At 68.8% G+C, this 57671-nt stretch carries 47 protein-coding genes and 4 pseudogenes (2 of these 51 running past the window's edge); 32 read left to right on the top strand and 19 right to left on the bottom strand.

Annotated features, from left to right (window positions below):
- From QQM39_RS09105 to QQM39_RS09050, 12 genes and pseudogenes are all read left to right on the top strand, one after another.
- On the top strand, positions 1 to 1568 hold the 3' portion of the coding sequence (locus tag QQM39_RS09105) for a carbamoyltransferase C-terminal domain-containing protein (RefSeq protein WP_301996189.1). 67 nt of this gene lie to the left of the window's left edge; only the last 1568 of its 1635 coding nucleotides appear in the window; the start codon falls outside the window, past its left edge; its stop codon occupies positions 1566 to 1568.
- Positions 1565 to 2635, top strand: a complete 1071-nt coding sequence (locus tag QQM39_RS09100; RefSeq protein ID WP_301996188.1) for a glycosyltransferase family 2 protein — start codon at positions 1565 to 1567, stop codon at positions 2633 to 2635. The genes QQM39_RS09105 and QQM39_RS09100 overlap by 4 nt, the downstream gene beginning before the upstream one ends.
- Positions 2632 to 3246, top strand: coding sequence for an HAD-IIIA family hydrolase (locus QQM39_RS09095; protein WP_301996187.1), 615 nt, complete (start codon positions 2632 to 2634; stop codon positions 3244 to 3246). The genes QQM39_RS09100 and QQM39_RS09095 overlap by 4 nt, the downstream gene beginning before the upstream one ends.
- Positions 3243 to 4250 (top strand): glycosyltransferase family 9 protein, encoded by a 1008-nt coding sequence (locus QQM39_RS09090; RefSeq protein ID WP_301996186.1) that lies wholly within the window; start codon positions 3243 to 3245, stop codon positions 4248 to 4250. Before QQM39_RS09095 ends, QQM39_RS09090 begins: the two co-directional genes overlap by 4 nt.
- On the top strand, positions 4247 to 5209 hold the full coding sequence (locus QQM39_RS09085) for a glycosyltransferase (RefSeq protein WP_301996185.1): 963 nt from the start codon (positions 4247 to 4249) through the stop codon (positions 5207 to 5209). Before QQM39_RS09090 ends, QQM39_RS09085 begins: the two co-directional genes overlap by 4 nt.
- A complete protein-coding gene (locus QQM39_RS09080; protein WP_301996184.1) occupies positions 5206 to 6441 on the top strand; it encodes a glycosyltransferase in 1236 nt (411 codons plus the stop codon). Before QQM39_RS09085 ends, QQM39_RS09080 begins: the two co-directional genes overlap by 4 nt.
- Complete coding sequence (locus QQM39_RS09075) at positions 6438 to 7085, top strand: SIS domain-containing protein (RefSeq protein WP_301996183.1); 648 nt, start codon at positions 6438 to 6440, stop codon at positions 7083 to 7085. Before QQM39_RS09080 ends, QQM39_RS09075 begins: the two co-directional genes overlap by 4 nt.
- Positions 7082 to 8599 carry a D-glycero-beta-D-manno-heptose 1-phosphate adenylyltransferase gene (rfaE2, locus tag QQM39_RS09070; protein WP_301996182.1) on the top strand — a complete coding sequence of 506 codons (1518 nt, stop codon included), beginning with the start codon at positions 7082 to 7084 and terminating at the stop codon, positions 8597 to 8599. Before QQM39_RS09075 ends, rfaE2 begins: the two co-directional genes overlap by 4 nt.
- A pseudogene (locus tag QQM39_RS09065) lies at positions 8596 to 9623 on the top strand (glycosyltransferase family 9 protein). The gene rfaE2 and the pseudogene QQM39_RS09065 overlap by 4 nt, the downstream one beginning before the upstream one ends.
- Before the next feature lie 97 nt (positions 9624 to 9720).
- Complete coding sequence (locus tag QQM39_RS09060) at positions 9721 to 10143, top strand: CBS domain-containing protein (RefSeq protein WP_301996181.1); 423 nt, start codon at positions 9721 to 9723, stop codon at positions 10141 to 10143.
- 34 nt (positions 10144 to 10177) lie between these two features.
- Positions 10178 to 10405, top strand: a complete 228-nt coding sequence (locus tag QQM39_RS09055) for a DUF6480 family protein (RefSeq protein WP_301996180.1) — start codon at positions 10178 to 10180, stop codon at positions 10403 to 10405.
- Between the two features lie 174 nt (positions 10406 to 10579).
- Positions 10580 to 10786, top strand: a complete 207-nt coding sequence (locus QQM39_RS09050; protein ID WP_301996179.1) for a DUF2180 family protein — start codon at positions 10580 to 10582, stop codon at positions 10784 to 10786.
- Between the two features lie 82 nt (positions 10787 to 10868).
- Here QQM39_RS09050 and QQM39_RS09045 read toward each other — a convergent pair whose 3' ends face one another.
- On the bottom strand, positions 10869 to 11252 hold the full coding sequence (locus tag QQM39_RS09045; protein WP_302003527.1) for a VOC family protein: 384 nt from the start codon (positions 11250 to 11252) through the stop codon (positions 10869 to 10871).
- A 938-nt stretch (positions 11253 to 12190) separates the two neighbouring features.
- Between QQM39_RS09045 and QQM39_RS09040 the strand changes: the two genes are divergently transcribed.
- Positions 12191 to 12664, top strand: coding sequence for a hypothetical protein (locus QQM39_RS09040; RefSeq protein WP_301996178.1), 474 nt, complete (start codon positions 12191 to 12193; stop codon positions 12662 to 12664).
- 696 nt (positions 12665 to 13360) lie between these two features.
- Here the strand turns inward: QQM39_RS09040 and QQM39_RS09035 are convergent.
- The 4 genes and pseudogenes from QQM39_RS09035 to QQM39_RS09020 form a co-directional block, all read right to left on the bottom strand.
- Entirely contained in the window at positions 13361 to 14812 is a 1452-nt protein-coding gene (locus tag QQM39_RS09035) for an amidase (RefSeq protein ID WP_302003525.1), read from the bottom strand.
- A 684-nt stretch (positions 14813 to 15496) separates the two neighbouring features.
- Positions 15497 to 16802: pseudogene (locus QQM39_RS09030) on the bottom strand (IS1380 family transposase).
- 170 nt (positions 16803 to 16972) lie between these two features.
- On the bottom strand, positions 16973 to 17101 hold the full coding sequence (locus QQM39_RS09025) for a hypothetical protein (RefSeq protein WP_301996177.1): 129 nt from the start codon (positions 17099 to 17101) through the stop codon (positions 16973 to 16975).
- The gene (locus QQM39_RS09020; protein ID WP_301996176.1) at positions 17074 to 19632 is read right to left on the bottom strand and encodes a GH32 C-terminal domain-containing protein; all 2559 of its coding nucleotides are present in this window, start codon (positions 19630 to 19632) and stop codon (positions 17074 to 17076) included. The genes QQM39_RS09025 and QQM39_RS09020 overlap by 28 nt, the downstream gene beginning before the upstream one ends.
- A gap of 543 nt (positions 19633 to 20175) precedes the next feature.
- On the opposite strand from QQM39_RS09020, the gene QQM39_RS09015 reads away from it, so the two are divergent.
- The 7 genes from QQM39_RS09015 (at position 20176) to QQM39_RS08985 (ending at position 31942) form a co-directional block, all read left to right on the top strand.
- On the top strand, positions 20176 to 21183 hold the full coding sequence (locus QQM39_RS09015; RefSeq protein WP_301996175.1) for a LacI family DNA-binding transcriptional regulator: 1008 nt from the start codon (positions 20176 to 20178) through the stop codon (positions 21181 to 21183).
- A 393-nt stretch (positions 21184 to 21576) separates the two neighbouring features.
- Positions 21577 to 22875 (top strand): extracellular solute-binding protein, encoded by a 1299-nt coding sequence (locus QQM39_RS09010; protein WP_301996174.1) that lies wholly within the window; start codon positions 21577 to 21579, stop codon positions 22873 to 22875.
- A 43-nt stretch (positions 22876 to 22918) separates the two neighbouring features.
- On the top strand, positions 22919 to 23896 hold the full coding sequence (locus QQM39_RS09005; RefSeq protein WP_301996173.1) for a carbohydrate ABC transporter permease: 978 nt from the start codon (positions 22919 to 22921) through the stop codon (positions 23894 to 23896).
- A gap of 6 nt (positions 23897 to 23902) precedes the next feature.
- Positions 23903 to 24790, top strand: a complete 888-nt coding sequence (locus tag QQM39_RS09000; protein WP_301996172.1) for a carbohydrate ABC transporter permease — start codon at positions 23903 to 23905, stop codon at positions 24788 to 24790.
- Between the two features lie 233 nt (positions 24791 to 25023).
- On the top strand, positions 25024 to 27321 hold the full coding sequence (locus tag QQM39_RS08995) for a glycoside hydrolase family 3 N-terminal domain-containing protein (protein WP_301996171.1): 2298 nt from the start codon (positions 25024 to 25026) through the stop codon (positions 27319 to 27321).
- Between the two features lie 122 nt (positions 27322 to 27443).
- Complete coding sequence (locus tag QQM39_RS08990) at positions 27444 to 28916, top strand: glycoside hydrolase family 32 protein (protein ID WP_301996170.1); 1473 nt, start codon at positions 27444 to 27446, stop codon at positions 28914 to 28916.
- A gap of 89 nt (positions 28917 to 29005) precedes the next feature.
- A complete protein-coding gene (locus QQM39_RS08985; protein WP_301996169.1) occupies positions 29006 to 31942 on the top strand; it encodes a discoidin domain-containing protein in 2937 nt (978 codons plus the stop codon).
- A gap of 181 nt (positions 31943 to 32123) precedes the next feature.
- Here QQM39_RS08985 and QQM39_RS08980 read toward each other — a convergent pair.
- A pseudogene (locus QQM39_RS08980) lies at positions 32124 to 32687 on the bottom strand (transposase); the annotation flags it as partial.
- A gap of 249 nt (positions 32688 to 32936) precedes the next feature.
- On the opposite strand from QQM39_RS08980, the gene istA reads away from it, so the two are divergent.
- Both istA and istB read left to right on the top strand, forming a co-directional pair.
- Positions 32937 to 34535, top strand: coding sequence for an IS21 family transposase (istA, locus tag QQM39_RS08975; RefSeq protein ID WP_301996168.1), 1599 nt, complete (start codon positions 32937 to 32939; stop codon positions 34533 to 34535).
- Positions 34532 to 35296 (top strand): IS21-like element helper ATPase IstB, encoded by a 765-nt coding sequence (gene istB, locus QQM39_RS08970; RefSeq protein ID WP_301996167.1) that lies wholly within the window; start codon positions 34532 to 34534, stop codon positions 35294 to 35296. Before istA ends, istB begins: the two co-directional genes overlap by 4 nt.
- Positions 35297 to 35302: 6 nt before the next feature.
- Here the strand turns inward: istB and QQM39_RS08965 are convergent, their stop codons facing one another.
- The 5 genes from QQM39_RS08965 to QQM39_RS08945 all read right to left on the bottom strand — a co-directional run bounded on the left by QQM39_RS08965 (position 35303) and on the right by QQM39_RS08945 (position 40178).
- Positions 35303 to 35764 carry a hypothetical protein gene (locus tag QQM39_RS08965; RefSeq protein ID WP_301996166.1) on the bottom strand — a complete coding sequence of 154 codons (462 nt, stop codon included), beginning with the start codon at positions 35762 to 35764 and terminating at the stop codon, positions 35303 to 35305.
- A gap of 763 nt (positions 35765 to 36527) precedes the next feature.
- Positions 36528 to 36815, bottom strand: coding sequence for a nitroreductase/quinone reductase family protein (locus QQM39_RS08960; protein ID WP_302003524.1), 288 nt, complete (start codon positions 36813 to 36815; stop codon positions 36528 to 36530).
- A 14-nt stretch (positions 36816 to 36829) separates the two neighbouring features.
- Positions 36830 to 38575, bottom strand: a complete 1746-nt coding sequence (locus QQM39_RS08955; RefSeq protein ID WP_301996165.1) for an FAD-dependent oxidoreductase — start codon at positions 38573 to 38575, stop codon at positions 36830 to 36832.
- A gap of 11 nt (positions 38576 to 38586) precedes the next feature.
- Positions 38587 to 39510 carry an ABC transporter permease gene (locus tag QQM39_RS08950; protein WP_301996164.1) on the bottom strand — a complete coding sequence of 308 codons (924 nt, stop codon included), beginning with the start codon at positions 39508 to 39510 and terminating at the stop codon, positions 38587 to 38589.
- A complete protein-coding gene (locus QQM39_RS08945) occupies positions 39507 to 40178 on the bottom strand; it encodes an ABC transporter ATP-binding protein (RefSeq protein WP_301996163.1) in 672 nt (223 codons plus the stop codon). The genes QQM39_RS08950 and QQM39_RS08945 overlap by 4 nt, the downstream gene beginning before the upstream one ends.
- A 375-nt stretch (positions 40179 to 40553) precedes the next feature.
- Here QQM39_RS08945 and QQM39_RS08940 point away from each other — a divergent pair, with 375 nt between their 5' ends.
- The 3 genes from QQM39_RS08940 (at position 40554) to QQM39_RS08930 (ending at position 44414) form a co-directional block, all read left to right on the top strand.
- Positions 40554 to 41627 carry a polyprenyl synthetase family protein gene (locus QQM39_RS08940; RefSeq protein WP_301996162.1) on the top strand — a complete coding sequence of 358 codons (1074 nt, stop codon included), beginning with the start codon at positions 40554 to 40556 and terminating at the stop codon, positions 41625 to 41627.
- A gap of 154 nt (positions 41628 to 41781) precedes the next feature.
- On the top strand, positions 41782 to 42870 hold the full coding sequence (locus tag QQM39_RS08935) for a polyprenyl synthetase family protein (protein ID WP_301996161.1): 1089 nt from the start codon (positions 41782 to 41784) through the stop codon (positions 42868 to 42870).
- A gap of 167 nt (positions 42871 to 43037) precedes the next feature.
- A complete protein-coding gene (locus QQM39_RS08930; RefSeq protein WP_301996160.1) occupies positions 43038 to 44414 on the top strand; it encodes a cytochrome P450 in 1377 nt (458 codons plus the stop codon).
- A 93-nt stretch (positions 44415 to 44507) separates the two neighbouring features.
- On the opposite strand, the gene uppS is transcribed toward QQM39_RS08930, so the two are convergent.
- The 5 genes from uppS to QQM39_RS08905 all read right to left on the bottom strand — a co-directional run bounded on the left by uppS (position 44508) and on the right by QQM39_RS08905 (position 48137).
- Positions 44508 to 45254: a polyprenyl diphosphate synthase gene (gene uppS, locus QQM39_RS08925; RefSeq protein ID WP_301996159.1), complete on the bottom strand. Its 747-nt coding sequence runs from the start codon at positions 45252 to 45254 to the stop codon at positions 44508 to 44510.
- Between the two features lie 335 nt (positions 45255 to 45589).
- Positions 45590 to 46051, bottom strand: coding sequence for a hypothetical protein (locus QQM39_RS08920; RefSeq protein WP_301996158.1), 462 nt, complete (start codon positions 46049 to 46051; stop codon positions 45590 to 45592).
- A gap of 441 nt (positions 46052 to 46492) precedes the next feature.
- On the bottom strand, positions 46493 to 47434 hold the full coding sequence (locus tag QQM39_RS08915; RefSeq protein WP_301996157.1) for an IS3 family transposase: 942 nt from the start codon (positions 47432 to 47434) through the stop codon (positions 46493 to 46495).
- Positions 47422 to 47712, bottom strand: coding sequence for a transposase (locus QQM39_RS08910; RefSeq protein ID WP_301994515.1), 291 nt, complete (start codon positions 47710 to 47712; stop codon positions 47422 to 47424). Before QQM39_RS08910 ends, QQM39_RS08915 begins: the two co-directional genes overlap by 13 nt.
- Before the next feature lie 143 nt (positions 47713 to 47855).
- A complete protein-coding gene (locus QQM39_RS08905) occupies positions 47856 to 48137 on the bottom strand; it encodes a hypothetical protein (protein ID WP_301996156.1) in 282 nt (93 codons plus the stop codon).
- A gap of 890 nt (positions 48138 to 49027) precedes the next feature.
- Between QQM39_RS08905 and QQM39_RS08900 the strand changes: the two genes are divergently transcribed.
- The 7 genes and pseudogenes from QQM39_RS08900 to QQM39_RS08870 all read left to right on the top strand — a co-directional run bounded on the left by QQM39_RS08900 (position 49028) and on the right by QQM39_RS08870 (position 54998).
- On the top strand, positions 49028 to 49744 hold the full coding sequence (locus QQM39_RS08900; protein ID WP_301996155.1) for a hypothetical protein: 717 nt from the start codon (positions 49028 to 49030) through the stop codon (positions 49742 to 49744).
- 345 nt (positions 49745 to 50089) lie between these two features.
- Entirely contained in the window at positions 50090 to 50251 is a 162-nt protein-coding gene (locus QQM39_RS08895) for a hypothetical protein (protein ID WP_301996154.1), read from the top strand.
- 112 nt (positions 50252 to 50363) lie between these two features.
- On the top strand, positions 50364 to 51110 hold the full coding sequence (locus tag QQM39_RS08890; RefSeq protein ID WP_301996153.1) for a hypothetical protein: 747 nt from the start codon (positions 50364 to 50366) through the stop codon (positions 51108 to 51110).
- A 318-nt stretch (positions 51111 to 51428) separates the two neighbouring features.
- Positions 51429 to 51914, top strand: a complete 486-nt coding sequence (locus tag QQM39_RS08885) for a hypothetical protein (RefSeq protein ID WP_301996152.1) — start codon at positions 51429 to 51431, stop codon at positions 51912 to 51914.
- 166 nt (positions 51915 to 52080) lie between these two features.
- Positions 52081 to 53325 (top strand): annotated as a pseudogene (locus QQM39_RS08880) (IS3 family transposase).
- Between the two features lie 275 nt (positions 53326 to 53600).
- Complete coding sequence (locus QQM39_RS08875; protein ID WP_301996151.1) at positions 53601 to 53924, top strand: hypothetical protein; 324 nt, start codon at positions 53601 to 53603, stop codon at positions 53922 to 53924.
- Between the two features lie 870 nt (positions 53925 to 54794).
- Positions 54795 to 54998, top strand: coding sequence for a hypothetical protein (locus QQM39_RS08870; protein ID WP_301996150.1), 204 nt, complete (start codon positions 54795 to 54797; stop codon positions 54996 to 54998).
- 143 nt (positions 54999 to 55141) lie between these two features.
- Here the strand turns inward: QQM39_RS08870 and QQM39_RS08865 are convergent, their stop codons facing one another.
- From QQM39_RS08865 to QQM39_RS08855, 3 genes are all read right to left on the bottom strand, one after another.
- Positions 55142 to 56671 (bottom strand): UDP-N-acetylglucosamine 1-carboxyvinyltransferase, encoded by a 1530-nt coding sequence (locus QQM39_RS08865; protein ID WP_301996149.1) that lies wholly within the window; start codon positions 56669 to 56671, stop codon positions 55142 to 55144.
- A gap of 64 nt (positions 56672 to 56735) precedes the next feature.
- Positions 56736 to 56933, bottom strand: a complete 198-nt coding sequence (locus QQM39_RS08860) for a DUF4236 domain-containing protein (protein WP_078516502.1) — start codon at positions 56931 to 56933, stop codon at positions 56736 to 56738.
- 38 nt (positions 56934 to 56971) lie between these two features.
- On the bottom strand, positions 56972 to 57671 hold the 3' portion of the coding sequence (locus tag QQM39_RS08855) for a hypothetical protein (RefSeq protein ID WP_301996148.1). The gene runs 119 nt beyond the window's last position; the window shows 700 of its 819 coding nt (coding positions 120-819); its start codon lies beyond the right edge, outside the window; its stop codon occupies positions 56972 to 56974.

Raw genomic sequence — 57671 nt, 5'->3', positions numbered from 1 at the left:
TCGTGGCGGCGGCGGAGGAGGAACGCTTCAGCCGGCGCAAGCACGGCAAGCGCCCCCTTCCCTTCTCCGCCTGGGAACTGCCCGAACTGTCCGCCCGATGGTGCCTGGACCGGGCCGGCCTGACCCCGTCCGACCTGGACGCGGTCGCCTACTCCTACGACCCCGAACTCGCCCACCCGGCTGAGCAGTTGGGCCTCAACGACCCCTGGGACCACCTGCGCCAGGAATACGCCCGCCGCGCCCCGGAGTTCCTCGCCGAGGCGCTGCCGGGACTCGACCCGGACAAGGTCCGCTTCGTCGCCCACCATGTCGCGCACGCCGCCTCCGCCGGGCAGGCCGCCCCGTACCCCGACAGCGCCGTGCTGGTGCTGGACGGCCGCGGCGAATGCGGCTCCCACCTCGCCGGCCGCTACGCGAACCGCGAACTCACCGTCCTGGGCTCGCAGTCGCTGCCCGACTCGATGGGCCTGTTCTACGAGGACCTCACCCAGCACCTCGGATTCCTGCGCAGCAGCGACGAGTTCAAGGTGATGGCGCTGGCCTCCTACGGCAAGCCCCGCTTCCTGGACCGGTTGCGCGCATACGTCCACCTGGACGGTCACGGCGGATTCCGGGCCCGCCCCGTCCCCTGGGCCTCGCTGGTCCCGCCGCGCCCGGCGGGGGGCGCCTGGACGCAGGACCACGCCGACATCGCCGCCAGCGCGCAGGCCTGTCTGGAGGAGGTCCTGCTGGGGCTCGCGCGGTGGCTGCACGGCCGTACCGGTGAGGACGTGCTGACGCTCGCGGGTGGCGTCGCCCTCAACTGCGTCGCCAACACCCGGCTTTACCGCGAGACGCCCTTCCGCCGCGTCTGGGTGCAGCCCGCCGCCGGGGACGCGGGCACCGCCCTCGGGGCCGCGCTGCACATCGCCAACCAGAAGGAGGCCGTCGAGGCCATGCCGACCGCCGCCCTGGGCCGCGGCTGGAGCGACGACGAGCTGCGCGCCTGGCTGGAACGCGCGGCCGTGCCCTACGAAGAACCCGACGACATCGCCGAGGCCGTCGCCGCCGAACTCGCCGAGGACGGCATCGTGGCCTGGTTCCAGGGCCGCAGCGAGTACGGGCCACGGGCGCTCGGCCACCGCTCGCTGCTCGCCCATCCCGGCCGCGCGCAGAACCTGGAGCGTCTCAACGCCGTGAAAGGCCGGGAGGAGTTCCGCCCTGTCGCGCCCATGGTCCTGGCCGAGCGGGCCGCGGAACTCTTCGACGGGCCGCTGCCCAGCCCCTACATGCTGTTCGTGCACGACGTCGCCGAGGAGTGGCGCGACCGCATCCCGGCCGTCGTCCACGTGGACGGCACGGCCCGCATCCAGACCGTGGACCGCCAGGACGAGCCCCTCGTCGCGCGCATGATCGAAGGATTCGGGCGCCTCACCGGCCTGCCCGTCGTCGTCAACACCAGCCTCAACACCGCCGGACGGCCCATGGTCGACGATCCACGGGACGCCCTGGAGTGCTTCGGCTCCGCGCCCGTGGACCTGCTCGCCCTCGGACCCTTCGCGATCCGGCGGAAGAAGGTGTTCGCATGACCGACGCCGCCGCCTACTCCGTCGTCATCCCGACGATCGGCCGTCCCTGCCTCGCCGACTGCCTGCGCGAACTCGCCGCGGCCACCCGGGATCACCCGCCCGAGCAGGTCGTCGTCGTGGACGACCGCCCCGAGCCCGGGGGCGCGCTGCCCCTGGACGCGGCCGGCGCACTGCGCGCACGGCTCCGCACCCTGCGCACCGCGGGCCGGGGCCCGGCGGCCGCCCGAAACGCCGGCTGGCGCACGGTCGTCACGCCCTGGACCGTCTTCCTCGACGACGACGTCCAGGTCCTGCCCGACTGGTCCCGCCGCCTAGCGGACGACCTCGGCGCGGCCGGTCCGGACACGGGAGGCAGCCAGGGGCGCCTGCGCGTCCCGCTGCCCGACGACCGCCGGCCCACCGACTGGGAGCGGGGCACGGCCGGGCTGGAGCAAGCGGCCTGGGCGACGGCGGACATGGCCTACCGGACCGCGGCACTGGCGGCCGTCGACGGCTTCGACGAGCGCTTCCCCCGCGCGTTCCGGGAGGACGCCGACCTGGCCCTGCGCGTACTGGGGGCCGGCTGGACGCTGCGGCGCGGCCGGCGCGTGACCCGGCACCCGGTGCGCCCCGCCGATCGCTGGGTGTCGCTACGGGCGCAGCGCGGCAACGCGGACGACGTGCTGATGACCCGGCTGCACGGCCGCGACTGGTGGTCCCGGGCCGAGGCGCCCCGCGGACGGCTTCCCCGGCACGCGGTGGTGACCGCGGCCGCGCTCGCCGCCTGTGTCTGCGCGCCGGCCGGCCGGGGGCGCACCGCCGCCGTCGCCGGTGCCGTATGGGCGCTCGGCACGGCCGAGTTCGCCCTGGCCCGCATCCGTCCGGGACCACGTACCCGGGACGAGATCGTCACGATGGCGGCCACGAGCGCGGTCATCCCACCGCTCGCGGTCGGGCACTGGCTGGCCGGCCTGATACGCCACCGGAGGGCCGAGCCGCTGGACGTCCCGCGGCGCCCCACCGCGGCACGCGCAAGGGCACGGCGAACCGCCGCCCCGCGCACCGCACCCTCAGGGAGCGCACCGTGAACCGCCCCGCCCCGCGCCCCGCGCTCCACGAATCCTCCGGAGAGGCCGCCTCCTTCCGTGGCCCGGCCCCCGTCGCCGCGGTCCTCTTCGACCGGGACGGCACCCTCGTCGAGGACGTCCCGTACAACGGGGACCCCGAGATGGTGCGGCCGATGCCCGGAGCGCGGGAGGCGCTGGAGCTGCTGCGGGCCCAGGGCGTCGCGACCGGGGTGGTCAGCAACCAGTCCGGCATCGGCCGCGGACTGCTCACGCACGCCGACGTCCGCCGCGTCAACGACCGGGCCGACGCCCTGCTCGGCGGGCTCGGCACTTGGCTGTACTGCCCGCATCTCCCCGACGCCGGCTGCGACTGCCGCAAACCCCGCCCGGGACTCGTCGTCGAGGCGGCCCGCCGCCTGGGCGTCACGCCCGGGGACTGCGTGGTGATCGGCGACATCGCCGCCGACGTCCGAGCCGCGCACGCCGCGGGCGCCAGGGGTGTGCTCGTCCCCAACGCGGCGACGCTGCCCGAGGAGGTCCGGCGGGCCCCGGACACCGCCCGCGACCTGCTCACGGCCGTCCGCCGGCTCCTCGCCCAGGCACCCGGGACCGGAGGAGGTGGCCGGTCGTGAAGGCGCTGGTCGTGCGGCTCGACAGCTTCGGCGACGTGCTGCTCGCCGGTCCCGCGATACGCGCGGTGGCGGCGCACTGCTCCCGGGTGACACTCCTGTGCGGCCCCCGCGGCGAACCCGCGGCCCGGCTGCTGCCCTGCGTGGACGACGTGATGGTGTGGGAGGCGCCGTGGGAGGGGTTCGACCCGCCCACCGTCCAGGAGGCGGACGTCGACGGACTGGTACGGCGGCTGGCGGCGGAGGCGTTCGACGTCGCGCTCGTCCTGACCTCGTTCCACCAAAGCCCCCTGCCCACCGCCCTGTTGCTGCGCCTCGCCGGCGTCGGGCGGATCGGTGCCGACAGCGTCGACCACCCCGGCCGCCTCCTCGACGTACGGCATCGGCGGCTCCCCGGCCGTCACGAGGCCGAGGCCGCCCTGGACACCGCCGCCGCCATGGGCTTCCTGCCGCACCCGGGGGACGACGGCCGGCTGCGGGTCCTGCCGCCGCCCGACACCGTCGCACTCACCGGCAACGGCCCGTACGTCGTGGTGCACCCCGGCGCCAGCGCGCCCGCGCGGGCCTGGAGCCCCGAACGCTGCGCCGAGGCCGTGAGCCTGCTCGCCGACGCCGGCCACCGCGTCGTCGTCACCGGGGGCCCCGACGAGAGGGGCCTCACCCGGCAGGTCAGCGGCGGCACGGCGGTGGACCTCGGCGGCCGGACCGCCCCGGCCACCCTCGCCGGGGTGCTGCGCCTGGCCGACGTCGTGGTGAGCGGCAACACCGGACCCGCCCACCTGGCGGCGGCCGTCGGCACCCCCGTGGTCTCGCTGTTCGCGCCGGTGGTCCCGGCCGAGCGGTGGGCGCCGTACGGCGTGCCGAGCGTGATTCTCGGCGACCAGCGGGCACCGTGCGCCGGCAGCAGGGCTCGCACCTGCCCCGTGCCCGGCCATCCGTGCCTGGAGGAGATCACGGGCCGGGACGTGGTGCGCGCGGTGCAGAAACTGCTCAAGGAGAGCGCATGAACATCCTGGTCTGGCATGTGCACGGCTCGTGGCTCACCACGTTGGTGCAGGGCCCGTACACCTTCCTCGTCCCCGTCACCCCCGACCGGGGCCCGGACGGTCTGGGACGGGCCAGAACATGGCAATGGCCGCCCACGGTAAGGGAGTCGAGCCCGGCCGAGCTGCGCGAGGCCGACATCGACCTGATGGTGCTGCAACGGCCGCACGAGCTGGAACTGGCCCGGCAGTGGACCGGCCGCCGCCCCGGCATCGACGTGCCCGCCGTGTACGTCGAGCACAACAGCCCGCACGAGACGGCCGTGGACACCCGCCACCCGCTGGCCGGCCGCTCCGACATCCCCGTCGTCCACGTCACCCACTTCAACCGTCTGATGTGGGACAACGGACGGGCACCGACCACAGTGATCGAGCACGGGATCATCGACCCCGGACAACTGTGGACCGGCGAGGAACGACGCGCCGCGGTCGTCGTGAACGAGCCCGTACGGCGCGGCCGCACCACGGGCACCGACCTGCTGCCGTACTTCGCCCGTACGGTGCCACTGGATGTCTTCGGCATGCGCACGGAAGGGCTCGCCGACCACCTCGGACTGCCCCCCGAACTCTGCCGCTGCCGGGACCTCCCGCAGAGCGCACTGCATCCGCGGATGGCCCGCTGCCGCCTCTACGTCCACCCCGTCCGATGGACGTCCCTCGGCCTGTCCCTGCTGGAGGCCATGTACCTGGGCATGCCCGTGGTGGCACTGGACACCACCGAGGTGCGCGAAGCCGTACCCGAGGGAGCCGGCGTCGTCTCCAACCGGCTGGACGTACTCCAGGACGCCGTACGCGGATTCCTCGCGGAGCCCGTGCACGCCCGGCTGACAGGGGAGGCCGCCAGGGCTGCGGTACAGGCCCGCTATGGAGAGCGGCGCTTCCGGGACGACTGGGAACGCCTGATCAAGGAGGTCACCCGATGAGCCCCACCTGCCTTCCGTCCGGACGCGTCGCCATGGTCTCCGAGCACGCCGGCCCCCTGGCCGCGCTCGGCGGACCCGACGCGGGGGGCCAGAACGTCTACGTCGCGCAGCTCGCCCGGCAACTCGCCCGCCGCGGCCACGAGGTCGTCGTGTACACGCGTCGGGACAGCCACCGGCTGCCGGACCGGATCACCACCCCCGACGGATTCAAGGTCGTCCACGTGCCCGCCGGACCCCCGACGCCGGTTCCCAAGGACGAACTCCTCCCTCACATACCGGAGTTCGGCCGATGGCTGGCCCGCGAGTGGGAACAGTGGACGCCCGACGTGGTGCACGCCCACTTCTGGATGTCCGGCATGGCGGCCCTGGACGGCGCCCGCGCCCTCGGCGTGCCCGTCGTGCAGACCTACCACGCGCTCGGCACCGTGAAGAAGCGGCACCAGGGCGCCGCCGACACCAGTCCGCCCGACCGCATCGCGATCGAGCGAGCCGTGGGCCAGGAGTGCGGCCGGATCATCGCCACCTGCCGGGACGAGGTACGCGAACTCGAGGCCATGGGCCTGTCCCGCAGCACCATCTCCGTCGTCCCCTGCGGGGTGGACCCCCGCCGGTTCAGCCAGGTCCGCGGCGCCCGACGTGAGCCGTACGCGCCCCGGCGGCTGGTCACCGTCGGCCGGCTCGTGCCCCGCAAGGGCTTCGACCGCGCGATCCGCGCCCTGGCCGGCGTACCCGACGCCGAACTCCTCATCGCCGGCGGACCCGAACCCGCCCTTCTCTTCGCCGAACCGGAGGCCGAGCGGCTGCGGGCGGTCGCGGCCGAGTGCGGGGTGGCCGACCGGGTGAGGCTGCTCGGCGGGGTGAGCCGCGAGCAGATGCCCCGGCTCCTGTCCAGCGCCGACCTCGTGCTGTCCCTGCCCCGCTACGAGCCGTTCGGCATCGTGCCGGTCGAGGCCATGGCCTGCGGCACCCCCGTGATCGCCACCGCCGTCGGCGGCCAGCTCGACACCGTCATGGACGGCGTCACCGGTGTCCTGGTCCCGCCCGAGGAGGACCACGACATCAGCGGCACCATCCGCGACCTGCTTGACCACCCGGCCCTGCTCGCCCGCTACGGCGCCCTCGGCCGCCGGCGCGTGCTCGCCCACTACACCTGGGACACCGTGGCCGACGGCGTGTCCCGGGTCTACGGCGCCGTCTCCTCCGTCCCCGCGCTCTCGGGAGTCGTCCGATGAAACTCGCCGCCGACACCACGCACTGCGACCAGCTGATGAAGGCACTGGAAGGCTTTCGCGCCTACACCCCCCTGGTCGAGCACTGGGGCGCCGGCCTCGCCGCGCGACTGGGCGACGGAGCCAGGCTGCTCGCCGCAGGCAACGGAGGCAGCGCCGCCCAGGCCCAGCACCTGACGGCCGAACTGGTCGGCCGCTACCGCGACGACCGCCCGCCGTTCTCCGCGCTCGCGCTGCACGCCGACTCGTCCTCCACCACGGCCATCGCCAACGACTACGGCGTACAGGAGATCTTCGCCCGGCAGGTCGCCGCGCACGGCCGGTCCGGCGACGTCCTGATCCTGCTGTCCACCAGCGGCGCCAGCGCCAACCTGCGCGTCGCGGCCACCGAGGCCCGCCGCCTCGGCATGACGGTGTGGGCACTGACCGGCCCGGCGCCCAACCCGCTGGCGGTCGCCGCCGACGAGGCCCTGTGCGTGGACGCGGCCGTCGCCGCCACGGTCCAGGAACTGCACCTGGTGGCCGTCCACATGCTCTGTGAGTCCTTCGACCGGGCCGTCGGTGCCGTTGGACAGCGCAACGCCGCGGCCGGGCGGCAGAGTTCCGCGCGACAATGGGCGGTCGTCGCGGGGGAGGAGAGCCCATGAGCGGCCCGGCCCCGCTGCTCGTCGTCGGGGACGCGCTGCTCGACCACGACCTGTCCGGCCGGGCCGAGCGGCTGGCCCCCGACGCCCCCGTACCGGTCGTGAGCGGCGCCCGGCGCACCACCCGGCCGGGCGGCGCCGCGCTCGCGGCCTGCCTCGCCGCCGCCGACGGCCGACCCGTCACCCTCGTCACCGCCCTGGGGGACGACCCGGCCAGCGCATCCCTGCGCCGCCTCCTGGCCGGCCGGGTCGACCTGGTCCCGCTGCCCCTGACCGGCACTCTGTCCAGCAAGACCCGGGTGCTGGCCGGGGGACGGTCACTGCTGCGCCTGGACGACGGCGACGGCCGGGCCCGCCGGGCCACCGACGAGGCGTGCCGGGCGATCGCCGCGGCCGACGCCGTACTCGTCGCCGACTACGGGCGCGGCACCGCCGACGTGCTGCGCGACGCGCTGGCCGACGCGGTCAGGCGGGTGCCCGTCGTCTGGGACCCGCATCCGCGCGGCCAACAGCCCTTGCCCGACGTCCGGTTGGTCACCCCGTCGGCCACCGAGGCACGTGGCTTCGCGGGCGCCCTGGGCACCGAGGAGCCAGCGGACGGCGGCTCCCTGCACACGGCGGCCCGTGACGCCGGGGCGCTGGTCAGGGCGTGGCGGGCGGCCGCCGTGGCGGTGACCCTGGGCGGGAGCGGGGCGCTGCTGTCGCACGGGGAGACACCGCTGCTGGTGCCCTCGCCGGTCTCGGCCGACGGCGATGCCTGCGGCGCCGGCGACCGGTTCGCGGCGACTGCCGCCGGGCTCCTCGCGGACGGCGAGCTCACCGAGACCGCCGTACGGGGAGCCGTGCACGCCGCGACCCGGTACGTCGCCGAGGGGGGTGTCGGGTCGCTCGTCATGAGCGTCAGGGACAGTGCCGATGCCACGGACGCCACGGATGCCGCCGAGGCCGCCTATGTGGGGGACGCCGCAGCGCACGCCACGACGCCCCAGGGCCCGCCCGCCACACCCGAGCACACCTCCACGGACGACGCGTTGCGCACGGCAGCCCGGGTGCGGGCCGCGGGCGGGACGGTGGTCGCCGCCGGCGGTTGCTTCGACCTGCTGCACGCCGGTCACGTCGCGTTGCTCCAGGCCGCCCGCCGCACCGGGGACTGCCTGGTGGTGTGCGTCAACTCGGACACCTCGGTGCGCCGACGCAAGGGGGACGGCCGCCCGCTCGTCCCGCTGGCGGACCGGATCCGCGTCCTGCGCGCCCTGGAGTGCGTCGACGCCGTCGCCGTGTTCGACGAGGACACCCCGGAGCGGCTGCTCGGCGAGTTGCGCCCGCACATCTGGGCCAAGGGCGGCGACTACGCCCGCGTCGAGCTGCCGGAGGCGGAGCTCGTGGCGAGCTGGGGCGGCCAGGTCGTCCTGCTGCCCTACCTCGACGGCCGCTCCACCACCGGCCTCGCCGAGCGCGCGGCGCTGGCCCCACGGGCGGTGGCCGCGTCCACGGGGGCGCCGGACGGACGGAGGTGACGGTGACCGCCCCACCGCAGGGGCCCCGCCTGCTCGTGCTGCGCGCGCTGGGACTCGGCGACCTGCTCGCCGGGGTCCCCGCCCTGCGCGGCATCCGCCGGGCCTTCCCCCGGCACCACATCGTCCTCGCGTTGCCGCCGGCGCTCACCGAGGCCGCCCTGGCCACCGGCACCGTCGACGCCGTCCTCCCGGCCGAGGCGCCCAACCGTGCCGTGCCGTCCCTGACCCACTGGCCGGGGGCGCCCCCGGACCTGGCCATCGACCTGCACGGCAACGGACCCGAGAGCCGCGACGCGCTGGCCGCCCTCGGCCCGCGCCGACTGCTGGCCCACGCCGACCCGGAACCCGGCCTCGTCCGGCCTCCCGTATGGCGACCGGAGGCGCACGAGCGCGAACGCTGGTGCGACTTCCTCCGGGCGTACGGCATCCGCGCGGACCCTGCCGAGGTACGGCTGCCGCCCCCGGCCACGGCGTCCCCCGCGCCGGGAGCCGTGGTCGTCCATCCCGGCGCGGAGGCCGCCTCCCGCCGCTGGCCGGCCGAGCGCTACGCCACCGTGGCGCGGACGCTGCGCACCGCCGGCCACCGGGTCGTGCTCACCGCGGGACCGAAGGAGGACGCCCTGGCCGCGGATGTCGCCGCCCGCTCGGCCCTGCCCGCGCGGGACGTGCTGCGGGGCGGCCTGCCGTTCGACCGGCTGTCGGCACTCGTCGCCCGCGCCGCACTCGTCGTCAGCGGCGACACCGGCCTGGCCCATCTCGCGGTGGCCCACGGCACCCCGTCCGTGACGCTCTTCGGGCCGGTCTCCCCCACCTGTGGGGCCCGCCCCCGTGCGAGCGCCATGTGGCCCTGTGGAAACCCGGCCCGCCCGGCGACCCGCACGGCGACCTCCCCGATCCGCGGCTGCTGCGGATCGAAGCAGGTGAGGTGGTCGCGGCAGCCCTGACCCTCCTGCGAGGGGGACGCCCGCCGAGCCTTGCGCGGGGCGCTCGGGCGGGCTGCCCGTCGCCGTCGCACGGCCCATGAGCAATCGGCGCGGACGTGGGAGCGCCGCTCGGCTGCGGGTACTCGGCGGCTGCACGGCGGTGAACGGCACCGCCCCACTCCACGGAGGGACGTTCCCATGACTCAGCATGTCCGCGACGTCATGACGGCCGACCCGACGACCGTCGAGCCGCAGACCTCGGTCCAGGCGGTGGCCCGGATGATGCGCGACGAGAACATCGGCGCCGTGCTGGTCACCGAGGGCGAGCGGCTGCGCGGGCTGGTCAGCGACCGTGACCTGGTGGTCCGCGCGGTGGCCGAGGGCGGCGACCCGGACCGTACGACCGTGGCCCAGGCGTGCAGCGAGGACCTCGTCACCGTCGGACCCGACGACGACCTGGTCGTCGCGGTGCAGGTGATGCGCGAGCACTCCGTCCGACGCGTACCGGTCGTCGACCAGGAAAGTCACCCGGTGGGCATCATCTCCATCGGCGACCTGGCCATCGAGCGCGATCCCGACTCTGCGCTCGGCGACATCAGCGCCGCACGCCCCAACCAGTGAGGGGGCCACGACCTACGACTCCGGAGGGTGCGCCATGACCAGTCCTGATCCCGAGCCGTCACGAACTCCAGGCCTCGAACCCGGCAGCGGGGTGCCACCGGGTGAGACCCCACCCGCTGAGGCAGGTGGCACGGCCGGCATCTCCCATCCGCAGCCCGAGCTGCGCAAGGGCTGGGGCGCGATGCCGCTCGTCCTCATCATGGTGGTGGTGGCCCTGGTGGCGATCGGGCTGATCGCCATGGTGGTGGCTCTGATCGCCTAGCGTCAGCGGCCGGCCACCACGAGAGCTGGGCCGGACATCCGGTCCAGCTCCACCGGCTGCCCGCGCCTCGCTCAGCGCGGACGCCGACCGCCCTCCGAAGGGACTCCGCGTATCGCGGGAGGGCACGGGAACGGATGCGGCAGCCTTCACTGCCGCTGACTGAAGGGCCCGGTCATGAACTGCTACGAATGCGCACAGCTGGATCGCACGGTCGCCGCGGTTGCTGTCTGCACCGTCTGCGGCGCGGGAGTATGCGCCGACCATGTCCGCACCGAGCGCAAGCAACTGCGCGAGCCCGCCAACCCGGGCAAGGTGATCCACCAACAGCCGGCCCGCCAGTTGACCTGCCCGATATGCCGGCACGCGGAGGAGACCGTGTGAGGACGCCGGCATCTCCAGGCTCGGGCGCGCTGAGCTTCGAGCAAGGCCGATGAAGCCCGCCACCCGGCCTCGGTGCCCGACCTCACGAAGACATCGCAGCGCGATCGGACTCGCTACGCAGGACACAGAATTCATTGCCTTCCGGGTCCGCGAGGACGGCCCAGCCGGCGCCATCGGGCTCCCGGCGGTCAGTGACCAGGGTGGCTCCGAGATTGAGCAGTCGCTCGATCTCCTCCTCGCGCGAGGTCGTCGGGCGCAGGCACAAGTGGATCCGGTTCTTGATCGTCTTCGGTTCCGGCACCTGGTTGAAGTACAGACGTGGGCCCTCCGGAAGCAGCACCTGAGTCTCCCGGTCGCCCGGCCTGTCCTGCGGATGCAGCGGACAACCGGTCACCTCACTCCAGAACCGAGCCAGCTCATAGGCATCCGAACAGTCGATCGCCACGTTCTGCACCACCGAAATCATGCGGGTGAGCATGCCTGAGCACCGCTCGGTCCGCTACCAGACCGGAAGAGCCCTGCCGCCGCCCCTCCTGACCCGCTCTCCAGCAGGTCGGACAGGGCGCGGCGGCTGCGCGCGTCAGATGTCCCGGAAGGGACGCGCCAGCCTTGTGACGTGCGGCGATGGGCAATCGCAGCGCACTGACCAGTAGGAATGGCCTTTCGGCTGTTTCGCGTTCGTACCCGTTGATGCAGCTGGAAGTCCCAGAAAAGTCTCAAACTCCACTCCCCGTCTCGGAAGCCACTCTTTCGGCTCTAAGCAGGGCATGCGGGTTCGGTGTGGGCTAGGGTCTGTGCCTTTGACTTCGCGTTGATCGAGTCACGTGCGGTGGCGTTGACCATGCCACGGCTCGGTCACTGCACGCCCAATGAGGATGCGGCGACACTCTGCGGCAGCTCTCGGCCCCAAGTGACGCTCTTTCGGCATCTGTTCGTTTCGCGAAGAGGTCCGTACGGTGCTCGGACTGGCGGGTGAAGGCAGCCGATGCCATGTCCGCCATGAGTGAGGCATTCCCCGGCTGACGGGCGTTTTCGGTTTCCGTAGTCGCGTCGAGGTCAAGATGGATGCGAGGTGGGGTGCGCGCTCGTCGTCGTGACGCGTGCCGTTCGTTCGCCGCCGCTTCTGACGGAACGTTAGGCGTGGCAGCACTGGCAGGGCTTGGTGTTGCCAGGCACGGTGGTACAGCATCTTGGCCCACTCTCGTCCTGCCGTGTGAGCTCGGTCTGGGTCGGCGCGCGGGTGTGTTCGGTGTGGGTCACTGGTCGTGAGTCCGTCGACCTGGCCGAGACGCAGCTGCCCGCCACCCCGGGGGTGACCCGCGCGGTGGTCATCGTCACCGACACCACCCAGCTGGGTCTGTGGCGCACTCTGCTGACGGGTGACGAACCCACCTCGCGGCGCCCGTGGTGCTGCGCCGCCATGATCGCCGCAGCCTGTACGGCTGGGCACAGCGCGTCGAGATGTTTCACACCGGGGACCGCTTGGACCGTCTCCACGAGCTGACCGGCGGCTGGCCCCTCTTGGTCGACCGGGCCCACCGCCTGCACAACGAACTGAGCGACCCCGATGAGGTATTGCGCTGGCTCGTCGGCCTGCGCACGGACCGGGCCGAGGCCCGCGTGTTCGCTGAGGCAACCGGAGTGTACGCGGACCCGCTGCTCACGACCGGGTACCGAGCGCTCGACGACGAGTTCAAAGACGGTTCGTTCGACTTGGAGAATGCGGTGACGGCCGTGGCGGTGCGGATCGAGGACGAGGAGGAGGCCCACTGGATCGTCACCTGTCTCGACGCCCTCCAGGTGTTCGACCGCGAGGACACCCAACTGCGCCTGGAACCGCTGTTGCGCCAGTGCGCGGCGCTCCGTGACCGTTTGTGACACCGAGCCTTTCACGCAACTTGCCGGTAGCCAACTGGACACGACGAGGCGCACGTCGGTCCAGATGGTCGTGCTGGGCAGGCGTTACGGCTCTGTCCCTGCCGCCTGCATGACGGGGCGCGCCTCCGGCTGACCGCCGATGGCGTACGGAATTCAGCGGCGCGCCCTGTTCACGCCGACTTTCCGACAGTCGAGGCGCTGGAGGCCGGGTGCATAGAGGCGCACGAGAGACGACCCCGGTTGATCAACGCACTGATGGGGCTGCAGCCTGCCCGCTGACTGACCTTCCCCGCGGAGAGCCGCGCCGAGGCGACCGTCAGCCAGGTCCGGCAACTTGCCGAAACTTGCCAGGACTTCGTGCGGCGACCCGAGCGCAGAGACGTGGTCGACGGAGCAGTGCCAGTGGATGCGGTCCGCGTTGCAGGGTCTCGCGCTCGGCTTCATGTGGCGGCTCTGTGACCTGCGCCTTCCGCGTTGTCTCAGGCTGCTTCATTCCGTGGGCCGTCTCAACTCCACTGCACTTCCCCGTGGTTCGCCAGGCCATCGAAGCAGTGCACGACGCTGACCTGCGGCGACGATGTTCTGTGTTGTTGAGGGAGGCGGGTGACATTCGGGTGCCGGGCAGCGACTGTGCGCATTCGGAGCGTCTCGTCGTGATCCGCACCGCGTCCTCGACGGACGCCCAGCTAGTACGCCCTACTTCGGTGCCTGGAAGCCGCCGATTTTCTGCTCGAGCAGTTCGGCCAGCCGCAGCGGGGTGCGGTCCTCGAACATCGGACCGATGAGCTGTACTCCCACCGGCAGACCCTCGGGGGACCGGCCCGCTGGTATGGCGGTGGCGGGTAGTCCGGGCATGGTGGCCAGACCGGCCCAGACGAGCTGGTCGAGGTACGGGTACTCGACGCCGTCGATGTCGATCCGGCGCTTCATCAGGTCGGGGTTGTGGTCGTGCGGGAACGCAGGAGTAGGCGTGATGGGACACACCACGGCGTCGAACTCGGCGAAGAGCTGCCGCCAGCCGTGGCGGTGGATCTCACGACGGCTGTTCGCCTCTATCCAGTCGCGGTGGCTGAACACCATGCCGCGCAGCCGCACCGCATCGAGACTCTGGTCGTCTGCCCTCAGTCCGGCGGCGCGGGTCCGCAGCTGCTCGTGCGCTTCGACGGGAAAACGTGCAACGGAGCTCGAAAACAGCAACTGCGTGTAGAGCACTGCGGCCTCGGTCAGATCGGGCAGCAGCGGACTGTGCCGCTCGACGCGGGCACCGCTGCCGACAAGCGCGTCGGCCACCCGGTTCACGCCCGCCCGCACAGCGGACCCGGTCGGAATGAGCGGATGCTCGTCGAGGATCAAGACCCGGAAGTCGCAGAGCCGCTCGTGGCGCGCGGGTGGAAGCGTCACGTTGTGCGCGACACCGAGCGTCAGCGGGTCCGGCCCGGCCATGACATCGAGCAGGAGCGTGACGTCGCGGGCGCTTCGCGCCATCGGACCGACGACGGCGAGGTCACTCTCGGCAGGCAGTGCCGGCCCGGGCGGCGAGACCATACCGCGGCTCGCTGCCAGCCCGAGCGTCGGCTTGTGTGCGTAGACACCGCAGAAATGTGCGGGGGTGCGCAACGAACCACCGATGTCGGAGCCGATGGACAGCGCGCCGAATCCGGACGCCAGGGCCGCCGCTGATCCGCCGGAGGATCCACCCGGCGTACGGCTGTGGTCCCAGGGGTTGTTGGTGCTGCCATAGATCTCGTTGAAGCTCTGCACATCTTGCAGCCCCAAGGGCACATTGGTCTTGCCGAGCACCACCGCGCCCGCGGCCTTGAGCCGCGACACCTGCACCGCGTCCTCGGCCGGCATGTGGTTCCGGTGTGGCGGCATGCCCCAGGTCGTGGGCAGCCCGGCGATGTTGTAGGACTCTTTGACCGTCACCGGAATGCCGAGCAGCGGCCGGTCCTCACCGCGGGCGCGTGCCTGGTCGGCACCGCGCGCGGCGGCCCGGGCACGGTCGAAGTCCGGCACACAGATCGCTCTGATCGCCTTGTCGTCCCGCTCGATACGGGCGATCGCCTCGTCGGTCAGTTCTGCCGAGGTTACTTCACCGGCACGCAAGGCAGCCGCGAGTTCTTCGGCCGTCGGAAAATTCCACTCCATGAATCGGACGGTACGGGTATCTGAGGGAGGCCACGAAACGGCGTTTCGCACAACGGGGTTGGCGCCTCAGGCTACAAAAAATTCGCCCGACCGCTGGCGCTGGCGCTGCACGGTGTCTTCGCCTCCGAGCAGAACGGAGACCGACAGTCACGGTGGGGCTCGCTTCATGTCCGGCCGCCCGTCTCACGATCGTGACCGATTCCTCAGGACCGCCACCGGGGTAGTCACCGTGGGCCCGCCCTCGAGACCGTCCGGGCCCGATACCTCGGTAAAAGTCGCTGTGCTGTAGCCGACGGGGCGGACAGAACCGACCCTCGCACTGGCGCGGTTTTTGAGGACCTACATTTGTGTAGGTTCTCGCGGCTCGGGTCGGATACTGCCTTCGTGGCCTGCGTGTTCTCCCGCAGTCTCACGTTGTGTCGGACGCTGGAGTCTCAGCCTGTCGACGATCAAGTCTTTCCCCAGCTTGGGCGGTTTGAGCGTCATGTAATTCCCCATCCCGAATTCTCCTAACCTCGATCTTGCATGAGGGTCCGTCGGCTTCTTGGCGGACCCTTTCAGCTTGTTCGGGGCGGAGATTGCTGCGGGTGGGCAGATTGGCTACCCGGCTGTCGCGTCGGGTGGGCGCCGGTTCCACGGTTCCGGGTGTGGTGGGTGCTCGTCGGAACAGGTCGTTGTCGCTGGTCAGCCGGGGTTCGGCAGGGCTCGCAGTCGTTCGAACGCGTTGGTGATCACATCGGTCCAGGGCCAGTGGCAGGCCAGGCGGAGGATGCGGCGGCGGCCGGTCGTCACGAGCTGAGCGGCGGCGGAGAACAGTCGTAGCCGCAGACGTTTGGGCTCCCAGCGCCGGGCCTGGCCGGTCAGGGCGAGCATGGGCATCCAGGCCGTTGCGCAGGCCGGTGTCGCGGGCGGCACGGATGCGGTCCTCTGCCCTGGCACGCTGTCGGTGCCGCAGCTCCAGCTCCGTGATCGGACGGTCGGCGGTGTTGGTGGCAAAGCAGGTGATCCGCATCCCGTCCGCGTCAGTGATCCGCAATTGGGCGCCGGGGTGGGGCCGTTCCTTGCGGACGATCAGCCGCATCCCCTTAGGCCAGTCTTTGAGGCAGTCTCCGGCGAGTTCGGCAACCCATGCGCCGTCGCGGATCTCGCCGTCCGGCTCGACCGCGGGGGTCCAGGCCGAGACCGGAACCTTCAGCACGGCCTGATGAATGGCGTCGGTGATGACCATGCCGACCGAGTAGGACAGCCACCGTCCTCGTGCAGTGAGCCAGTTCAGGGACTCGTGGGTGCCGCCGCCGGAGTCGGTACGGATCAGCGTCCGGCGCCCGCGCCGGTAGGTCTTCGGTAGCTGAGCCAAGGCCAGGCGGGCAGCTTCGATGTGGTCGGCGGCGGTGTTGCTGCCCGCATTGCCCGGCCGCAGCAAGCCGGCGACCGGTTCCCCGGAGCCCTCGCGGCCGTGGTCCACGAACGCGAACAGCGGGTGGTGGCCGAAGGTCTTCTTCCAGGTCGCGGTGGCGTCCTGCTTGTCGGAGTGCGCCAGGACCAGCACCCCGTCGATGTCCACGACCACCTCGCCTGCCTTGTTTCCGGGGCGTTGTGCCCGGCCAACCGCCAGACCTCCTGTCGGACTTCGGCCCGAGCGCCCCGGATGGCTGCAAGCGCCCGGGGCCCGGCACCGGCGAGGGTGTCGATCAGGCGGGAGACGGTCGGATCGGACGCCACGGGCTCGAACGCGGTGGGCTCAGCCCGCAGCATCCACGTCCGCCAGGCAGTCGCCGCCCAGCGCGACTGCCAGCGCAACATCCAGCAGGATCTTGCCCGGATCGTGCACCGCCCTGTGCTTGCGCCACGGGGCTATGCCGCTGATAGATATCGCCGTATCCAGTCCGATCTGGCGGGCCGTCTCCACCAGCAGCACCCCGCCGGCCTGCGAGACCACACCGCGGCCATCGCCCGCGACGCGGACACGCGGGTACGACCCGATACGCATACTCACCTGGGAAGTGCCTCCGACGGGCGCGGGACTAAGGGCCTAGATAATCCTCATTCTCACTGGTCAGAGCCGCTTTCTGCCTACTTGGTCACCCATCGGGACGGCCGGCGCTTGAAAAACGCGAGGCTACTGGTGGGGCAGGGAGCCCCGCCCCATGGAGGTAGCTGTCACGCCGCTTCCTTGGCGCCTGCCTCGCCGGGAGCCGAGCGGCTGAGAGCCGCCCGCCGGAAGTCGCGCTCGGTGGCCTGGCGCACTGACCTGCGGCTCGTCACCTCCAGATGGACCTCAGCTGCCACGCCTGCATGTGGTTGAGGGTGGCGGTGCCGCCTTCGGCGAAGACCTCGACGCCGGTGCTGGAGGGGTCGGGGAAGATCTGGTCGGTGATCACCGCTTCGCCGTTGCCGCCGAAGACCTCGACGGACGACCAGTCAACGAGGATACGCAGCTTGACCTTGCCGTTCTTGGGCTTCAGGGGTGCGGTCTGGACGCCGGGGAAGGTGCTGTTGAAGTCCCCGGCGCCGGAGCGGGTGCGGTCGACGTACAGCTCCTGTGTCGTGGTGTCGTAGCCGATGACGGTCTCCTCGCCGCCTGCGCCGGTGCGCACCTTGAGGCCGAAGCGTTCGGCGTCTTTGAGGGAGAAGGTCGCCTCGATGTCGAGTGCCTTGCCCTTGGCCGCGCGGCCGATCAGGGGCTTGGAGGTGCTCTTGACGGTGACGCCTGACGCCGTCGCCGGGTGCTGCTGCCGGAGGGACTCCAGGCTGCCCACCGGCTTGCTGGTCAGCCGGGTCTGGCCGTTGATCGTGCGCAGGGCCATTTCCCGGGGAACGCTCTGCGCGCTGCGCCAGGGGGAGGTGGGGATGGATTGGCCGTAGTCCCAGTTGTTCATCCAGCCGATCATGTAGCGCTTGCCGCCCGGGGCGTTCTCCCAGGACACCGCCGCGTAGTAGTCCTTGCCGTAGTCGGTCCAGTCGGCGCGCTGTACGACGGACTTGGCGGGCTTCTCGGCGGCGGTGAACTGGTCGGCCATGACGTGGCCCCAGCCGGCGGAGTTCATGTCGACGACCTGGATCTGCGCCTTCTTGCCGACGTAGGGGCGCAGGTCGAAGGAGGCCCAGTCCAGGCTCTCGCTGTCGGCGCCGGTGGCGCTGCGGACGACCTCGCCGTCGACGAGCAGGTTGACGGACGTCTCCTGGGAGACGCGCGGGGCCTTGGTGTCGGACAACATGATGTGGTCGACGTTGAGGTGGCCCCAGCCGCCGCTGTTGTTGTCGACGATCTTGATCTGCGCCTTCTTGCCGGCGTGTTCGCCGACGTCCCACGAGGCCCAGTTGAGTGCCTCGCCGTCCTTTCCGGTGGCGCTGCGGACGACTTGGCCGTCCACGAGGAGTTCGACGGCGGTGGGGTTGTCGGAGTCGGCCGGGTGGTTGCCGCCGCCGATGAGGAAGTTGATGTGCTTCTTGTCGATGGTGAACTCGGGCGAGGTGAGTGTGCCGGTGGTCGAGTCGCCGTTCAGGAAGGTGTTGACCAGCCCGTCTCCCAGGAATCCGGAGACCTGCCCCTGGTCGGGGAGGGTCCCGGGGGCCGGCGCGGTGCCGAAGGCGTCTCCGGTCTTCGTCCAGTCGCCGTAGGTGCCGCCTTCGAAGTCGGCGAGGACCGTGCCCTCGGGCGGAGTTCTGTCCATGACGGTTCCGGCCTCGTGCGGATGCCGCCCGCCACCGACCTTGAAGTTCAGGTAGGGGCTGTCCACGGCGAATTCGGGTGAGGTGAGTGTGCCGGTGGCGCCGTCACCGCCGTGGAAGCTGTTGGCGAGGCCCTTGCCGTCGAAGCCGGTGACCGCCCCCTGCCAGTCCACCGCCCCGGTTGCCGGTCCCTGACCGAACGCGGTGCCGGTGGTCGTCCAGGAACCGAAATTGGTGCCCTCGAAGTCCTGCACCACCGTGCCGGTGGGCGGGGTGTAGGTGCCCTTGTCGTCGGCGGTGAACTTCTTGCCGTCGAAGTCACCGATGAAGTACTGCGAGCCCGAACCGCCCGCGATACCACCGGGATTGATGTTGACGACCAGGACCCACTTGATGTTGTTCTTGTCTCCGTCGACCGCGAGGGGGAACAGGTCGGGGCACTCCCACACGCCGCCCGTCGCACCGGTCGGCCCGAACTCGCTCTGCAGCTTCCAGTCCTTGAGGTTCTTGGACGAGTAGAACTGCACCTTGTGCTCGGCGGACAGCGACACCGTCATCAGCCAGCTCTTGGTCGGCTCGTACCACTGGACCTTGGGGTCGCGGAAGTTGTTGGAGCCGATGTCGATGACGGGGTTGCCCTGGTACTTGGTCCAGGTGCGGCCGCGGTCGGTGCTGTAGGCGAGCGACTGGGCCTGCTTGCCGCCGTTCTTGTAGGCGCTGGTGTAGATCGCCACCATGGGCGGGTTCTTCTTCGTGCCGAACCCGGTGGTGTTGTTCCAGTCGACGACCGCGCTGCCGGAGAAGACCATCTCCTCGTCGTCGTGCGACAGGGCGAGCGGCAACTCCTCCCAGTGCACGAGGTCCTTGCTCACCGCGTGCCCCCAGGACATGTCGCCCCACGCGTTGCCGTTGGGGTTGTACTGGTAGAAGAGGTGGTACTCGCCCTTGTAGTAGACGAGGCCGTTGGGGTCGTTCATCCAGTTCTTCTGCGGAGTGAAGTGGAACTGGGGTCTGTAGGTCTCGGTGTACGGCGGGGTGTCGGCAGCGACGGCCTGGGGGGCGAGCGGGGCGGCGGACAGGGCGCAGACGGTCGCCACCGCCGCCATCATCCGTATGCGGGCATGCCGGGATACGCGTACAGAGCTCATGGTGTCTCCTAGTCCCGCGGCTCGTCGGCGCAGCACTGACTGCGGCCCCGGCGCGGACGGACCGAAAAAGTGACATCCCAGCGGCGTCGACGTCCACGCAGCCGACTGGGGTGTCAGCGACGACGAATGTCATCGATGACAGCGAGTGCCCGATTATGAAGGGCAATCCGGCCAGTGCGTCAACGGTGCGGGCGCGATTGCGCCGGGACGGGTCTGCGGTCCGTCGGGCATCGTCGGCGGCCGGCAACCGCGCCAATGAGCTCGGCCATGGCGGGTTGGAGTCGGCAACCGCGCAGGTCAGAGCGGTGGCTTGGGTGGCAACCGGCAGGCTTCCGCGGCATCGAGCGAGACCGAGATCGGCTGCGTCAACGAGTTGTTTCCGGGGTGTTGACCGGTGGGGCCTCCCGGTGCTTCACTTCCGGAACCGGTACCGAAACCGGTTCCGGGACTGCTTCCGGTACCGGTTACACGGGTCTCTGTACGATCGGCCCTTCGGTGCGGGAGGGAAGTCTTCCGCCTCTGCAGGAAGGGAGGGGAGGTGACATGGGAGTCACTATCGCCGACGTGGCCACGCGGGCCGGCGTCAGCAAGACGACGGTCTCGCGGGTGCTGAACGGCAAAGGCGAGATCCACGAGAACACCGTCGTGAAGGTCCGCGAGGCGATCTCGGAGCTCGGCTATGTGCCGAGCGCCGGGGCAGTGGGGCTCGCCCGCGGCACGACACAGATGATCGGCATGCTGGTCCCTGATATGGCCTGGGCCTGGGCCGGCATAGTGCAGGCGGTCGTCGAGACGCTGGAGGCCGAGGGCTTCGGGCTGCGCATGCTGACCGTGAACCGCGGTGAGGAGTCACTGCGCAGGCTGGGCCTGCAAGTCGCTGCCAAGTCGTTCGACGGTCTGCTGGTGATAGAGCCCGAGGGGGCCCTGGCGGCCATCACGGAACTGCACGAGGCCGGACTGCCGGTGGTGCTGATCGACGACCGCTTCCAGCGGCCGGGATTCCCCTATGTGGCCACCACCAACCGGGAGGGCGGTGAGCAGGCGGCGCGCCACCTGCTGGACCTCGGTCGCCGTCGCCCTCTGGTGGTCACCGGTCCCGACGAGTACGGCTGCACCCGGGAACGGCTGGGCGGCTTCGTCGACGTCTATGCGCGGGCCGGGATCGAGCTCGACCCGCGCAGCATCATCTGCGGCGACTTCTTGTTCGACAGCAGCCGGAGCGCGGTCGCGCAAGCTCTCGCGGACGGCGTGGAGTTCGACGCGGTCTTCGGGCACAACGACCCCTCGGCGGCCGGCGTGCTCGCGGCCTTGCACGAGGCCGGCCTCAAGATTCCGCGGGACGTCGCCGTGGTGGGCTTCGATGACGTCGAGCTGGCGTCGTACACCTATCCGGCACTGACCACCGTCCGCCAGCCGATGCGGGAGATGGGTGAGGCAGCGGCGCGTCTGCTGCTCGACCACGTGCGCAGATCGCCCGAGGCCGCTCCCTCGCGCATCATTCCCACCAGCCTCGTGATCCGCGGCTCGACGTTAGAGCCGAGCTCGAACTGACGCGACGTCATCACGATGCGTACGTGATGGCGCCTCGCAGCCGGGCGGTGCGTCGCCGGTGACGCACCGCCCCCGTCTCCTTGAAACCTCGGCGACCCACTTCGGCCTCGCCTTCCTCGCAACCATGGCGGCTGCACACGCGTTCATGCGGCACCGCCCACATGCACCGTTCCGCTCGCGTTCCCGATCCGGGACACCGAACGGCGCGCCTGGCCCACCCCGCCCGGCCCCTACCCACTCCGCGTCGGATGCTCCAGCCGCGCCCTGCGGCTGACCGCCGATGCCGCTGTCACCGCAGACGGTCCCCACCCGTGCGCCGGCCCATCCGGGCGTCCGCCCGCTCTCACCCTTAGCCCCCCGCGCCTGTATCGCCCAACGGCAAGGAGCCGCATCATGCGTATCACCACCCGTCACACTGTCAGAACCGTCCAGACCCTGTGCGTCACCGTCACGGCAGCCCTGGTGGTCACCGGCTGCGGCCGGAGCGAGGACTCCGGCGCTGGCAACGACGCGCCCGCCGAGATCGGTGCGGGCAAGGCCACGGGGACGGTGGTCATGTGGAACCTGGGCGACATCGAACCCGCCCTGAAGGACCTGGCCAAGAAGTTCGAGCAGGAGAACCCGGACGCCGACGTCAAGATCACCTCGATCCCGTGGGACGCCGCCCACGACAAGCTGACCACCGCGATCGCCGGCGGAAACACACCGGACATGTCCATGGTCGGGAGCACCTGGATGGCCGAGATGGCCGCCATGAACGCCTTCCAGGCCACCCCGACGTCGATCAAGTCGTCGGACTTCTACCCTGGCCAGTGGGACACCACCAAGTACAAGAAGACCTCCTACGGCGTCCCGTTCACCGCCGACACCACGGTGGTCTACTACCGGACCGACCTCACCAAGAAGGCCGGTATCAAGGGCGCACTGGCCGGCGACCGGGAGGGATACCTGAAGGACCTCAAGGCCATTCAGGCCACCGCGGGCGAGCAGAACCCCAAGCTTCGCAATGCCACCGGGCTGGTGGTGGGCTTCAACTCCTGGATTTTCTGGGTGCCGATGGTCTGGCAGCAGGGCGGTGACATCTACGACGCCACCACCGGGAAGTTCACCTTCGATACGCCCGAGGTCGCCAAGGCGCTGGAGTACTGGGCAAGCGTTCCGAAGCAGGGATTGGCGCCGACCGACAGGTCGGACAACGTGCAGAACTTCCGGGACGGGCTGATCGCCACCTACCAGGAGGCCGCGTGGAACGGTGCCAGCCTCCATAAGGACGCCCCGGAGCTGGACGGCAAGTGGAAGACCATGCCGGTGCCGTACTCCGAGCAGCCCGCCGGGTTCGCCGGCGGCACCGACCTGGCGGTGTTCAAGGAGGCCGAGAACCCCGACGCGGCATGGAAGTTCGCCCGGTTCCTGACCGAGCCCGCCAACCTCGCCGCCTATGTCAAGGCCACCGGCAGCCTGCCTTCTTCGCCCCAGGCGTGGTCGGACGCGAAGCTGAGCGCGGACGAGAACATGAAGCCGTTCGACGAGCAGCTCAAGGTCAGCAAGGCGCAGCCCGCCATCACGACCTGGCAGCAGATCGCCGACGCCATCGACTCCGAACTGGAGAAGCTGGCCCTGGGCAAGGCCACCGTCGCCGAGGTGCAGAAGACGCTGCAGTCCAAGGCCACCAGCATCGGCACCGGCCGCTGAGCGCCACCGCCATGAGCACCCCTCGCAGGGACGGATGACATCCATGTCCACGAAAACGCTCCCCGGGCGGGGCGACACCAACAGGCAGAGCACCGCGGGGCCGCAGCGGAGCGCCGAACGCCGGCGCTCCCCGCTCCGGGGCATGGCGCGCGGCAGGCAGGCCCGGGCCGCCTGGATCCTCGCCGCGCCCTTCCTCGCGCTGTTCGCGGCCTTCATGCTGCTGCCGTTGGTCTGGTCGCTGCTGATGAGCCTGACCGACACCAGCAGCGCCGACCTGCGCACACCCCTGAACGTGTCATTCATCGGCCTCGACAACTACGTGCGGCTCTTCCAGGACGAGCAGTTCTTCACGGCTCTGCGCAACACGGCCGTGTTCGTCCTGGTGGCCCTGCCCCTCACCCTGGCCGCCGGGCTCGCCGCGGCGGTCGCACTCAATAGCGGCATCCAACGCTTCCGGGCCGTCTTCCGGGTCGGCTTCTACCTGCCGGTGATCACCAGCATCGTGGCCGTCGCCGTGGTGTGGAAGACGCTCCTCGAACCGCGTGCGGGACTGGTGAACCTCGTCTTGGGCTGGTTCGGGATCGACGGCCCTGCCTGGCTGGCGGACACCCGATTCGCCCTGCCCGTCATGATCGTGATGGCGGTGTGGCGCAACCTGGGCACCGTCATGATCATCATGCTGGCCGGGCTGCAGTCCGTGCCCCAGTCCCTGATGGAGGCGGCCGAACTCGACGGCGCCGGGCCCTGGCAGCGCTTCTGGCGGGTCACGTTCCCGCTCCTGCGTCCCGCCCTGCTGCTGACCGCCGTCACCACCGGCATCGGCTATCTGCAGTTCTTCGACGAACCGTTCGTGATGACCGACGGCGGACCGCTGGACTCCACCCTGTCGGCCACGTTGTACGCCTACAAACAGTTCGGCAACGGCAATTACGAGATGGCGTCGGCCGCCAGCTACGTCATCTTCGTCCTCATCGTGGCGCTGACCGTGCTGCAGTTCCGCGTGCTGCAAGACAAGGACTGACGACCCATGAGCACCCTCTCCACTCTGCCCACGGCACAACCGGGCACGGACCGCGTCCTCAGGCGGCGCCGTATCCGCCGGACCTGGGGCCGGCCCTGGCTGTATCTGCCGCTCGCCGGCGCCCTGCTGGTGATGATCGCGCCGTTCCTGTGGATGCTGTCCGGGTCCTTCAAACCCGAGGGCGACATCCGCAGGGTCCCGCCCGTCCTGCTCCCCACGGCGCCCACCACCGCCAACTACGGCGAACTGTTCAGCACGCTCGACTTCACGAGCATGTTCGCCAACTCCGTGATCGTGGCCCTCGCCGTCACCGCCGGAAACCTCATCTTCTGCTCGATGCTCGGATACGCCCTGGCCAAGCTGGAGTTCCGCGGACAGCGCGCCGTCTTCCTGCTGGTCATGGGGACGCTCATGATCCCCGGCCTGGTCACCTTCGTACCCCTGTACGTGCTGGTGTCCAACATGCAGCTGACCGGCTCCATGCTCGGGCTGATCCTGCCGTTCCTGGCCGGCCCCTTCGGGGTTTTCCTGATGCGGCAGTTCATCTCCACCCTGCCCGACGAACTCATCGACGCCGCCCGCGTCGACGGCTGCCGTGAACTGGCCATCTTCGCGAGGATCATCCTGCCGCTGACCAAGCCGGCCCTCGCCACCCTCGGGATCATCACCTTCCTCGGCTCCTGGAACAACTTCCTGTGGCCGCTGGTCGTGGCCCAGAACGAGAGCCAGTACACCCTCCCCGTCGGCCTCGCCCTGGCCAGCAGCGGGCAGTCCTTCACTCGCTTCGGCATCCTGCTCGCCGGTGCCGTGGTCGTCCTGCTGCCGGTGATGATCGTCTTCCTGCTCTTCCAGCGCCAGTTCGTGGCGGGCATCGCCACTACCGGCCTGAAGTGACACCCCTGCTCCCACCCCGTCGCTCTGTGCCGCACCGGTCCCGCCCGGGGCGGTGGGCCGGCGGCGCGCGAGCCCCACCGCGGCAGGCGGCAGCGTCCCTGCGACGCGGCGCCGTCGACCGCGGCGGCCACACGGCCGACACATCCGGCACAAGAACGTCGCACTCCCGCGACCAGCCCGCCGTCGGCAATCAACTCTCTGACCTGTGACGACTCATCACTTGGAGACCATAAATGGGACAGCCGGTCCGCCCTGCCGCGTACCTGGATCCGGAAGCGTCCGTGGAAGCAAGGATCGAGGACTTGCTGTCCCGGATGACCCTGCCGGAGAAGGCCGGGCAGCTGCTGATGCTCGACGCACAACACGGGGACCTGGCGGACATCGTGTCGGCCAAGCTGGCCGGATCGGTCCTGCATGTGTCTCCCGCGCTGATGCCTCAGGCCATGGAACTGGCCGGGCAGACACGGCTCGGCATTCCGTTGCTGACAGCCGAGGACGGCATCCACGGCCACTCCTTCTGGCCGGGCGCGACCATCTTCCCGACCCAGCTGGCCATGGCCTGCACCTGGGATCCCGCCCTGCTCCACCGGGTGGCCCGCGTGGCCGCCACCGAGATCGCGGCGACCGGAATCCACGGGACGTTCTCCCCGGTGCTGTGCATCACCCGGGACCTGCGCTGGGGCCGGATCAACGAGACGTTCGGCGAGGACCCGTTCCTGATCGGTGAACTCGGGGCGGCGATGGTGCGCGGCTATCAGGGCGCGGGTCTTGGCGACCCGACCGCCGTGCTGGCGTACGCCAAGCACTTCGCGGGCTACTCCGAAACCCTGGGCGGGCGCGACGCGAGCGAAGCCGATCTCAGCCCACGCAAGCTGCGCTCGTGGTTCCTGCCCCCGTTCGAGCAGGCGGCGCGGGCCGGCTGCCGCGCCTTCATGCTCGGCTACCAGTCGATCGACGGGGTGCCCATCACCGCCAATGAGTGGCTGATCAACGACGTGCTCAAGGGCGAGTGGGGCTTCACCGGGACGCTGGTGACCGACTTCGACAACGTCGGCCGGATGGTCTACGACCAGCGGATCTGCGCCGACCACGCCGAGGCGGCGGCCGTCGCCGTCAACTCCGGCAACGACCTCGTCATGGGCACCCCGGCGTTCTTCGAAGGCGCGCAGGAGGCGGTCGCCCGCGGCCTGGTCGAGGAGAAGCAGATCGATGACGCGGTACGGCGGGTGCTGCGGCTGAAGTTCGAGCTCGGGCTCTTCGAGGATCCCCGCGCTCCCGACCCCGAGCGGCAGGCGCAGGTGATCGGCTGCCGAGCCCACGCCGACCTCAACCTCGAGACCGCCCGACGCTCCCTGGTGCTGCTGCGCAACGACGGCACTCTGCCGCTTGAAGGCGGGCTGACCTCGGACGGAACCGGCCGCGCCGTGAGCCAAGGCACAGCGCGGACGATCGCGGTCATCGGCCCCAACGCCGACAGCCCCGAAGCCATGCTCGGCGACTGGGCGGGCGCCTCCGGACAGTTCTCGTGGATGCCCGAAGGACATCCACGCGAGTCGGTGGAGACGGTGCTCGATGGCCTGCGCGCCGTCGCACCCGCCGACTGGACGCTCACGCACGCCCGCGGAGCCGACATCGCAAGCCCCGCCTACCACCCCGAGTGGTCCACCGGGCCCGACGGCCAAGCGCTGGCGCCCGTGTTCACCGCCGCCCCGGTCGACCCGGCACAGCTTCGGCAGGCCGTCGCCGCAGCCGAGGCCGCCGACTACGCCGTCGTGGTCGTGGGAGACACCATCGCCCTCACGGGCGAGGGGCGCTCCACGGCCACGCTCGACCTCCAAGGAGGTCAGATCGCGCTGCTGGACGCGGTCGCCGCCACCGGCACACCGATGATCGTCGTACTGGCCCAGTCCAAGCCGAGCACCCTCCCGGACTCCGCACTGAACGCGGCGGCACTCATCGAGGCGTTCAACCCGGGCATGCGCGGCGGCCGCGCCCTCGCCGAGCTCCTCCTCGGACTCATCGAACCCGGCGGCCGGCTCCCGGTCTCCTTCGCACGCCACGTCGGACAGCAACCGGTCTTCTACAACCAGGTGCGAGGCCAGCACGGGGAACGCTACGCGGATCTCACTCAGGACCCCCTGTTCGCGTTCGGCGAGGGCCTCACCTACACCACCGTCACCTACTCCGACCTCGTCGTGCACCATCCGGACGTCCCCGTCGACGGCACCGTCGACGCAACGGTGCGGCTCACCAACAGCGGCAGCCGCCCGGCCCTGGAAACGGTCCAGGCGTACATCAGCGACCTGACCACCAGCGTCACCTGGGCCGAGCAGGAGCTGAAGGGTTTCACCCAGGTCGAAATCCCTCCCGGCGAAACCTTGGACGTCCGCCTCGGCATCCCCGCCGCGCAGTGCTCACTCGTCACGGCCGACAGCCGGCGAGTGGTCGAACCGGGTGAGTTCATGCTCCGTGTCGGCCCCAGCTCGCGGCGGGAGCAGCAGCTGAGCGCGGGATTCCGCATCCGGACCTGAAGCCCGTATCCGGACCTGTAGCCCGCATGCGGGCTTGAAGACCCCCGCCCCGTCGGCCCGCCGCCCCGCTAACCCGAAGGCCGGCGGGGCGGGGCCACTCTGAAACACCGAAAGGCAGGCGTGTGTCCACCACACCCCGCGATCCGCACCGCCCCGTGGCGCACCTGCGCCCGCCCCGCAACTGGATCAACGACCCCAACGGGCTGGTCTTCCACGACGGCCACTACCACGTGTGCTACCAGCACAACCCGTACGGAGCGACGCACGCGAACGTGCACTGGGGTCACTTCCGCAGCCCCGACCTGCTGACCTGGGAGCCGCTGCCGATCGCCCTGTCCCCGACCCCCGGTGGCGTGGACGCCGACGGCTGCTTCTCCGGCAACGCCGTCTCCGACGGCGACCGTCTCGTCGCCTTCTACTCCGCGCACCGCGAGGACCGCTCGTTCCAGCACCAACCGGTCACTTGCGCCGTATCCCACGACGGCGGCAACAGCTTCAGCCCGCGCGGCGAACTGCTCATCCCCGAGCTGCCCGAGGGCTGCACCATGTACCGCGACCCGTACGTCTGGCAGGACGGCGACGGCTGGCGGATGCTGGTCGGCGCCGCCCTCACGGACGGCCGCGCCGCCGCCCTCCTGTACGACTCTCCCGACTTGGACAAGTGGACCTACCGGGGGCCTTTCGCGGCCCGCCGTCCGGAGCCCATCGGTGGCACCGACCTGCTCACGGGCGAGGGCTGGGAATGCCCCCAGTACCTCCCGGCGATCGACGGACGCGGTGCCCTCATCGTCAGCGCGTGGACCGAACCCACCGGCCCGCAGAGCGTCGCGGCCCTGATCGGCGAAGAGCACGACGGCCACTTCGAGGCCGGCCCAGCGGTACCCGCCGACTACGGCCCCGACTGCTACGCACCCGCCCTGCTGCGTGCACCGGGCAACCGGTGGCTGCTGTGGGGCTGGTCATGGGAAGCCCGCGACGAAGCCTGGGCCGTCGCGGACGGATGGGCCGGCGTCCTCACCCTGCCCCGCGAGATCCATGTCGACGGCGGCGGCACGCTGCGCCAGCAGCCCGCCACCGAACTGCTCGCCCTGCGCGGCGAACACACCATCCACGCCGCAGGCGCGACGCACGGCCCGCAGCCGGTGGACCTCGGCAGCGTGGGCCGAGCCTTCGACCTGACGGCCCGTCTGGAGCCGACCGGAAACGCCGGTCTGCGGCTGCTCACCACCCCGGACGGCTCCGAGCACCTCGACATCCGCGTCGATACCGAGGCGGGCGAACTGGTCGTCGACCGTGACCACGCCTCACTGGACCCCCGGGCCCGCGGCGGCTCCTACCGGATGCCCTGCCCCACTGGTCAGCCGGTCGAGCTGCGCGTGGTCGTCGACCACTCCATCGCCGAAATCTTCCTGACCACCACCGGCCAGGTCTTCACCCTGCGCTTCTACCCCACAGGGCAGAGCTCCTGGCGACTTGAGGCCCGCACCGCACCGGGTACGTACCTCGGCTACGCGATCGACGCCTGGGAACTGCACCCGCTCGTGATCAAGGAGCCGAGCACCAGCGCCGCAGAGTCGGCGCCGACGTCGCCGTAGAACCGACTCCAACCGGTCGATCCCCACCTCGGCAATGCGTCACCCCCTCTCCCAAGTACTGACCAAGCAGGTCCGAAGGAGGATCTTCCATGAGCACATACGGTCTCGGACGACGCCAGTTCCTGGCCACCGCCGTCGGTGTCGCCGCCGCCTGGACCTCGGTTTCCGGGAGCGCCATCGCCGCCCCGCAACTGAAGCAGACCGCACGCAGCAATTCCGTCCGTGTGTGGCTGACGGACGTATCGGCCGACAAGTGGGTCGCCGGCCAGGACGATGTGCTGTTCAAGGCGAAGAGAACGGCCAACCCGCTCACGATCAAGATCGACGACAGCGTCAAGTACCAGAAGGTCCAAGGCTTCGGTGCGGCCATGACCGACTCCTCCGCCTGGCTCATCGACAAGCTGTCCATTGCCGAGCGGACCAAGCTGATGAACAAGCTGTTCGATCCCTCGAAGGGAATCGGCCTCAGCCTGCTCCGCTCCCCGATGGGCGCCACGGATTTCAACGCGTCCGGGAACTACTCCTACAACGACATGCCTGCCGGCCAATCGGACCCGACGCTGTCCAACTTCTCCATCCAGCACGACGTGCCGTACATCATTCCCGCCTTGCGGCAGGCCCTCTCACTCAACCCGTCCATCAAGATCATGGCCAACCCGTGGAGCCCACCAGGCTGGATGAAGACCTCCGACTCCATGATCGGAGGCACCCTCAAGAGCGAGTACACCTCCGCACTGGCCAACTACTTCGTCAAGTTCATCCAAGCCTATGGCGAAGCCGGTGTGCCCATCTCCTACATTTCCCCGCAAAACGAACCCATGGGTACTCCCACCTGGCCCGGGATGTTCCTGTCCGCGTACCAGGAAGCCGATTTGATCCAGGAGATCGGCAAGGCGTTCGAAGCCAACGGAATCTCCACGAAGATCCTGGCTTGGGACCACAACTGGGACGTGCCCTCGTATCCGGAGACGATTTTCAGCGACCCCGCAGCCTCCAAGTACACCGCGGGAACCGGGTGGCACATCTACAGCGGCAACCCGAACTGCCAGACAGTGGTCCACAACGACTACCCGAGCAAGGAAACGTTCATCACGGAAGCCACCGGAGGCGTTTGGCAGGACAGCGACCAGACGGCGTTCAGCGAAGCACTGGGTTCGTGGATCATCAACGGAACGCGCAACTGGGCGAACGGGGTGATGCTGTGGAACATCGCACTCGACCCCGATCGGGGCCCGCTCAACAGCGACACGGCCGGCATACCCATGCTTCGGGGGTTGCTCACGATCGACCCGGCCGACGGGCGGGTGTCCTACAACGTGGACTACCACGCCCTCGCTCACGCCAGCAGGTTCGTCAAGCCCGGAGCACGCCGGATCTACTCGTACACCTTCGGGGAAGGCAGCATAGAGAACGTCGCGTTCCAGAACCCGGACGGATCGAAGGTCCTGATCGCCCACAACTCGGGGAGCGCCGCGAAGACCTTCAGCGTCGCGGACGGGACACACTCGTTCGACTACACCCTGAACGCCGGCGGTGCCGTCACCTTCACGTACTCCGGACCTGCGCAGAGCGGCCGTACCCCCGCAGCGACCAAGGTCTCGGACCCGACACACGACTTCACGTTCAAGTCGGCATCCGGCCCGGTCACCGTCACGTACGACCCGGAACTGCTGCCCTACCAGAACTCCATCCGTACCGGAAACAAGCTGGTCACGTACTCCCTTCCGATCGGAGCTTCCGTCCAGACGACCGGAAGGGCGCTGAGCCGTAGCAAGTGGACCGCCACGGCTTCCGCGCAGCCGGATTGGGGTGTGGCCGCGAACGCGATCGACGGCGACATCAACACCAGGTGGAGTCTCGGGCACGGGACGACGAGCGGCGACTGGTTCCAGATCGATCTGGGGAGCCCCACGAGCTTCAATAAGATCGTCTTCGACACCGGCGTGAACAATTCGTTCGACTACGTCACGAAGTATCAGATCTACGTTTCGAACGACGGTGTCGATTGGGGCAGCGCGATTGCGAGCGGCAGCGGGGGCATCGGGAAGATAGCCGTCACGTTGCCGACCCGTACGGCACAGTACATTCGCATCGTCAGCACTGCGGCATCCGGTTTCTGGTGGGCCATCGGCGACATCGAGGTGTACGGGTCCTCTCGTGGAACCGGCTCGATCACAGCTCCGACAGCGGCATCGAACGGCCTCCAGCTGAAGAACTGGACTAGTAAGGAGGGGGAGCAGGTCACCGTAGTATTCAACGGGACCATCGACAGCAAGAGTTTCAAGATATCCACCGACGGCTCGTACACCTATACGCTGCCGGGCGGCACCTCGGCGATGTTCACGACCAAGAAGCTGTCGAGCTTCCCCTCGCCGACGTTCAGCGATTTGAAGCCGGAACGAGGCATGCCGCGCTCCAAGTTCACGATTCGCGGTTCTGGTTTCGGCGATGCGCAGGGGCTGGGTACGGTGTATTTCGGATCGAGCTATGCCGAAATAGACACCTGGTCGGACACCAGCATCAGCGCCTACGTTCCGAAGGGACTTCCGGCGGGGAAGGTCACGGTTTCCGTGAAGGGAACCAGCGGAGTGGATGCAGGTGGATCTTCGTTCGACGTCATCGATCTAGGTCCTGCGCTACCCCGGACGAGCTGGGCCGCAAAGGCTTCGGACGCAAGTCAGTGGGATGCGCCCGGAAACATGCTCGATGGCAATTCCGACACTCGGTACAGCTCCGGAACAGGGCAGTACGACGGCCTCTGGATCCAAGTGGACATGGGGCAAACGCAGACCTTCGACAAGATTGTGTTGGATGTCGGCGGCAGTGTCAGCGACTATGCGCGGAGCGCAGACGTATACGTATCCACGGATGGAACCGACTGGACCAAGGTTTCTTCCGTAGCGGACGGCCAACGAGTCCACCTGATTTCCTTCCCCACGCAGACAGCTCGCTACATCAAGGTCGTCAACACCGGCAACGTTGCGCGTAGCTGGTGGTCAGTCGCAGAATTCAACGTCTACAACTGACCCCGGCTTTCATGTAGGGCGACCGTTGACCTTTGCCTCCGGCGCAGAGAGAGTGGCTCTTGTCGGCGGGAACAGGGAGCGCTGATGTCCCTGTTCCCGTGGACGAGGCACTTCCGGGTGCCCGTGGCAACTTCGAGCCCGCAGCGCACCGAGTACGCGCATCGGCTACGCGATCGACATCCGCGTTGCCAGACAGCAACAGGCCCACGACGGGTTCGCCGAACCCACCGCGGCCGTGGTCGACGAACCCCATCAGCGGGTCGTGCCCAAAGGTCTTCTTCCAGGTCGCGGCGGCGTCCTGCTTCTCGGAGTGCGCCAGGGCGAGGACGCCATCCAGGTCCACGATCACATGCCCACCCGCGTCCGGCGCCGCTTCACCGGCCAACCGCCAGACACGTTCGCGCACTTCGGCGCGGGCGATGCGCAGCGCGGCCAGGACCCGCTGCCCGTGCCCACGCCACCTTGCCGATCACCCGGGAGATCGACGGGCGGAGGCCGCCGACCCGAACACGGCCGGCTCGGCCCGCAACAGGCCCACATTGGCCAGGCAGTCCAACCGAGCGCGACGGCCGAGGCCACGTCCAGCAGCATCTCCCCCGGATCGTGCACTGCCCCGACTTGCACCACGGCGCCAGAGCCACCGATATCGTCTGGTCCGGCTTGGGACGTCTCCCGCCTGCGAGACCACAGCCCGGCCACCGCCCTCGACGGGGACACGCGGGTAGGACCCGATCCGCTTCTTCACCTGTGAAGCGCCTCCGGCGGTGGCAGGAACAAGGGCCTCGACAATCCGCGTTCTTGCTGGCCAGAGGTACTTTTCGTTTTGTCTGACCACCCGTCGGACACCACACTTCATGAAAGCGCGAGGCTAATTGGCCATGGGTAGCGCGGAGGTCGGGATCGAGGGACCTGGTCGTCGCGGAGCTGCTCATGTTCCTCGTCCCCTGGTTCGGATGGCCGATGGGCAGCCCGGATGGCGAGGAGAACGTTCGTCGTGGTCGACATCACCGAGATCTACGTCCACTGGTACGCAGGCCGCTCGAAGAGCGAGCTGGCCGCGTCGCCGGGGGTGGACCACAAGACGGTCAGGAAGTACCTGGCCCCGGCGGAGGCGTCCGGTATCAGCCCGGGCGGCCCCCCGATGAGCGAGGCCGACTGGGCGAAGCTGATCAAAGAGTGGTTCCCGGGGCTCGTGGACAGGCGTCTTCGGCAGGTGACCTGGCCGGAGATCGACCAGCACCGCGACTACATCAAGAGCCTGCTCGGGACGGTCACCGTCTCGACGATCCACCAGCGGCTGCGTGACGAGCACAGACTTCAGGTGTCGATCTCCTCGTTCCGTCGCTGGGTGCATGCGACATTGCCGGATGAGGTGGCGAAGTCGCAGGTCACCGTGTTGCGTGACGAGATCGAGCCCGGCTCGGAGGCTCAGATCGACTACGGCTTCCTCGGGCAGTGGATCGATCCGCGGACGGGGAAGCGCCACCGGGTCTGGGCGTTCGTGATGGTTCTGCCGTGCTCGCGGCACATGTTCGTCCGGCCCGTCCTGCACCTGGACCAGCACGCATGGACGGAAGCCCACGTCGCGGCCTTCCGCTACTTCGGCGGCGGCCCGCGCCGGCTCGTCCCGGACAACCTCAAGACAGGCGTCGACAAGCCCGACCTCTACGACCCGAAGATCAACAAATCGTATGCCGAACTCGCCACCCATTACGGCGCGTTGGTCGATCCCGCCCGGGCTGCGAAGCCGAAGGACAAGCCACGGGTCGAGCGGCCGATGCCCTATGTCCGCGACTCGTTCTGGCGAGGGCGGGAGTTCACCTCAATCGAGCACATGCAAGCCGAGGCCGTGACCTGGAGTCAGCAGGTCGCCGGTCGGCGGAAGTGCCGGCCACTGGGCGGGGCCGCCCCGATGACCGTATTCGAGGCACTGGAAGCGGCCGAACTGCTGCCCCTGCCGCCGACACCGTTCGTGCTGGCCCGCTGGTCGACGGCCACGGTCGGCCCGGACATCCACATCAAAGTCGGCCGCACCCTCTACTCGGTGCCGTGGAAACGGATCGGCCGCAAGGTCGACGTCCGCTCCACCGCCACGATGGTCCAGGTCTTCCACGACGGCCAGCTCGTCAAGACCCACACCGCCCTCGACCAGGGCAAACGCACCGACAAGAGCGACTACCCGCCGGAGAGGATCGCCTTCCAGATGCGCACGCCGGTCTGGTGCCGCACCCAGGCGTCCGAGGTCGGCGACGCCTGCCGGGAGGTCATCGACCAACTGCTGGAAGCCAACGTCCTCTACCGGCTCCGCGCTGCCCAGGGGGTTCTCGGGCTGCGGAAGAAGTACGGCGAGACGCGGCTGGAAGCCGCCTGCGCCAGGGCCATCGCGGTCGGCGACCCGTCCTACCGCACCATCAAGGGCATCCTCATCGCCGGCACCGAGACCGATCCCGAGCCCGAGACCAGCGGAGACGCCGGAGCCGCAGCCTTCCTCCACGGCCCGGCCCGGCTCTTCGCCACCGTCGCGACCCCCGACACGGCGGACGACGACCACGACGACCAGGTCCACGACGAAGCCGAGGTGGAAGCCCGATGACCGTGATGGACACCGCCCTGCGGGAGTCCACACAAGGCCCTGCGACTGTCCGGCATGCGGGAAACCCTCGACGCCCGCCTGGCCCAGGCCCCGGCGGCGAACTCGGGCACCTGGACTTCCTCCAGGTCCTCTGCCAGGACGAGATCACCCGCCGCGAGACCGTCGCCTTCCAACGCCGCCTGCAGCGAGCCAAGTTCGAGCAGCAGGTCACACTGGAGGAGTTCGACTTCACCGCCTCCTCGAAGCTGCCTGCCGCCCAGATCCGTGACCTGGGAGCCCTGCGCTGGCTTCATGCCGGCGAGTCGGTCATTCTCTTCGGGCCGGTCGGCGTCGGCAAAACGCACATTGCGCAGGCCCTCGGCCACCTCGCCGTCCGCCAGGGCGCCCATGTCCGCTTCGCCAAGACCAGCCGCGTTCTTGCAGACCTCGCCAGCGGTCACGCGGACCGCACCTGGGAGAAACGGCTCCGCGAACTGGTCCGTCCCGACGTCCTCGTCCTCGACGACTTTGCAATGCGCCAGCTGAACGCGACCCAGGCTGACGACCTCTACGAGCTGGTCAGCGAGCGGCAGCGAAGGTCTCTGATCATCACCAGCAACCGGGCGCCCAGCGACTGGTATCCCCTCTTCCCCAACCCCGTCGTCGCCGAGTCCCTTCTGGACCGGCTGATCAACACCAGCCACCAGGTCATCATGAACGGCCCCAGCTACCGCCCGAACAAGCGCCCCAAGAACCGCACTGACAAGCCCTCGATCAAATGACCCAGATCAATCCCACCAGTTGAACATCAGCTCGCCGACCGTGCTGGGGCGCCAGTAACGCACCTGTTCCAGCTCTGCTTCGGCGAGCTCGCTGGTGTCGGCTGCAGCCAACGGCGTGCTCAGTTCTCCGACGTCCAGCAGCCGGAAGCCGCCCAGCTCAAATGCGTCCGCCCACGCCGGCGGGGCTGTGAAGTACGTCAGAGGCGCACCAACCTGCGGAGGACTCGCCGCACAGGCAACGACCGAGAGTACCTCGTGGCACAGGACGGTCGACCGAATGCCTGGGGCGGTGATCAGAACCGTGTGGAAACTCGGCGTGACTCCGGCCGGAGTCACTTCGCCGACTGTGGCCCGAATCGACCGGGCCACCGCATGGCAGGCGGCTCTGAAGGCCCCGACGTCCACCTGCGGCAACGGGTCATCGCCATGCCACCAAAACCCGGTGGCTCCTCGCGCGACGCGGATCAACGCACGACTCGACTCTCATTCCGTCCGTCAGGTCTGACAAGGATGCCACGCGACCGAATCGAGCGATCACCCGCATCTGCCACCCTCCGGAGCCCTCTCCGGTGGCCCGTCTCAGTCCCGAGGGTGGGGAATTACGTGAACCTACCCATGGGGAAATACGCGATCGTCCACACAGCCTCGCGTCGTCTGCTCGACGGTCCTGATCGGTGCGGACCGCGGTGTGACAGGCTTGTTGGCAAGGGACGGCGTGCCTTGTCCCTGGTCGGTGAGCTGTGACGTTGCGTAGTTGGCAAGAGTGACGCAGGTCAGTTGGCAAGGTGTGGTCACGGGCGGTGATCCGCCTGAGCGAGGAACCTCTCTGATGTAGGCCGCCAGGAGGTCGTGGGGGTACCTGTAGTAGTGGGGTTGTTGCCCAGGCGGTGGGGTGCCTTGATAGGGGCGGCGGAGCAAGGATCTCCAGGACGGCGGCCGCCGCGCTGGCAGCCTGGAAGAGTTCTGCTCCAACTTGCGTCGTCATAGTCGATGTGGTCGAAGCGCTCAGCATCGGGGTCAGCTCCTGCACGCACCCGCACAGCGTGCGCAGCCGCGTCCCCGGATTCTCGGTGACGTCCAGGGCGTGCTCCATATCGAGCAGCGGCCGAGGCTGAAGCGGCAACACGCTTCGAATCCCCTTTTAGGGAACGGCGGCCGTTGGACGCGGCTGACGCCGTGCGGCCCTCTTGGTGCCAGGGCGTCACCTCGCCCGGAGGCGTGCTGGTTCACCTCAAGGGACTCGTGACGGGTGAGGTGTCAGGTGGAAGACCCGGATGTCGCGCGTGGTGCGGGCGGCGTAGGTGTCGTATACGGGCAGTGCGGCGAGGATCCGGCGCCGATGGAGCTGCTTTTCCTCCTTGGTGAGCGGGCGGGCGTGCACCGAGACCGTGCGGCCTTGGTAGGTGACGTGTGCGGTCGGGGTGTGGAGCAGGTTGGTGCTCCAGGTGGGGTGGTGTGTTCTGCCGAAGTTGCTGGCGACGACGAGCCAGCTGCCGTCGGGTCCGTGGTGGGCGCACAGTGGCGTGGTGCGGGCTAGTCCTGTGCGGTGGCCGGTGGTGGTGAGGACGACGGTGGAGATGAAGAGGCGGCTGGGGAGGAGGCGGCCGCGGGTGAGGCGGTGGACGGCGAGGTCGCAGGGAGGCAGCAGGTGGGGGGCGATGCGGGTGAACAGGCGGGTGCGGCCGAGACGGACGATGAGCGCGTTTGGCATGCGGTGGTGAGCACTTTCAGCTGGGGCACGGGACGGTACGGTTCGCCCTGATGCGGCCGCAGGTCGGGGGTAGCGGCCAGGGGCCAGGTGGCGCATGCCCGTTCGGCCATGGCTGTGATGGTCAGTGACGGGTTTTGTCCCAGGTTTCCCGGGATGACGGAGGCGTCGGTGATGTGCAGGGTGGGGTAGCCGTGTACGCGGTGGTAAGGGTCAGTGACGCTGTGGGCGGGGTCGGTGCCGATGGGGCAGCCGCCCATCAGGTGAGCGGTGAACGGAACGTGGAACAGCGTTGTCCATAGGCGCCGGGCTCGACCTCGGATGTGGCGCGCGTACGTGTGCGCGACGGCATCCGCGGTGGCGCTGCGGGTGGGTTCCGGGCCGGCGGTGCCGGGGCGGAAGACGACCCGTCTGAGCCTGGGCCTGTAGTGGCTGGTCAGGGCGGAGTCCCGCAGTTCCATGGTGAACAGCAGTGCGGTGCGGCGGCCGAAGCTGCCGAACGGCAGGGCGAGGGGCAGTAGTGCTCCGGCGAGTGGGTGGGTGCCGGGGCCGACGCGGCACAGCTGGACGAGGGTTGTGGGATCAGGGCGGATGGCGGAGGTGATGGCGACACCGGGGCCGATGTCGAAGCCGGGTGCGGTGGCGGCGCTCATCACCTCCTGGTTGGTGCAGGTGCGGGTACCCAGGGCGGGGGAGAGCAGAGGCAGGTGGGCGCGCGAGCGGTGGAGCAGTTCGGTGGTGCCCCAGGCACCGGCGGCCAGCACCACCTGGCCGGCCGTCAGGACCTCCCGCTGGCCGCGCAGGTGGAAGGGGCCGGTGGGGGTGCGTGTGGTGTGGATGTGCCAGGTGCCGTCGGGCTGCGGGTGCAGGGCGGTCGCCCGGGTCATCGGCAGGATGCGGGCGCCGGCTTGTTCGGCGAGATGCAGGTAGTTCTTGACCAGGGTGTTTTTCGCCCCGACCGGACACCCGGTGGTGCACTGCCCGCACAGGGTGCAGCCGCTGCGTGCGGGCCCCTGACCACCGAAGTACGGGTCACCGGTCTGCTGCGCGGGAGTGCCGAAGTGGATGCCGACCCGGGTGGGATGGAAGGTGTCTGGCACGCCGAGGTCGTCGGCGGCTTGTCGCAGCACGCGGTCCCCTGCCGACGTGGCGGGCACAGTGGCGGTGCCCAGCATCTGTTCAGCCCGTGCGTAGTGCGGGGCGAGTTCTTCCGCCCAGTCGACGGCCTGGTCCCAGCCCGGCGTCTGGAACGTGGCGGCGTCGGGCCGGTAGTGGACGGCGGCGTAGGCCAGGGACCCTCCGCCGACGCCGACCCCGGTCAGGGCGAGGAGCCGTCTGCGCAGGTGCACGCGCATGATGCCGTGCCATCCCAGACGTGGTGCCCACAGCAGACGGCCCATCTGCCAGGGGGAGGTGGCGAAGTCGGTGTCGGAGAATCTGCGCCCGGCTTCGATGACGGTGACCCGGTAGCCCTTGTGGGTCAGGCGCAGGGCGGCGACGCTGCCGCCGAAGCCGGAGCCGACGACCAGGACGTCGGTGTCGGGGGTGACGGCGTCCGTCGGCGGGGGCATGTGTGTGTCTCCTAGCCGGTGGGTGGGCGGTGGCTGCGCGCTGTGGTTGTGGTGCCGGCGCGATGGGGGAGGCCGGATCCGGGCCGGGATCCGATGCCCGCGTCGGTGCTGCCACCGCTGCCGCTGCCGGTGCTGTTCGTGCCGCCGGTGGACGGGGGTGGGAGTGGGGCGCGGGTGGGGCGGCGGGAGCGGCTGCGCAGGGCGAAGGCGCTCATGCCGACTGCGGCCATAGCGACCGCCCAGAGCAGGCCCTGGACGAGTTCGTGCCAGGGCACCAAATGCAGCGCGCCGGCGGTGACGACGGTCTGCATCGCGCCGTAGGCCGGCAGGTAGCGCATCAGAGGGCTGTCGGAAGCGGGGTTGGCGAGCGGGTTCTGCAGGCCCAGGTCGACGAAGCTGACCATGATGACGAGGAACATGCCGGCCAGTTCGCTGCGCAGGACGGCGGCGAGCATGATGCCGACGCCTCCGTAGATCAAGGCCCCGACGAACAGGCCCACGCCCAGCAGGAGCAGCTGCTGGGGACGCCAGTAGGCGCGCATCCATAGTGCCCCGTAGGCGGCGACCACGGCCGCGGCCAGCACCAGCGCGGTGAACTTCGCCAGTGCCAGGCACAGCCGGGGGTAGCCGGCCCTCACCAGGCGCTGGTCGAAGGGAGCGGAGCGGGTAGTGGCGAGGAACATCATGAACCCGACGATCAGGGCGAGCGCGTGCAGGGCCCCGCCCATCTGGGTGAGGACGTTGCCGTCCATCGTGACTGTCCGGCCTGCCGGGCTCAGGTGGAAGCGCAGCGGGTCGCTGGCTGGGACCGTGTAGGTCAGGGTGATCCACACCGGGACGTAGACCACCAGGATCACCAGGGCGAGTCTGTTGCGCAGTTGCTCGATGAGCGCGAATCGCACAGCCGCGCCCAGGCAGGCCATCCAACGCTTCATGACCGCATCCCGTTCCTGCCCGCCGTGTTCGTGGCCGGGTGCGCGGGCGCCACGCCGATGCGTTCCGTTTCCGTCAGGACGCCGTCATGCAGTCGGTACATGCAGTCCAGGCGGGAGGCGTCGTAGGCGAGGTGGGAGACCACCAGTACCGAGCAGCCGCGGTCGCGCAAGTCCTGGGCCAGGTCCCAGAAGCGCAGGTAGGTCTCCCAGTCGAAGCCCTGGTAGGGCTCGTCCAGGAACAGCACCTGCGGGTCGTGCATCAATGCCAGGGTGAGGTTGAGTTTTTGCCGGGTGCCGCCACTGAGGGTGCCGATGCGGGCCTTGAGGTAGTCGGCGCAGTGCAGGATCTCCAGCACCTCGTGCGCCCGGTGAAGACTTCGAAGGCCGTAGGCGCTCTGGAAGAACCGCAGGTGCTGCTCGAGGGTGAACGCCTCGTGCAGGACGCTTGCCTGCGGGCAGTACCCCAGCACGCCCCGGCAGTCCACCGACCCGGCGTCCAGGGCGAGGTCACCGATAAGGATCCGCAGCAGGGTGCTCTTGCCCGCCCCGTTCTCCCCGACGATGCCCGCCAGCTGACCCGGGGACAGATCGAAGTTCACTCCTTTGAGGACGTGACGGCGCCGGTAGCTCTTGTGCACACCCTGCACGCGCAGCGCCGGCCCGCTCACCTTCATCACCTGCCGTCCGGGCACATGAGGGCGCGCCGCCGCAGTGCGGCGGGCGGCCGGACTGGCCGGGCGGAACAACTGATCTTCAGCACGTACAGCACACTAACGACTACTTGGCGTAACAGTCCAACTGTGCGCGGTAAGCCTCTCGTCGATCACGGGCGGGGACGGCCGATCCGTTCCCCGGCGCATCCCACCGTGCTCTCCAGCGGCCTTGGTCGTTAAGTACGACATGGAGACCAAACAGGTGACCCGGCCTCAGCAGCAGAAGAGAGGCGCCGAAAACCCTGGCTCCTCGGCCGCGCGGAACTGTCGCGTTCCGCTGCCCACGGCCCCAGCCGGCTCACCTGTGCGATCTACGGGGAGGATGCGCGGATGACCTCGGTCATGGATGCCCAGGGGATCAACCTGCGGGCTCTGAGGGAACAGGTCGATGCGGTGCTGGAGGAGTTCCTCGAGGGGAAGGCCGAAACCGCGGCCGGCAGGGGGCATCCGCCGGAGGTGGTGGAGACCGTGCGGGACTTCCTGGCCGCGGGCGGCAAACGCATCCGCGCCCAACTGTGCGTCGTGGGCTGGCACGCCGCCGGCGGACGGGGGGACCCGGCCCCCGTCATGCGAGTCGCGGCGTCGCTGGAGCTATTCGTGGCGTTCGCCCTCATTCACGACGACATCATGGACGACTCGGCCATGCGCCGGGGCCGCCCCGCTGTCCATCGTGCTCTGCGCGCGCGGCTGGGCCAGTCACAGCGGGCCGAGCGGCTCGGTGCAGGCGGCGCTCTCCTGGTCGGCAATCTCGCACTGATCTGGGCCCAGGAACTGCTGCACACCGTGGAGCTGACTGCTGAACGGCGCAAGGCCGTGCACGCGCTGTATGACGCGATGCTGGAAGAGGTCATGTACGGCCAGTACCTGGACGTGATGGGTACCGATCGGGGCGACGGCGATGTCGAAGCCGCCCTGCAAATCGTCCGCTACAAGACCGCTACCGCTACGGTTCAGCGCCCCCTGCAGTTGGGCGCTGCGGTCGCCGGGGCCGGTGCGGCCACCTTGGACCTGTGTACGGAGTTGGGTCTTCCGCTGGGAGAGGCGTTCCAGATCAGGGACGACCTGTTGGACGTCTTCGGCAGCGCGGACGGCGCCTGCGCGCCGGGCCTGGGTGATCTGCGGGAGGGAAAGCGGACTGTGCTGCTGGCTCTGGGGGTGTGCAGGGCTGATCCGCAGCAGCGGCAGCGTCTTCGTCAGCTGGTGGGCCGGGCCGACTTGGATGAGAGCGGGGCAGCCGAGGTGCGGGCCATTCTGGAGATGACCGGGGCGAGGGAGTACGCCGAGAACATAATTGCTTCACGCTACGAGCAGGTTCTGCGGGTTCTGGACTCGGCCGCATTCCCACCGGACGTTTCTGGCGCCCTGCGCGGACTGGCGGTCACCGCCACGCAGTACACCACCTGAACACTGACGCACGTGGTGCTGCCCGCGCACCTTCCGCCTTCACCGCGCGGCTGTGCCGATCAGACTTGTGACTGTCGCCGAGCGTTGGCCACCAGCCGGTAGGGCGGTGCTTCCGATTCCTACAGTTCATCACCACTGAACAGGAGACCTTGACGTGATCGGCACCGCCGCTGGCACCAACCAGATCCGGGTCCGTATCGCTGGGTACGAGCAGCGGGTCGGCACGCTTGTCCAGGAGTACTTCGACGGCCTGAGCGCCAACCTCAGTGCGCCGTCCTTCAGTAAATTCACTCCGGAGTGCCTAAGCCTGCTGCGGGATCTGTCCCTGCGCGGAGGCAAACGGATGCGCGCGGTGCTCCTCTTCGAGGCAGCCCGTCTGGTGAGTACCGAGCTGGTCGAAGGGCTCGATGCCGCGGCGCTGAGCATCGAACTGCTCCAGACCCACGGGCTGGTCCACGACGACATCATCGACGACAGCCCTACCCGGCGAGGCGGCCCCTCCACCTACTACGCCTACCGGGCAAAGTTCCCTGACCAGCCACAAACCGCCCTCGGCCTGGCCCTGCTGGCGGGCGACCTCGCGCTCGCCCTGTCCCAGCAGGTACTCCTCGACTCCTCAGCCCCCCTGCCGGCGCGCCAGGCCATGATCGAGGCACACACCCGGGCGACAGCGGACACCTTCATCGGTCAGATCACCGACATCGAGCGGGACTTCACTCCGACCGCGGACGACGAACTCCTGCACAGCGTGGCCGAGTACAAGAGCGCCCGCTACTCGATCCTGGCCCCGATGCAACTCGGCCTGCTCGCCGCGGGCGAACAGACAGCCCCCTTCGACGAGGAACTACGCCGCTACGCCCGGCAGACGGGGATCTGCGGGCAGATGCGTGATGACTACCTGGACCTGTTCGGCGAGGCGGAAACCATGGGCAAGCCCACGGGTACCGACATCCGTGACGGACGGCGCAACTACGTGGTGCAAGCCATTCTGGCAGCGGCCACCGGCGCCGAGCGCGCCCTGGTGGAATCGGCACTCGGCAACCCTGCCTGCCCCCCGCAGACCATCACTGCGGTCCGGGAGATCGGACAAAACTGTGGCGCGGAGCAGAAACTGCGGGCGGACATGCAACATCATGCCGAAGTGGCCTCTGCCGAAGCAGCCGCATGGCGGCCACGGTGGCGCGAGGAGGCGGTGGCGTTCTTCGAGTACCTGCCGCTGTGGAACGTGGAACGGGCCCTGTGAACACCCCTTGAGCGGCACACAGCCGACGCAGTCGGCAGGCAACAGCCGCACCAGGCATCGGTTGCGCGCCGTGCGCACTCAGCGGCTGCCCCGCCCGGCAGCCGAACATTCGATCGTTGCGTGTTCGATTTGTCACGTAACGTAATGACGCGATGGCCGGAGGCCCCATGACCAGCACCATCACTGCCCCACTCGTCCCCACCGCACCCCGGGCCCTGCCAGGAATCGGGCATGCACTCCAACTGCTGTGCAACCCCCTGCCCTTCACCACGTCACTCAATGAACTCGGCCCCGTGGTACGTGTCCTGGTACCCGGCCCCGACGTGTACCTCGTCACCGCACCGGACCTGCTGCACCGCATCCTGGTCACCGAAACCCGTGACTACGCCAAAGGCCGGATCACCGAAGGCATCGGGTCGCAGTTCGGTCCCAGCGTGGTGATGGACATGTCCTTCGAAGGACTGACCCACTTCGAGTCCCACCGCCGCCACCGACGCGCCGTACAGCCAGGGTTCAACCCCCACCGGATCGCCGCACAGACCCAGGCCGCACACCTCGCCGTCCAGGAACAGCTCGCACGGTGGCGGCCCGGGCAGACACTGCGCATCGACAAGGAACTGGCCCGCCTCGCCTACCAGATCAACGCCCGCGCCTTCTGCGGCAACGGACCCACCACACAGTCCGTGGCCGACGCACTGGCCGGCCTGGTCGCCCAGACCACCCCGGGCCTGCTCTGGCGTGTCTCGCTGCCCCAGTGGGCTCATCTCTCCCATGTCCCCGGCACCGGGGCCTTCAACAGGGCCCTGACCCGCCTGCGCACCGCCATCCACGCCACCATCGACATCCGCCGTCGTGACACCCAGGACAGCCCAGACGTACTCTCCCACCTCCTCCAAGCCACCTACGCCGACACAGGCGAACGCCTGGACGACCACCAGATCGTCAGCGAAACCCTCTTCTACCTCTTCGCCGCCGTCCACGGGATCGGCGACGCCATGCCCTACGCCTTTCACCAACTGGCCCTCAACCCGCAGGTCGAGCAGCGCGTGCATGAGGAAATCGACGCCGTCCTGGACGGACGTCCGGTCCAGGCCGAGGACCTACCCCGCCTGGACTACACCCGCAGAGTCCTGCAGGAGGTACTGCGCCTGCACCCCCCGGTCTGGGTCTTCGCACGCCGCACACTGGTCCCCGTGCAACTCGGCTCCGCGCACCTCCCCGCCGGCGCCGAAATCGTCATCAGCCCCTACGGATTGCACCGCAACCCCCAGGTGCACCAGGACCCGCTGCGCTTCGACCCCGACCGCTGGCTCCCCGAGCGTGCCAAAAGCCTTGCCCCCTGCACCTACCTCGCGCTGGGCGCCGGTCCGCGCAAGTGCATCGGAGACAACCTCGCCATGACCAACATGCTGACTCTCCTCGCCACCATCGCCTCCCGTTGGCGGTTGCGCACCGTCCCCACACGCCGGGTCCGGCCGATCACTCGTATCTTCCTCTCACCCGGACCGCTCCCTATGATCTGCGAACCCAGGTCCGTGGCATAACGCCTGATCACCAACCGTCATGGCCGCCCCGCGAGACCGTGGTCCTCTACGGCCTGCACCTGCATCCGGCCGCCGGTGCCCCTTTTTGTTCTTTCACTTGCCATGGCGGCGTTGCCGGCCCCGGTAGTACTCCAGGGCCTTCCTGAATTCGTCCTCATCGAAGTCCGGCCACAGGACAGGCGTAAAATAAAGCTCCGCATGCATCGCCTGCCACGGCATGAAGCCCGACAACCGCGTCTCTCCCGAGGTACGGACGACCAGGTCGAGATCAGGAAGACCGGCTGTATCGAGGTGCCCGGCGAGGGCAGCGGCATCAACCCGTTCGTCAGCCAACAGCGTGCCACCGTTCTGTTGCCGGCTGCGCAGGAGCTTCTCGACGGCGCGGGCGATCTCGTTCCCTCCGCTGTAGGCGACGGCCATGTTCACAAGCGGTCCGGACACCGTGCTGCTCTGATCCCGGTAATCGCGCAACTCGTCGGCCAGTCGCGACGGCAGGAGATCCAGGTCACCGACGAGACCGATGCGCCATCGCCCCCCAGCAGCGACCTGTCGCGTGAACTCGGCAAGCAGTGGCAAACCGCTCTCCACCTCCGCGGGGAGGCGTTCCTCGTAGTTCTCGATGGACATAGCCCACATCGTGACGACCTCGATCTCGGCCTCCCCGCGGCACCAATCGAGCAACTCCATGCTTCGCTCACCACCGCGCCAATGCCCCTCCGCAGCTGACAGACCCCGGTCCCGGGCCCAGCGCCGGTTGCCATCAGGGATGACCGCCAGGTGGCGCAGCGGCGGGTTGGAACAGGGAGCGGGGGTCGCCCTTGTCTGAGAAGAGAGCTGCATGGGGACTCCAAAGCCGAAAGGAAAGGGGGAAGCGGTGAGCAGTTACTCATGGGCGGGCCAAGCGTTGGCGGCCACAGCGTCATCATCGGCAGCCTTGGCGGCCAAGAACACGCCCAGGAAGTCCGGGACGGCCCACCAACTGCCAGGCCAACGTCCAAGATCGTCGTGCTGGATGACGTCATTCGGGCTGCATGTCAGAGACGGGAAAGGTGAAGGGGGCGCGTTCGCGAGACCGGCAGGGGAGCCGCTCCCGTCAACCGTGTCTGCCGGCACTTCACGGACCAAACCGAACGGGTACCTGCCCGCAACGGGCCGGGCCGGCCATCTCCACCGGCTCACACCGGCCGGGCGGACGCCAGGAAGGCCACGGCGCTGGCAAGCGTTCCAACCGCCGCGCCCGCAAGCGTCTGGGCAACGGTATGAGAGTTCAGACGCACGCGTGACCATGCAACCAAAGCGACCACCGGCGCCAGTCCCAGCAGACCGATTCCGACATCGAAGGCCAGTGCGGTCACGGCGAGCGCGCATACCGTCGTGTGCACGGAGATCTTCCAGAATCGCGTGACAGCCACCCCCACGACCACAGCGAGAGTCAGAGCCGCCACAACCGTGCCCAGAACAGAAGGGCCTGCCCCCACCAGATGGACAGCCCAAGCGCCCAGAAAGCAACACCCCGTCAACAACAACGGCCGGATACGACTGGCGCGATCAACAATGTGCCAGTCAGCGAGACGCCCCCGCCGCACATCGCGGACAACCAACGCCAAAGGAGGCCCGGCGGCCACCACAGTGAGCATCAGCCCCCAGAGAGCACCCGACACACTCGGCCAAGTGCTGTGCCACCCAACAGCCACGACCAGAGCCGTACCTACCAGAAGCGGAGCAAATGCCTCCGTCACCACCCGCGCCAGCACATCACCGCCGCACCTGAAGGCGGATGCATTCCCCACCCGAGTGCTAACCGCCGGCGGCGCCGCAGTGACCCTGCTCGAATTCTCGGACAATGCCACTCCCGCCTCGCCGCGCCCAGGCACCAGGCCCCCTCCGGGCAGGCGTACAAGAACGTTGACCAGATCAGCATGGCGGCACGCATAGCCGGACATGCCAGTTCAGGCGGACATTCACCTGGTCGTGTACTGACCGAGGCATGCAGCTGACCGTGCAGCGCGGAGATCACGCGTCCTCGCCTGTCACCTGGGCAGGCACCTGTCAATCCCCGGGTTTCGTAGAGACGTTGGTTATGCGGTCCGGCTCTCCTGATCGGTCCGGGTCCGCGCTTGCTGGATGATCCGTTCGAACTCGACGGGCGGTTTCCCGCCGGCCGCGCTGTGTCGCCGTTTCGTGTTGTAGAAGTCCGCGATCCAGGTGGCGGTCTTCAGCCTCGCCTCGGTTCGGGTGGCGAAGGTGTGCCGGTGGACGTACTCGACCTTGAGGACCGAGTGGAACGACTCCGCGGCGGCGTTGTCCAGGGCCGACCCGACGCGTCCCATCGACTGCACCACGCCCCACCGGCCGCACAACTGCTGGAACGCCTCGGACGTGTACTCGCTGCCGCGGTCCGTGTGAAAAATGACGCCGTCGACCTGGCCGCCTCTCGTTGCGATCGCCATCTGCAGGGCTGCGCTGACCAGCGCGGCATCATGCCGCCGACCCATCGCGTAGCCCAGGGCCCGGCGGGAGAAGGCGTCGTGGACAGAGGCGAGGTAGAGCTTGCCCTCACCGGTGTCGATCTCCGTCATGTCGCCCCACCACAAAACGTCGGGCGCGATCGCGTCGAACTTGCGCCGTACCAGGTCACCAGCGGTTTTCCGCTTGCCGGGACGGGTCAGCGAACGGCGTCGGCGTGGCGGTTTGCGGCCCTGCAGACCGAGTTCGGCCATGATCTCGGCGACGGTGTTCTGCGATACTTGCCAGCCCTCCTCCCACAGATCCAGCGTGATCCGCGGCGAACCGTACGTCTTGCCCGAGCGGTCGAAGAAGTAGCGGACCCGCTCGGCCAGTTCACCCCGTCTGATCTCGCGTTTCGTCGGCTCATCGGGCCGACGGCGCCACTTGTAGAACCACGCCTCCGACACACCCAGTGCCCGGCAGGAGATGCGGTGCGAAATGTTGTGCACGGTCTTCTGGTCACTGATCACCCCGACGAGCACCGCCGGGTCCGCCTCAGCTACTTCACCCACAAGACCATGCAGCGTTTGAGGACATCGCGCTCCATCCCCAGCTCCTTGACGTCCTTCTTCAACTGGGCGTTCTCCCGCCGCAGCCGCGCGAGCTCCTCGCTCTCGCCCACCGCCCCGGCCCCGGCGGACCTCCGAGCCCGCGACACCCAGCTCGCCAGCGTCGTCTCGTTGATCCCCAGGTCCCTCGCAACCTGCGCGACCGACTTCCCGGTCTCGGTCACGATCCGTACAGCCCCCTCACGGAACTCTGCGTCGAACTTCCGCCTCTTCTCCGCCATGACTCCCAACTTCCCCTGCAGTCACGATCTCTACGCTACGAGGGGAAGGTCACACCACCTGTAACGAAGCAGATGCGTGGGCAAACGGAGCAGGCTGCCGCTGGTCGGACGTGGCCATCTGCCTTCGGATTCACCGCACCAGATCACCAGCTCGCACAACGGCCCGTTCGGCCAGGAATACGCCGGGCGGCTTCACCTAACGCGAGACCATCCAGGTCAGCGCGGCGGACCTCTTGCAGAAGTTCGGGGCTGAACAACCAATCGCGACGGTACCCGGCCAGGAAACGGATGTTGTCCAGCTCCGTCTCCGAGGGCTCGCACCACACCTCGTAGCGCCATCCGCGCGACTCGACCGCCTGCCGGGTCCACGCGAAAGTGAAGGCCACCACCGGCTTTGACAACCGCCGTCGTGGCTTGACGTCCACGACGACCGGACCCTGCTCAGTGGTTAGGAAGTAGTCCGGGATGTGTTTTGCGGGCTTTCCCCTCCACCACTGCCTTCAATAGGAACGGCTGCGCCATGATGCCACGTACGGAAGGGTTGAAGTCGGCGAATAGCAGCCGCGCAAGCTCCAGACGCGACTCGTAGATCACATGGTCCCGGACCGTCGCCGCCCAATACGCGCCGGAATAGTGTATTTGCTCCTTGTGCCGGCGGAACGTCCGCCAGGGGACAGCTGACTGAAGTGATGCTGCTGCCGCGAATCCCCAGAGCTGGTCCTCAACTCCTCCGCGGCGCCTGCGGAAGCTGACCTGTGACCTGCGAGTCTCAACTTCGTGTCGGATCCGAAAATGATCCGACATCGATCGTGAGATTCCGACACGGAATCTGAGATCCCACAATTTGAGTGTAGGGTCGCATCGGTCGTGACATGTCGATCTTGTATGACCTGGACATTTACTGTTTGTCTCACGGGATGCCGTACCGGCCGAGTCTCGCTTCGGTGGCATTTCTTCGGTGGCGGTGCTTCTCCGCGGTCTCATGTTCGCCTTGCTGGGCTGACCCCGTCCGGGGCGAGCCAGGAGCGGGATGCTCGGCCCGCTGTCGCGGCGGAGCGGGAGCCGGGGTCCAGTTGTGGAGCCAGGACCGGGTGTACTGGTGCCTCGTCAAACAACAGTGATCACATAGTCGGGTTCTCGGATGGGTGCGTTGTTCCGAACCCGGGACCGGTCCCGGTCCCGCCGTAGATGCTTGGGCAGCGTGAAGCAGCGAGGGAGACGGCGGCGGGCGGCGGGCGCTGCTGCGCGCGGTCCGGCCCGGCGCGGAACGTTCGTGGTTCGGTGGCGGCTGCGGATCGGTGGTCTCCTCAGCGGCGTGTTGTTGATCGCCAGCCTGGGCTGGCTGGGGTTCCTGGTGCCGACCAGCCCATGGTGGATCACCGAGGTGTTCCGGCCCGTGGACGACCTTGGCTCGTTTCTGGGGGCGCTGTTCGCCGCGGTCTTGTGGCTGGGCCTGCCCGGGATGGTCGCGGTGCTCGCCGGGATCCGCCCGGGCAACGCCGCGCTACGCCGACGCGTGCTAGCCATGGACGGCGAGGGCGTGTGGATCTACGAGTCGGCGAAATGGTGGTCCGCCCCGCGCCTGGTGCCATGGCGCGACGCCAACCCCGTTCGCGTGTACACCCTCGATCACACCGACATCGATCCCGCCGATACCGGGCCGGGACCAACGTTGGTGCCGTGGGACTTCCTGCAGTTCGGCGATCCGCCGCAGGCCACCATCCACCTGCTGTGGTTGACCGCGACCGCCGAGGTCATCGTGGCGCAGGCCCGGCGCCGTCGACCGGATCTCACCGTCCTCGACCAGCGCACCCCCCCGGGTATCGGGTCTTGGCGGTTGGGTACTACGTCGGCGTCGCCGGCCCCGCTCCCGGATGATCACGCTCCGGCGTCAGCGGAGCAGATAGCCGGCGCCGCGCATGGTGTGGAGCCCGGCTGGTGGGCCGAGTTTGCGGCGCTGCCGTCACGATCGTCGCTGCGGCAGTGTCGGTCGTTCTGCCGGTGTGACCCACATGCGGATCGCGTCGGCTGAAGAGGTGAACCGGCGCCTGCGGCGATGGTGTCGGGCCAGCCGGTCGGCGTGGGAGCCGGTAGCCACGCGCCATGGACCTCCATGACTTCCTCTACCGACACGAACTCGATCACCGGCTTGTCAGGCTCTATGCAGACCCTGCGGCGGGCGAGGACGCCTGGGTGACGCTCCCTCAGGATGCGGAGGCGCCACGAGCCCTGCTGGGCACGGTCAGCGCCCTGACGGGCCATGGCGTCTTCGCGCAGATCGCCCGCAGCGCACTGACCGCCCACCAGCGATACCTCAGCAGTGACACGTCCTGCTACGCCCTGTGCCGTGACACCGCCCTGAGCGAAGCGTTCGGTGATGGGCAAGACGTTGGCGTACCTCGACTGGGCTGCCATCGTTCTGGAGGCCGCTCGTATTCAGATGGGCGATGCGGCCTTCGGTCCCTTCCTGCGCTGCGTCGTTGAGGCTGAAGACGCCTACGCCAAGCGTTCCGCGCAGCGTGCAGCGCCCGGCCTGTGACGGCCGACGCCCATGAGGATGTCGCTTGAAACGCGTGTTGCAGGTGAACCTTCGGCCGGCAGACAGGCCGATGTCGGGACCCGTCCCCAACGGCGTGAATATCATTTCGGCCATGCCCGATCCCGTGTATCCGCTGCCCTCAGGCGATAGGTTGCCCTCGCTAGGGACCTACAACGCCATGGGGACCACACTGCTGCACAACTCTCGTCCGGACGGCAGCGGTTGCTTCTTCGCCACTTGTTGGATCGTGTTCATCCTGCCGGTCGTCCCGCTGGGCCGCTACTACGTGCGGCAAGGCAAGATCACCGAAGAGGGTGGGTTCTCTTCTATCCACACGACAATCGAGTACGAGTTCGTCGGCAGGTCTCGCCTCCGCTTGGTCGAGGTCATCCGGACCTACCTGTACTTCTGGATCGCTGTCCCGGCTGCCTTCCTCGGCCCGATCATCGCTTCCATAGCCTGGGACAATAACGAGTCCAACGACGACGCCCAGTTCTATGGAATGCTCGTATCAGTTGCCTTGCTATGTCTGCTGCTAGTCCTGTTGTTCCTCCACCGGACGTACTGGCGACCAGTCCGGAGAGCCCGCTGGATCGAAACCGAAAATGCTCAGGTGGAAGGCAGGTACCAGCAGATTGCCTCGCTGTTGCCGATCGCGTTTCTCGCGGCGTTCTTCGCATTCTGGGCGGGGTGGGCGATTTTTGCCATCGCGCTGGCCTTGGGAATGTACTCGCAGAACCTCGGCCCCGACCCGAACCCCCTCGCCGATACACTGCTCCACCCTGTGGCCCTGTTTTTGGGACTGCCCGTCGTGGCTGGTGTGGTCGCTCTCGTCGCTGTCGCGATCCGTCGTCGCTGAGCTTGTCCTACCGTTCTCGCAGGGGCGTGCGACCTGGTCGTCCCGTGGGAGGCGGGACCGCAAGGAGATCTGAAGGGAGAGAGCTCACGCGGTACGCGGTGGGTTGGCCTTCCCCGGGGGGAATCTCGCATCCCGGATCCCATCCATAACGGACCACGATATCGGCCTCCCGGGTACAACCTAAATTTGTCAGCAAATTGAGTCTCACTCAGGAAGGGCCGCACCCAATCTCATTGGGGCCGCGAACGAGCCGGATGAGCGCTGCGGCAGCCTCGCCGGTGGTTGCGATCCTTCGACGGGGCCGGTCATGGTGAAGGGGTGGAAGCGGAGCAGTCGGTGCGGTGCGAAGTCCCCTACTTCGCACCCGTCGTGGTGGGGACCGGCCTGGTGTGGCTCGGCGGGCGGGGGGTGGCGGGTTTCCGGTGGCTGCGCCACGATCCCACGCATCCCGGGGAGTTCCTCATCCTCGGCGGGCTGTTGGCGCTGACCGTCTGCACCGGCCTGCTCAGGAGCCGGTACGTCGTGCGCGTGGTCGAGTTCACCAAGGCGCAGGTCCGGCTGGAAAGCCGCGCGGACGTGCGGACGGTGCGCATCGCAGACGTGACGGCGGTGGGGGTTGCACACTCCGGCGACACGGCAAGCGGCTACGTGGAGACATCGCTGCGGCTGGACTGGCGCGATGGAAGCCGATCATTCGTCTGCGACCACGATCCCACGTTGGGGCAAGCGCTCGTAAGGCTGCTCCCCTCCCACGTCACCGTGGAAGAGCGGTGGGACCAACTCCAGGAACCTTCGACCGGTTGACAACAATGACTTCAGTGAGAACGAACAACAGGCTGACCAGCCGGTCTCTGATTCGTGGCCAATCGGCAGCCAAGTGGCCATCGGTCGTGAGATTCGGCCACGGAATCTGAGATCCCTGAACCGCTCCGGGTCTGATGGAGGCTCGATTCCCTGAGAGGATCGAGTCATGGCACGTCCGTCCCTCTACCCTCCCGAACTTCGTGAGCGTGCGGTGCGCATGGTCGCGGAGGTCCGCCCGAACTACCCGACCGAGTGGGCCGCGATGAAGGCGGTCGCCGCGAAACTGGGCATCGGTGCCGCGGAGACGGTGCGGACCTGGGTCCGCAAGGCCGAAGTGGACACCGGCCGGCGGCCCGGGGTGACCTCGGACGAGGCCGCGGAGATCAAGCGGTTGCGGGCCGAGGTCGCAGAGTTGCGACGGGCGAACGAGATCCTCAAAGCGGCCTCGGCTTTCTTCGCGGCCGAGCTCGACCGGCCGTCGAAACGCTCGTAGCGTTCATCGACGCACACCGCCAGATGTTCGGAGTCGAGCCGATCTGCCGGGTCCTGACCAGCCACGGACTGAAGATCGCAACGAGCACCTACTACGCCGCCAAGAACCGCACCCCCAGCGCCCGGGCGGTCCGTGACGCGGAGCTGAAGACGCAGATCAGCCGCGTCCACACGGACAACTTCAGCGTCTACGGGGTCCGAAAAGTCTGGCGGCAGCTGCACCGCGAAGGCATACCCGTGGCTCGCTGCACCGTCGCCCGGCTGATGCGCGACCTGGGCCTTCAGGGTGCCCGGCGCGGGAAGAAGATCCGCACCACCGTCCGAGACGAAGGCCATGAGAGGGCCGCTGACCTGCCTCAGGCGCGACTTCACCGCGTCGCGTCCGAACGAGCGGTGGGTGGCTGACTTCACCTACATCGCCACCTGGACCGGGATCGTCTATGCCGCGTTCGTCGTGGACGTGTTCTCCCGGGCGATCGTGGGCTGGTCCGCCGCCACCAGCAAGCGGGCCAAGCTCGTCCTCGACGCGCTTGACATGGCTTTGTGGCGCCGCGACCGCGCTGGAACTCCCGCTGGACCGGGACTGGTTCATCATTCAGACGCGGGCAGCCAGTACACGTCTTTCGCGTTCACCGCGCACCTCCTCGACGCCGGCATCGACGCCTCGATCGGCACCGTCGGCGACGCCCTGGAACAACGCGCTCATGGAATCCCAGATCGGCCTCTACAAGACGGACTTGATCAAGCCCGCAAACCCTGGCATGGCCTCTCCGACGTCGAACTCGCCACCGCGCAATGGGTCGACTGGTTCAACAACCAACGCCTCCACTCCGCGACCGGAGACATCCCCCCCCACGAGCACGAAACCAACTACTACGCTCAACACCAGCCCCAGCCGGCGGCTGGAGTCAACGCATAGAGCCTCCACCGATCCCGGAGCGGTTCACTGGAATTGCGCGGCGAAGCAAGTGAACCTAGAGCAGCTCACGGAAGATCGTCTGCGTGATCGGCGGAATAGCACGGGATCGCCGGTTACCCAAACCGGCGATCCTCCGGACTATTGGAGAGGTTCGGTCGCCGTGCGATTCACAGGCGGTGCCTGGACTGCCGTGCCTACCCCCCACGCCTCACCCCAAGGAGCTCACCCATGGCCGCAGTTGTTGGCGCCAAAACGTTTCATCTGACCGATCGGCAGTGCTTTCGATCCTGGACTGGGCCGCCGAGCAGCCGCAGAACGGTCTCGTACTGCGGGCCTTCCTGGCGTCCATCGCCCTCGCGGCGCTGCAGCCGAAGGAGGCCTTGCTGCTGCGTGTCCGAGACGTGGAACTCGCGGACGACGGCAGTGGTTGGCTGCTGATCCACCCTCAGGGGCAAGAGCGCCGCGAGACGGATTCGGAGCGCGCGGGCGCCGAATGGCGTGTTCCCGCCTGCCGGGAGTTGGTGGCGCTCCTGAAGGCGGAGATCACCCGGCGCGATCTCCGCCCCGATGACGCGATATTCGTTCTCGACGACGGGTGACCGCTGACCGCCCCGGTCTACCGGAAGATCTGGCAGCAAGCGCGGGCGGCGGTTCTGGAAGCGCACGAGGCCGACTCGTCGTTCGGCAGGAATATCTCCGCTCTGCGTGACGCGTGCATCGCGGCGTGGCTGAAGAACGGTGACCAGAGCGCGGCGCACATCTTCGTGGTGGCCGAGTGCGCCGGAATGAGCGCTCCTCGCCTCGCCGAACGCATCGCGCACTGCCTTCGTAGGCCGACACGGGATGAAATCCCTTGGGACCGGCTCGAAGCTGCCCTCGCCCTTCCTGACCTGTCGAGTGAGCCGGCCCCGACCGCCGTGCGCCGTCCGTAGCGCTGTTCCGCGTTGCGGATCGTCTGTGCAGGGTCGAGGCGTGGCCACCCGAACGGGTGCTGGCGGTACGGGCGGCCCTGCCCGACCGCTACCAGCTCCTCCTTGTGATCGGAGCGGGCCTTGGGCTCCGGCAGGGGGAGGCGCTCGGGCTTGCCCTGGAGGACATCGACGTCGCCAAGGAAGTCGTCCACGTCCGGCGGCAGGTCAAGATGGTGCGGGCGAGGCTGTGTTTCGCCCTCCCCAAAGGCCGCAAGGTACGGGACGTGCCGCTGCCGTCCAGCGTGGCTCGGGCCATCCAGCAGAACACGGAGCAGTTCGCGCCGATCCCGGTCACGCTGCCTTGGGACGACCCGACTCCTGCCGAGACGCCGGTTGAAGCCAAACACCGGCGGCCGAGTACCTACAGCCTCTTGGTGACAGGACGCGAACGGAAGGCCATCAACCGGAACTACTTCAACTCCTACGTGTGGAAGCCCGCTCTGGCTGAGGCCGGCGTGATCGCTCCGCTGGAGGGAGGGCAACACAAACGGCGTTCGCGTGTGGGAGCCATCCCGGGAGCACGGCTTCCACGCCCTGCGCCACTTCTACGCCTCCGAGGAACTGGAGGCCGGCGAATCGATCGTCTCCCTGGCACGCTGGCTGGGGCACTCCGACCCCGGGTTCACGCTGCGGAAGTACTCCCACTTCCTGCCCCGCGCCGGTGCGCGAGGCAGCGCAGCCATCGACGCGATCTTCGCGTAGCCGCGGCCGGTCGGCAGAGCCTGTGGAGCGCGGCCCGTAGCCCGCCGCAGGCCCAAAGTCCCAGAGAAGTCCCAGAGATGCCGCCGCACCCCATCCTGGCCCGCTAAGTAGCAGGTCAGACGGGGTGTGGCGGCATTCACATGTCAAATGTCCCGGAAGATCTCGATCTGCGCCCCGATGGAGTTCAGCCGCTCGGCGAGGTCCTCGTAACCGCGGTTGATGACATACACGTTGCGCAGCACGGACGTGCCCTCCGCCGCCATCATCGCCAGCAGGACGACCACGGCGGGCCGCAGCGCGGGCGGGCACATCATCTCGGCGGCGCGCCAGCGGGTGGGGCCCTCGACCAGGACGCGGTGCGGGTCCAGCAACTGCAGCCTGCCGCCGAGGCGGTTGAGGTCGGTCAGGTAGATCGCGCGGTTGTCGTAGACCCAGTCGTGGATCAGCGTCTTGCCCTGCGCCGCGGCCGCGATGGCCGCGAAGAAGGGGACGTTGTCGATGTTCAGGCCGGGGAACGGCATCGGGTGGATCTTGTCGATCGGCGCCTCCAGCTTGGAGGGCCGGACGGTGAGGTCCACCAGCCGCGTACGGCCGTTGTCCGCGAAGTACTCGGGCGTACGGTCGTGGTCGAGCCCCATCTCCTCCAGGACCGCCAGCTCGATCTCCAGGAACTCGATCGGCACCCGGCACACCGTCAGCTCCGACTCGGTGACCACGGCGGCGGCCAGCAGGCTCATCGCCTCGACCGGGTCCTCGGACGGCGAGTAGTCCACGTCCACGTCGATGTTCGGCACGCCGTGCACGGTGAGCGTGGTGGTGCCGATGCCCTCGACCCGGACGCCGAGCGCTTCCAGGAAGAAACACAGGTCCTGGACCATGTAGTTGGAGGACGCGTTGCGGATGACCGTCACGCCGTCGTGCCGCGCGGCGGCCAGCAGCGCGTTCTCGGTCACGGTGTCGCCGCGCTCGGTCAGCACGATCGGGCGGTCGGGGCGTACGTCACGGTCGACCATGGCGTGGTACTGGCCCTCGGTCGCCGCCACGTCCAGACCGAACCGGCGCAGCGCGATCATGTGCGGCTCGATGGTCCGCGTACCGAGGTCGCAGCCGCCGGCGTACGGCAGCTTGAAGTGGGTCATACGGTGCAGCAGTGGGCCGAGGAACATGATGATGGACCGCGTGCGTACGGCGGCCTCGGCGTCGATCGCCGCCATGTTCAGCTCGGCCGGCGGCACGATCTCCAGGTCGACGCCGTCGTTGATCCAACGGGTGCGCACGCCGATGGAGTTGAGCACCTCCAGCAGACGGTAGACCTCCTCGATGCGGGCGACCCGGCGCAGCACTGTGCGCCCCTTGTTGAGCAAGGAGGCGCACAGCAGTGCCACGCAGGCGTTCTTGCTGGTCTTGACGTCGATGGAACCGGACAGCCGACGTCCGCCGACGACCCTCAGATGCATCGGGCCGGCGTATCCCAGGGACACGATCTCGCTGTCCAGGGCTTCACCGATCCGGGCGATCATCTCAAGGCTGATGTTCTGGTTGCCGCGCTCGATGCGATTGACGGCGCTCTGGGAGGTGCCGAGCGCCTCGGCCAGCTGCGCCTGTGTCCAGCCTCGGTGTTGCCGGGCGTCACGGATGAGCTTGCCGATGCGTACGAGGTAATCGTCTGCCATGAGGTTGAGGTTATCTCAGATATGAGATGACACATCCCAGGGGGGCCGTTCGGGTGACGGACCGTCAACGTCGCCTGGCGGCACGGGTACGCCGCCACCCGAAAGGTCCGGGCAAATCCATCGATGTCGTACGACGTCCCGTGCTGCTGTGTGTGCGCCGCGGGCCGTGCCCACCGCCGGTGGTGATGGACCAGGAGTGCCGGTTGATGTTCAGCCGCACTCCGGGCAGGATCCGGAAACTCTTGCGGAATGTGAGGGGCATGGACGCCTCCCTCCGAGGTCGGGGTACGTGTTCCTCGGTTACCCCGACTTGGCGAACTGATGGCAGAACGCCACCGGTTCCTGGAAGGTGACCGATGTCACCGGTTCGGCCGAGTGCAGGGGCACGGCCGGAGCGAGGGCGTAGCGGTGCCTGGCCACCTCCCCGCCCTCCGGCCGCAGCTCCAGCACACCCGGCTCCGGACAGCGCCACGTCAGCTCTGTGACGTACTCCTCGAACGCGTTCGCCAGGCTGCTCCATCCCCGGCCGTTGGCGCGGAGCTCGAACTCGGAGCACTCCATCACGCCGTAGTCGAAAGGGGTGCTGCTCCAGTGCCCGATCAGGGCCTCGTCCAGGCCGGTCCGCGGGTTCTCGGCGTCCTGCTCGGCGATCCACAGCAGCAGGGCGGTGTCGGCACCGCCCAGGTCGACGACGCGGGTGCCGTGCATGAGTACACCCAGGCCGTGCTCCTCGTCCCAGGAGCAGTCGAACTCGACGCCGACGTAGGGGATGCCGTCTCTCGCGACCGGGTGGACGTACAACGTGCTGAGGCCGACGAGGGCTTCGGGGTCCGGCTTCTCCTGGATCGTCTCCTCGGTGAGCGCTTCCTCGACCTCCGGCCGAAGTGCCTCGTAGTGGGCGCGCAGTGCGGGCCGCAGCGCGGTGAGCAGCGCGGGCAGGTTCTCGACGGCCCGGGCGACCGACGCGATTTCGACGTCGTCCAGGGGATGGTCCTCGCGG

It is taken from the genome of Streptomyces sp. DT2A-34 (genome assembly GCF_030499515.1).
In the GTDB taxonomy this organism is placed as follows: domain Bacteria; phylum Actinomycetota; class Actinomycetes; order Streptomycetales; family Streptomycetaceae; genus Streptomyces.
Note: the sequence above shows the minus strand (reverse complement) of the source record. Positions and strands in the feature narration are given on the sequence as shown.

Bases quoted from the DNA above. Each gene is read 5' to 3' on its own strand.
- QQM39_RS09100 (WP_301996188.1), top strand. From the start codon at position 1,565: ATGACCGACGCCGCCGCCTACTCCGTCGTCATCCCGACGATCGGCCGT.
- QQM39_RS09085 (WP_301996185.1), top strand. From the start codon at position 4,247: ATGAACATCCTGGTCTGGCATGTGCACGGCTCGTGGCTCACCACGTTG.
- QQM39_RS09080 (WP_301996184.1), top strand. From the start codon at position 5,206: ATGAGCCCCACCTGCCTTCCGTCCGGACGCGTCGCCATGGTCTCCGAG.
- QQM39_RS09075 (WP_301996183.1), top strand. From the start codon at position 6,438: ATGAAACTCGCCGCCGACACCACGCACTGCGACCAGCTGATGAAGGCA.
- rfaE2 (WP_301996182.1), top strand. From the start codon at position 7,082: ATGAGCGGCCCGGCCCCGCTGCTCGTCGTCGGGGACGCGCTGCTCGAC.
- QQM39_RS09060 (WP_301996181.1), top strand. From the start codon at position 9,721: ATGACTCAGCATGTCCGCGACGTCATGACGGCCGACCCGACGACCGTC.
- QQM39_RS09055 (WP_301996180.1), top strand. From the start codon at position 10,178: ATGACCAGTCCTGATCCCGAGCCGTCACGAACTCCAGGCCTCGAACCC.
- QQM39_RS09050 (WP_301996179.1), top strand. From the start codon at position 10,580: ATGAACTGCTACGAATGCGCACAGCTGGATCGCACGGTCGCCGCGGTT.
- QQM39_RS09045 (WP_302003527.1), bottom strand. From the start codon at position 11,252: ATGATTTCGGTGGTGCAGAACGTGGCGATCGACTGTTCGGATGCCTAT.
- QQM39_RS09035 (WP_302003525.1), bottom strand. From the start codon at position 14,812: ATGGAGTGGAATTTTCCGACGGCCGAAGAACTCGCGGCTGCCTTGCGT.
- QQM39_RS09020 (WP_301996176.1), bottom strand. From the start codon at position 19,632: ATGAGCTCTGTACGCGTATCCCGGCATGCCCGCATACGGATGATGGCG.
- QQM39_RS09015 (WP_301996175.1), top strand. From the start codon at position 20,176: ATGGGAGTCACTATCGCCGACGTGGCCACGCGGGCCGGCGTCAGCAAG.
- QQM39_RS09010 (WP_301996174.1), top strand. From the start codon at position 21,577: ATGCGTATCACCACCCGTCACACTGTCAGAACCGTCCAGACCCTGTGC.
- QQM39_RS09005 (WP_301996173.1), top strand. From the start codon at position 22,919: ATGTCCACGAAAACGCTCCCCGGGCGGGGCGACACCAACAGGCAGAGC.
- QQM39_RS09000 (WP_301996172.1), top strand. From the start codon at position 23,903: ATGAGCACCCTCTCCACTCTGCCCACGGCACAACCGGGCACGGACCGC.
- QQM39_RS08995 (WP_301996171.1), top strand. From the start codon at position 25,024: ATGGGACAGCCGGTCCGCCCTGCCGCGTACCTGGATCCGGAAGCGTCC.
- QQM39_RS08985 (WP_301996169.1), top strand. From the start codon at position 29,006: ATGAGCACATACGGTCTCGGACGACGCCAGTTCCTGGCCACCGCCGTC.
- istB (WP_301996167.1), top strand. From the start codon at position 34,532: ATGACCGTGATGGACACCGCCCTGCGGGAGTCCACACAAGGCCCTGCG.
- QQM39_RS08955 (WP_301996165.1), bottom strand. From the start codon at position 38,575: ATGCCCCCGCCGACGGACGCCGTCACCCCCGACACCGACGTCCTGGTC.
- QQM39_RS08950 (WP_301996164.1), bottom strand. From the start codon at position 39,510: ATGAAGCGTTGGATGGCCTGCCTGGGCGCGGCTGTGCGATTCGCGCTC.
- QQM39_RS08940 (WP_301996162.1), top strand. From the start codon at position 40,554: ATGACCTCGGTCATGGATGCCCAGGGGATCAACCTGCGGGCTCTGAGG.
- QQM39_RS08930 (WP_301996160.1), top strand. From the start codon at position 43,038: ATGACCAGCACCATCACTGCCCCACTCGTCCCCACCGCACCCCGGGCC.
- uppS (WP_301996159.1), bottom strand. From the start codon at position 45,254: ATGCAGCTCTCTTCTCAGACAAGGGCGACCCCCGCTCCCTGTTCCAAC.
- QQM39_RS08920 (WP_301996158.1), bottom strand. From the start codon at position 46,051: ATGCTCACTGTGGTGGCCGCCGGGCCTCCTTTGGCGTTGGTTGTCCGC.
- QQM39_RS08910 (WP_301994515.1), bottom strand. From the start codon at position 47,712: ATGGCGGAGAAGAGGCGGAAGTTCGACGCAGAGTTCCGTGAGGGGGCT.
- QQM39_RS08895 (WP_301996154.1), top strand. From the start codon at position 50,090: ATGGGCAAGACGTTGGCGTACCTCGACTGGGCTGCCATCGTTCTGGAG.
- QQM39_RS08890 (WP_301996153.1), top strand. From the start codon at position 50,364: ATGCCCGATCCCGTGTATCCGCTGCCCTCAGGCGATAGGTTGCCCTCG.
- QQM39_RS08865 (WP_301996149.1), bottom strand. From the start codon at position 56,671: ATGGCAGACGATTACCTCGTACGCATCGGCAAGCTCATCCGTGACGCC.
- QQM39_RS08860 (WP_078516502.1), bottom strand. From the start codon at position 56,933: ATGCCCCTCACATTCCGCAAGAGTTTCCGGATCCTGCCCGGAGTGCGG.